At 75.2% G+C, this 57,216-nt stretch carries 51 protein-coding genes and 2 tRNA genes (1 of these 53 only partly in view); 21 read left to right on the plus strand and 32 right to left on the minus strand.

Going from position 1 to position 57,216, the window contains the following annotated elements:
- The 5 genes from rpmA to ACI8AK_RS16755 all read right to left on the minus strand — a co-directional run.
- A protein-coding gene (gene rpmA, locus ACI8AK_RS16735) for a 50S ribosomal protein L27 (RefSeq protein ID WP_387985394.1) crosses the window boundary here: on the minus strand, positions 1-56 show its beginning. It extends 202 nt beyond the left edge of the window; the window shows 56 of its 258 coding nt (coding positions 1-56); it begins with the start codon at positions 54-56; its stop codon lies beyond the left edge, outside the window.
- A gap of 7 nt (positions 57-63) precedes the next feature.
- Positions 64-375 carry a 50S ribosomal protein L21 gene (gene rplU, locus ACI8AK_RS16740; RefSeq protein WP_110007164.1) on the minus strand — a complete coding sequence of 104 codons (312 nt, stop codon included), beginning with the start codon at positions 373-375 and terminating at the stop codon, positions 64-66.
- A gap of 191 nt (positions 376-566) precedes the next feature.
- Positions 567-3,986 (minus strand): Rne/Rng family ribonuclease, encoded by a 3,420-nt coding sequence (locus ACI8AK_RS16745; RefSeq protein ID WP_456957165.1) that lies wholly within the window; start codon positions 3,984-3,986, stop codon positions 567-569.
- Positions 3,987-4,262: 276 nt separating this feature from the next.
- Complete coding sequence (locus ACI8AK_RS16750) at positions 4,263-5,030, minus strand: TIGR03936 family radical SAM-associated protein (RefSeq protein ID WP_387985398.1); 768 nt, start codon at positions 5,028-5,030, stop codon at positions 4,263-4,265.
- A gap of 2 nt (positions 5,031-5,032) precedes the next feature.
- Positions 5,033-6,961, minus strand: coding sequence for a TIGR03960 family B12-binding radical SAM protein (locus tag ACI8AK_RS16755; RefSeq protein ID WP_456957167.1), 1,929 nt, complete (start codon positions 6,959-6,961; stop codon positions 5,033-5,035).
- A 328-nt stretch (positions 6,962-7,289) separates the two neighbouring features.
- Between ACI8AK_RS16755 and ACI8AK_RS16760 the strand changes: the two genes are divergently transcribed.
- Complete coding sequence (locus ACI8AK_RS16760) at positions 7,290-9,563, plus strand: putative bifunctional diguanylate cyclase/phosphodiesterase (protein ID WP_456957169.1); 2,274 nt, start codon at positions 7,290-7,292, stop codon at positions 9,561-9,563.
- On the opposite strand, the gene ACI8AK_RS16765 is transcribed toward ACI8AK_RS16760, so the two are convergent.
- From ACI8AK_RS16765 to ndk, 4 genes are read right to left on the minus strand one after another with little or no spacing between them, the layout of a single operon-like run.
- Positions 9,560-10,393 (minus strand): ABC transporter permease, encoded by an 834-nt coding sequence (locus ACI8AK_RS16765; protein ID WP_456902541.1) that lies wholly within the window; start codon positions 10,391-10,393, stop codon positions 9,560-9,562. The genes ACI8AK_RS16760 and ACI8AK_RS16765 overlap by 4 nt on opposite strands.
- Entirely contained in the window at positions 10,390-11,166 is a 777-nt protein-coding gene (locus tag ACI8AK_RS16770) for an ABC transporter permease (RefSeq protein ID WP_387985408.1), read from the minus strand. Before ACI8AK_RS16770 ends, ACI8AK_RS16765 begins: the two co-directional genes overlap by 4 nt.
- Position 11,167: 1 nt before the next feature.
- Positions 11,168-12,121, minus strand: coding sequence for an ABC transporter ATP-binding protein (locus ACI8AK_RS16775; RefSeq protein WP_387985411.1), 954 nt, complete (start codon positions 12,119-12,121; stop codon positions 11,168-11,170).
- A 38-nt stretch (positions 12,122-12,159) separates the two neighbouring features.
- Positions 12,160-12,573, minus strand: a complete 414-nt coding sequence (gene ndk / locus ACI8AK_RS16780; protein ID WP_106280974.1) for a nucleoside-diphosphate kinase — start codon at positions 12,571-12,573, stop codon at positions 12,160-12,162.
- Between the two features lie 74 nt (positions 12,574-12,647).
- On the opposite strand from ndk, the gene ACI8AK_RS16785 reads away from it, so the two are divergent.
- Complete coding sequence (locus ACI8AK_RS16785) at positions 12,648-12,887, plus strand: helix-turn-helix domain-containing protein (RefSeq protein ID WP_456957170.1); 240 nt, start codon at positions 12,648-12,650, stop codon at positions 12,885-12,887.
- Position 12,888: 1 nt separating this feature from the next.
- Positions 12,889-13,422, plus strand: a complete 534-nt coding sequence (locus tag ACI8AK_RS16790) for a Clp protease N-terminal domain-containing protein (RefSeq protein ID WP_456902537.1) — start codon at positions 12,889-12,891, stop codon at positions 13,420-13,422.
- Position 13,423: 1 nt separating this feature from the next.
- Here the strand turns inward: ACI8AK_RS16790 and ACI8AK_RS16795 are convergent, their stop codons facing one another.
- Positions 13,424-13,816, minus strand: a complete 393-nt coding sequence (locus ACI8AK_RS16795; RefSeq protein WP_387985420.1) for a DUF4233 domain-containing protein — start codon at positions 13,814-13,816, stop codon at positions 13,424-13,426.
- Positions 13,813-15,165, minus strand: a complete 1,353-nt coding sequence (gene folC / locus ACI8AK_RS16800; protein ID WP_456957172.1) for a bifunctional tetrahydrofolate synthase/dihydrofolate synthase — start codon at positions 15,163-15,165, stop codon at positions 13,813-13,815. The genes ACI8AK_RS16795 and folC overlap by 4 nt, the downstream gene beginning before the upstream one ends.
- 41 nt (positions 15,166-15,206) lie before the next feature.
- Here folC and valS point away from each other — a divergent pair, with 41 nt between their 5' ends.
- A complete protein-coding gene (gene valS, locus ACI8AK_RS16805) occupies positions 15,207-17,792 on the plus strand; it encodes a valine--tRNA ligase (protein WP_456902536.1) in 2,586 nt (861 codons plus the stop codon).
- A gap of 42 nt (positions 17,793-17,834) precedes the next feature.
- Here valS and ACI8AK_RS16810 read toward each other — a convergent pair whose 3' ends face one another.
- From ACI8AK_RS16810 to ACI8AK_RS16840, 7 genes are all read right to left on the minus strand, one after another.
- Positions 17,835-18,752, minus strand: a complete 918-nt coding sequence (locus ACI8AK_RS16810; protein ID WP_456957173.1) for a DUF559 domain-containing protein — start codon at positions 18,750-18,752, stop codon at positions 17,835-17,837.
- Between the two features lie 198 nt (positions 18,753-18,950).
- Positions 18,951-20,222, minus strand: a complete 1,272-nt coding sequence (gene clpX / locus ACI8AK_RS16815; protein WP_387985428.1) for an ATP-dependent Clp protease ATP-binding subunit ClpX — start codon at positions 20,220-20,222, stop codon at positions 18,951-18,953.
- A 306-nt stretch (positions 20,223-20,528) separates the two neighbouring features.
- Entirely contained in the window at positions 20,529-21,158 is a 630-nt protein-coding gene (locus tag ACI8AK_RS16820; protein ID WP_387985431.1) for an ATP-dependent Clp protease proteolytic subunit, read from the minus strand.
- Positions 21,159-21,178: 20 nt separating this feature from the next.
- Positions 21,179-21,814 carry an ATP-dependent Clp protease proteolytic subunit gene (locus ACI8AK_RS16825; RefSeq protein ID WP_456902534.1) on the minus strand — a complete coding sequence of 212 codons (636 nt, stop codon included), beginning with the start codon at positions 21,812-21,814 and terminating at the stop codon, positions 21,179-21,181.
- Positions 21,815-22,121: 307 nt separating this feature from the next.
- Positions 22,122-23,597 (minus strand): trigger factor, encoded by a 1,476-nt coding sequence (gene tig / locus ACI8AK_RS16830; RefSeq protein WP_387985433.1) that lies wholly within the window; start codon positions 23,595-23,597, stop codon positions 22,122-22,124.
- A gap of 87 nt (positions 23,598-23,684) precedes the next feature.
- Positions 23,685-23,758: transfer RNA gene (locus ACI8AK_RS16835), tRNA-Pro, on the minus strand.
- 14 nt (positions 23,759-23,772) lie between these two features.
- Entirely contained in the window at positions 23,773-25,224 is a 1,452-nt protein-coding gene (locus ACI8AK_RS16840) for an amidase (RefSeq protein ID WP_456902532.1), read from the minus strand.
- 45 nt (positions 25,225-25,269) lie between these two features.
- Here ACI8AK_RS16840 and ACI8AK_RS16845 point away from each other — a divergent pair.
- Both ACI8AK_RS16845 and ACI8AK_RS16850 read left to right on the plus strand, forming a co-directional pair.
- Positions 25,270-25,340: transfer RNA gene (locus ACI8AK_RS16845), tRNA-Gly, on the plus strand.
- 167 nt (positions 25,341-25,507) lie between these two features.
- Positions 25,508-25,696 (plus strand): hypothetical protein, encoded by a 189-nt coding sequence (locus ACI8AK_RS16850; protein ID WP_387985460.1) that lies wholly within the window; start codon positions 25,508-25,510, stop codon positions 25,694-25,696.
- Between the two features lie 16 nt (positions 25,697-25,712).
- On the opposite strand, the gene ACI8AK_RS16855 is transcribed toward ACI8AK_RS16850, so the two are convergent.
- From ACI8AK_RS16855 to ACI8AK_RS16875, 5 genes are all read right to left on the minus strand, one after another.
- Entirely contained in the window at positions 25,713-26,537 is an 825-nt protein-coding gene (locus ACI8AK_RS16855; RefSeq protein WP_456957174.1) for a M55 family metallopeptidase, read from the minus strand.
- Positions 26,538-26,604: 67 nt separating this feature from the next.
- Positions 26,605-27,102, minus strand: a complete 498-nt coding sequence (locus ACI8AK_RS16860; protein WP_456957176.1) for a DUF4396 domain-containing protein — start codon at positions 27,100-27,102, stop codon at positions 26,605-26,607.
- A gap of 120 nt (positions 27,103-27,222) precedes the next feature.
- Complete coding sequence (locus tag ACI8AK_RS16865) at positions 27,223-28,224, minus strand: sigma-70 family RNA polymerase sigma factor (protein ID WP_387985467.1); 1,002 nt, start codon at positions 28,222-28,224, stop codon at positions 27,223-27,225.
- Positions 28,225-28,382: 158 nt separating this feature from the next.
- Positions 28,383-30,158 (minus strand): bifunctional metallophosphatase/5'-nucleotidase, encoded by a 1,776-nt coding sequence (locus tag ACI8AK_RS16870; RefSeq protein WP_456957178.1) that lies wholly within the window; start codon positions 30,156-30,158, stop codon positions 28,383-28,385.
- Between the two features lie 91 nt (positions 30,159-30,249).
- Entirely contained in the window at positions 30,250-31,887 is a 1,638-nt protein-coding gene (locus ACI8AK_RS16875; protein ID WP_456957180.1) for a hypothetical protein, read from the minus strand.
- 222 nt (positions 31,888-32,109) lie between these two features.
- On the opposite strand from ACI8AK_RS16875, the gene ACI8AK_RS16880 reads away from it, so the two are divergent.
- From ACI8AK_RS16880 to ACI8AK_RS16890, 3 genes are read left to right on the plus strand one after another with little or no spacing between them, the layout of a single operon-like run.
- The gene (locus ACI8AK_RS16880) at positions 32,110-33,399 is read left to right on the plus strand and encodes a sensor histidine kinase (RefSeq protein ID WP_456957182.1); all 1,290 of its coding nucleotides are present in this window, start codon (positions 32,110-32,112) and stop codon (positions 33,397-33,399) included.
- Positions 33,390-34,061, plus strand: a complete 672-nt coding sequence (locus ACI8AK_RS16885) for a response regulator (protein ID WP_456902484.1) — start codon at positions 33,390-33,392, stop codon at positions 34,059-34,061. The genes ACI8AK_RS16880 and ACI8AK_RS16885 overlap by 10 nt, the downstream gene beginning before the upstream one ends.
- A 42-nt stretch (positions 34,062-34,103) precedes the next feature.
- Complete coding sequence (locus tag ACI8AK_RS16890; protein WP_456948529.1) at positions 34,104-35,345, plus strand: GNAT family N-acetyltransferase; 1,242 nt, start codon at positions 34,104-34,106, stop codon at positions 35,343-35,345.
- A gap of 3 nt (positions 35,346-35,348) precedes the next feature.
- On the opposite strand, the gene ACI8AK_RS16895 is transcribed toward ACI8AK_RS16890, so the two are convergent.
- Positions 35,349-35,840, minus strand: coding sequence for a ribose-5-phosphate isomerase (locus ACI8AK_RS16895; RefSeq protein ID WP_456902482.1), 492 nt, complete (start codon positions 35,838-35,840; stop codon positions 35,349-35,351).
- 25 nt (positions 35,841-35,865) lie between these two features.
- On the opposite strand from ACI8AK_RS16895, the gene ACI8AK_RS16900 reads away from it, so the two are divergent.
- Together ACI8AK_RS16900 and ACI8AK_RS16905 are read left to right on the plus strand one after the other, a co-directional pair.
- Positions 35,866-36,540 carry a DUF429 domain-containing protein gene (locus ACI8AK_RS16900; RefSeq protein WP_456957184.1) on the plus strand — a complete coding sequence of 225 codons (675 nt, stop codon included), beginning with the start codon at positions 35,866-35,868 and terminating at the stop codon, positions 36,538-36,540.
- Positions 36,537-37,298 carry an MBL fold metallo-hydrolase gene (locus ACI8AK_RS16905; protein WP_456948531.1) on the plus strand — a complete coding sequence of 254 codons (762 nt, stop codon included), beginning with the start codon at positions 36,537-36,539 and terminating at the stop codon, positions 37,296-37,298. Before ACI8AK_RS16900 ends, ACI8AK_RS16905 begins: the two co-directional genes overlap by 4 nt.
- Here the strand turns inward: ACI8AK_RS16905 and ACI8AK_RS16910 are convergent.
- Positions 37,291-38,046 (minus strand): SDR family oxidoreductase, encoded by a 756-nt coding sequence (locus ACI8AK_RS16910; protein ID WP_387985487.1) that lies wholly within the window; start codon positions 38,044-38,046, stop codon positions 37,291-37,293. The genes ACI8AK_RS16905 and ACI8AK_RS16910 overlap by 8 nt on opposite strands.
- A 72-nt stretch (positions 38,047-38,118) precedes the next feature.
- On the minus strand, positions 38,119-38,781 hold the full coding sequence (locus tag ACI8AK_RS16915) for a mycothiol-dependent nitroreductase Rv2466c family protein (RefSeq protein WP_456957187.1): 663 nt from the start codon (positions 38,779-38,781) through the stop codon (positions 38,119-38,121).
- Positions 38,782-38,918: 137 nt separating this feature from the next.
- Here ACI8AK_RS16915 and pepN point away from each other — a divergent pair, with 137 nt between their 5' ends.
- Entirely contained in the window at positions 38,919-41,471 is a 2,553-nt protein-coding gene (pepN, locus tag ACI8AK_RS16920) for an aminopeptidase N (RefSeq protein ID WP_456957189.1), read from the plus strand.
- Positions 41,472-41,595: 124 nt separating this feature from the next.
- On the opposite strand, the gene ACI8AK_RS16925 is transcribed toward pepN, so the two are convergent.
- From ACI8AK_RS16925 to ACI8AK_RS16935, 3 genes are read right to left on the minus strand one after another with little or no spacing between them, the layout of a single operon-like run.
- On the minus strand, positions 41,596-42,048 hold the full coding sequence (locus ACI8AK_RS16925) for a DUF5130 family protein (protein WP_387985495.1): 453 nt from the start codon (positions 42,046-42,048) through the stop codon (positions 41,596-41,598).
- Positions 42,049-42,097: 49 nt separating this feature from the next.
- A complete protein-coding gene (gene ctaJ / locus ACI8AK_RS16930; protein ID WP_387985497.1) occupies positions 42,098-42,484 on the minus strand; it encodes an aa3-type cytochrome oxidase subunit CtaJ in 387 nt (128 codons plus the stop codon).
- Between the two features lie 29 nt (positions 42,485-42,513).
- Positions 42,514-43,953, minus strand: coding sequence for an amidase (locus ACI8AK_RS16935; protein ID WP_387985499.1), 1,440 nt, complete (start codon positions 43,951-43,953; stop codon positions 42,514-42,516).
- Positions 43,954-43,991: 38 nt separating this feature from the next.
- Between ACI8AK_RS16935 and kynU the strand changes: the two genes are divergently transcribed.
- Genes kynU through ACI8AK_RS16950 form a run of 3 tightly spaced genes read left to right on the plus strand, consistent with a single transcriptional unit; the run spans position 43,992 to position 46,439 of the window.
- Positions 43,992-45,245, plus strand: a complete 1,254-nt coding sequence (kynU, locus tag ACI8AK_RS16940; protein WP_456957191.1) for a kynureninase — start codon at positions 43,992-43,994, stop codon at positions 45,243-45,245.
- Positions 45,246-45,293: 48 nt separating this feature from the next.
- Positions 45,294-45,611, plus strand: a complete 318-nt coding sequence (locus ACI8AK_RS16945; protein ID WP_456957193.1) for a hypothetical protein — start codon at positions 45,294-45,296, stop codon at positions 45,609-45,611.
- Positions 45,612-45,665: 54 nt separating this feature from the next.
- Positions 45,666-46,439, plus strand: coding sequence for a hypothetical protein (locus ACI8AK_RS16950; RefSeq protein ID WP_456957195.1), 774 nt, complete (start codon positions 45,666-45,668; stop codon positions 46,437-46,439).
- A 15-nt stretch (positions 46,440-46,454) separates the two neighbouring features.
- Here the strand turns inward: ACI8AK_RS16950 and ACI8AK_RS16955 are convergent, their stop codons facing one another.
- Both ACI8AK_RS16955 and ACI8AK_RS16960 read right to left on the minus strand, forming a co-directional pair.
- The gene (locus ACI8AK_RS16955) at positions 46,455-47,333 is read right to left on the minus strand and encodes an SCO6745 family protein (RefSeq protein WP_456957197.1); all 879 of its coding nucleotides are present in this window, start codon (positions 47,331-47,333) and stop codon (positions 46,455-46,457) included.
- 82 nt (positions 47,334-47,415) lie between these two features.
- A complete protein-coding gene (locus tag ACI8AK_RS16960; RefSeq protein WP_387985509.1) occupies positions 47,416-47,943 on the minus strand; it encodes an HNH endonuclease in 528 nt (175 codons plus the stop codon).
- Between the two features lie 227 nt (positions 47,944-48,170).
- Between ACI8AK_RS16960 and ACI8AK_RS16965 the strand changes: the two genes are divergently transcribed.
- From ACI8AK_RS16965 to ACI8AK_RS16990, 6 genes are all read left to right on the plus strand, one after another.
- A complete protein-coding gene (locus ACI8AK_RS16965) occupies positions 48,171-50,273 on the plus strand; it encodes a prolyl oligopeptidase family serine peptidase (RefSeq protein WP_387985512.1) in 2,103 nt (700 codons plus the stop codon).
- A gap of 53 nt (positions 50,274-50,326) precedes the next feature.
- Positions 50,327-51,337: a mechanosensitive ion channel family protein gene (locus tag ACI8AK_RS16970; protein WP_387985515.1), complete on the plus strand. Its 1,011-nt coding sequence runs from the start codon at positions 50,327-50,329 to the stop codon at positions 51,335-51,337.
- A complete protein-coding gene (locus ACI8AK_RS16975) occupies positions 51,334-52,644 on the plus strand; it encodes an MFS transporter (protein WP_456957199.1) in 1,311 nt (436 codons plus the stop codon). Before ACI8AK_RS16970 ends, ACI8AK_RS16975 begins: the two co-directional genes overlap by 4 nt.
- Entirely contained in the window at positions 52,641-53,039 is a 399-nt protein-coding gene (locus ACI8AK_RS16980) for a globin (protein ID WP_387985520.1), read from the plus strand. Before ACI8AK_RS16975 ends, ACI8AK_RS16980 begins: the two co-directional genes overlap by 4 nt.
- 79 nt (positions 53,040-53,118) lie before the next feature.
- Positions 53,119-54,711 carry a glycoside hydrolase family 13 protein gene (locus ACI8AK_RS16985; protein ID WP_456957200.1) on the plus strand — a complete coding sequence of 531 codons (1,593 nt, stop codon included), beginning with the start codon at positions 53,119-53,121 and terminating at the stop codon, positions 54,709-54,711.
- A gap of 152 nt (positions 54,712-54,863) precedes the next feature.
- Complete coding sequence (locus tag ACI8AK_RS16990; protein WP_387985525.1) at positions 54,864-56,417, plus strand: ATP-binding cassette domain-containing protein; 1,554 nt, start codon at positions 54,864-54,866, stop codon at positions 56,415-56,417.
- A gap of 78 nt (positions 56,418-56,495) precedes the next feature.
- Here ACI8AK_RS16990 and ACI8AK_RS16995 read toward each other — a convergent pair whose 3' ends face one another.
- The gene (locus ACI8AK_RS16995; protein ID WP_387985528.1) at positions 56,496-56,864 is read right to left on the minus strand and encodes a hypothetical protein; all 369 of its coding nucleotides are present in this window, start codon (positions 56,862-56,864) and stop codon (positions 56,496-56,498) included.
- Positions 56,865-57,216: the final 352 nt, after the last annotated feature.

Below are 57,216 nucleotides of genomic sequence, written 5' to 3' on the forward strand. Positions count from 1 at the left end.
TGGGCGTTCGAGTCGCGGCCGTTGCGGGAGGACGAGGCGCCCTTCTTGTGTGCCATGTCGTCGTCAGCCCTTCGTGATGTCGCGGACGACCACGTCGGTCAGCGGCTGACGGTGGCCCTGACGCTTGTGGTAGCCCGTCTTGTTCTTGAACTTGTGGATGCGGATCTTCGGGCCCTTGCCGTGGCCGACGATCTCGCCGGTCACGGTCACGCCGGCCAGCGCCTGCGCGTCACTGGTGACGGTCTCGCCGTCGACCAGGAGCAGGGCCGGGAGGGTGACGGTGTCGCCCGCCTCACCCGCGAGACGGTTGACCGTGAACCGGTCGCCCACGGCCACCTTGTGCTGCCGGCCCCCGGCCTTCACGACTGCGTACACCACTGAACTCCTCGATCGCTGCTGTCTGTCCCCGCGCTGCGTCCTGCGCGCACCCCGGCGCGGGCGCCGGGTGCTGGACGGGCCGCTCCGCCTGCGCGGGACCGGGAGACCCGGTCCGGGGCGGTGCAACCCGACCAGCGTACCCGAGCAGCCGGGACCGGGTCGAACGCGGCCCCGGCTGCCCGGAGGGTCTAGCTGGCCGGCGGCCCGGCCGGGCGGCTGGCGGCCCGGCGGCGGCGCGGGCGCGCCCCGCCCACCGCGGCACCGGTGCCGTCGTCGGCCACCGGCGGCTGCGCCTCGGCGGCCGGGGTCTCCTCGGCCGGGGCCTCCTCGGCCGGGACCTCCTCGGCCGGGACCTGGCCGCCGGGGGCCTGCGGGTCCGCCGCCGGGGCCGGGTCGTCGGGGCCGGCGCCCGCGGGGACCGCCTCCTCCTCCTCGCCCGGGCCCTGCGGCTCCGCGGAGGCGGCGTCCACCGGGACGGGGGCGTCGGTGACCAGCAGGCCGGGGTCGGCCTGCGGGGCCTCCCCCGCGTCCTCCGGCTCCGCGACCTCGGGCTCCGCGACCTCGGGCTCCGCGACCTCGGGCTCCGCGACCTCGGGCTCCGCGGTCAGGGGCCGAGCCGGCCCGGGCTGCGGCGCCTCCTCCGGCTCGGTCACCTCGGCGCCCGGCACCTCGGCGCCGACCGCGGCCGTGACCTCGACCTCGGGGGCCTCGTCGGCGGCCGCGGCCGGACCGGCGACGGCCTGCTCCGCGACGGCCTCCTCGGACGTCCCGGCGTCGGCGGGCTCCTCGCCGGAGGCGGCGGCGAGCACCGCGGCGTCCTCGGCGGCGCGCTCCTCACCGGACTGGCCGCGGTTGCGCCGTCCCCGGTTGCGCCGCCCGCCGCCGGACCGCTGGCCCTCGCCGTTCTCGGCGGCGTCGGGCCCGGCGCCGGGCGCGGTGACCTCGGCCTCGGTCCGGTCGGCGTCCTTGCGGTCGGCGTCCTTGCGGTCGGCGTCCTTGCGGTCGGTGTCCTTGCGCTCGGTGTCCTTGCGCTCGGTGTCCTTGCGCTCGGTGTCCTTGCGCTCGGCGCGCTCGGCGTCCTTGCGGCCCCCCTGGTCGCGCCGGCCGCCGTTGCCGGAGCCCGGGCCGTGCCCGCCCGAGCCGTTGCCGCCGCGGCGACGGTCGTCGACCGGGTCGGTGTGCACGATGACGCCGCGGCCGCGGCAGTGCTCGCACGGCTCGGAGAACACCTCGAGCAGGCCCTGGCCCACCCGCTTGCGGGTCATCTGCACCAGGCCCAGCGACGTCACCTCGGCGACCTGGTGCTTGGTGCGGTCGCGGCCCAGGCACTCGGTCAGCCGCCGCAGCACCAGGTCGCGGTTGCTCTCGAGCACCATGTCGATGAAGTCGATGACGATGATGCCGCCGACGTCGCGCAGCCGGAGCTGGCGGACGATCTCCTCGGCCGCCTCCATGTTGTTGCGCGTGACGGTCTGCTCGAGGTTGCCGCCGGACCCGGTGAACTTGCCGGTGTTGACGTCGATGACCGTCATCGCCTCGGTGCGGTCGATGACCAGGGAGCCGCCCGAGGGCAGCCAGACCTTGCGGTCCAGCGCCTTGGCCAGCTGCTCGTCGATGCGCAGGTCGCGGAAGACGTCGCCCTCGCCGGTGTGCCGGGTCAGCCGCCCGGTGAGCTCCGGGGAGACGTGCGCGACGTAGGCCTCGACGGTGTCCCACGCGTCGTCGCCCTGGACGACGAGCTCGCTGAAGTCCTCGTTGAAGACGTCGCGGATGACCCGGATGGCGAGGTCGGGCTCGCCGTAGAGCAGCGCCGGGGCGTTGTTCGACGACTCCGACTTCTGCCGGATGACCTCCCACTGCGCCTGCAGCCGGGCGACGTCGCGGGTGAGCTCCTCCTCCGAGGCGCCCTCCGCGGCGGTGCGGATGATCACGCCGGCGTCGTCGGGGACGATCTTCTTCAGGATGTCCTTGAGTCGCTGGCGCTCGGTGTCGGGCAGCTTGCGGCTGATGCCGGTCATCGACCCGCCGGGCACGTAGACCAGGAACCGGCCGGGCAGGTTGACCTGCTGGGTCAGCCGGGCGCCCTTGTGGCCGATCGGGTCCTTGGTGACCTGCACCAGCACCTTGTCGCCGGACTTGAGCGCCTGCTCGATCGAGCGCTGCTTGCCGCTGAGCCCGGCGACGTCCCAGTTGACCTCGCCGGCGTACAGGACGGCGTTGCGGCCCTTGCCGATGTCGACGAACGCCGCCTCCATGCTGGGCAGCACGTTCTGCACCCGGCCGAGGTAGACGTTCCCGGCGAACGACGTCGCCTGGGCCTGGGTGACGTAGTGCTCGACCAGCACGCCGTCCTCGAGGACGGCGATCTGGGTGCGCTCGCCGCGCTGGCGGATCACCATCCGGCGCTCCACCGCCTCGCGGCGGGCGAGGAACTCGGCCTCGGTGAGGATCGGCGCGCGACGGCGGCCGCTGTCCCGGCCCTCGCGGCGGCGCTGGCGCTTGGCCTCCAGCCGGGTGGAACCGGTGACGCCGCGGACGTCGTCGTCGCTGGTGCTGCGGCCGTTGCGGCCGGCGCGCTCGGGGCGGTCGTCGTCGTCCTCGGCCGCGGCCGCCTCGCCGTCCCCGCCGCGGCGGCGGCGCCGGCGGCGGCGCCGCGTGGTCGACGTGCCCTCGGCGCCCTCGCCGTCGTCGCCCTCGGCGTCCTCGCCGGCCTCCGCGTCGGTGTCCTCGTCCTCGGCGTCCTCGTCGTCGGAGGCGCGCTCGGCGGTGTCCTCGTCGGCGTCGGTGTCCGCGGCGTCGTCCCCGTTGCGGCCGCGGCCGCGGCCGCGGCGGCCCCGGCGGCGGCGCCGGCTGCCGCCGGCGGTCTCGTCGCGGTCGGCCTCGTCGCGGTCGGTCTCGTCGCGGTCGGTCTCGTCGCGGTCGGCCTCGTCGCGGTCGGCGTCGGCGCGGTCGGCCTCGTCAGCGGTGTCCTCGTCGGCGTCCTCGGCGGTCCCGACGACGGCCCGCTCGTCGGCGGGCGGCTCCTCGGCGGCCCCGCCGCGGCGGCGCGACCGGCTGCGGCGCGAGCGCGGCGCCGGGGTCTCCTCCTCGTCCTCCGCCGGCGCCGCGACGTCCTCGACGTCGGGCGACTCGGGCAGCGGCCGGCGGCTGCGCCGGCGCGGCGCCGGCGACACCTCCGCCTCGGGGGCCACGAAGCTCACGAAAGCCGGCACCACCGGGGCGGCGACCGGCGGGGGCGGCGTCCAGGCGGCGGGCTCGGGGGCGGCCGCCGGGCGGGTGGCGCGGCGGCGGGGCCGGGCGATGACCGCGGTCGGCTCCGGTGAGCTGAACTGGGCGCCGAACGGCGACCGGTCCGGCTCGTCCTCCGGCTCCTCCTCGGGCTCCGGGGCGGGCGGGGGCTCCGGGTCGGGGTGGGACTCCGGGTCGGCCTCCGCCGGCGGCTCGGCCGCGGCGGTCTCCGCCGGCTCCTCGTCCGGGGTCCCCCCGGTCGCCGCCTCGCCGCTCAGCACCTCCGCGACCGGCGCGTCGCCGGGCGGGAGGGCGGGCGCGCTGCCGGCGTCGGTGGTCGGGGTGTCGGTGGTCGGGGTGTCGCTGTCCTGGTCGGCCACGAGGGCTCGCCTCCTGTGTGGTACTCCCGGGCGCCGGTCCCCACCGGGGACGGGCGGCCGCGCAGGAGCACGGGTTGGGCGGGCCGGGCGGCCGCACGGGGTGCGGCGGCGAGCCCGGCTCGCGAAGTCTGTGGTCGGTCCCGCGCGGCGGTCGCCGCGGCCGGGGCCGGACTGCTGGTGGAGCGGTGGTGCCGATGGTCTCGGGTGGTGCCGGTCCTGGGCGGCACGTCTGGCAGCCGTGTCGCTCGACGTCGCGGTGGCTCCCGGGTCGCCCGGTCAGACGGCGGCGTGCTCCCCCTGGCAGCGGGTGCGCGCCGCACGGTCGGGACCGAGCGGATCGGCCACGGTCCCGCTGCCGTCGAGCCGGCCCTGCGCCTCACGCACGGCCCGGGGGGGCGACGGCGGGCGCAGGTCGGCGACGGCGGCGAGAGCGGCCACCACGTCGTCGGGTCGAACGGCGGGCGTCACCTGCCGGACGACCACGTGCAGTATGGCACATCCTGCCTCCCCGCCCGCGGACGCGGACGCGACGGGGCCGCGCGCATCGACGTCGCGGAGGCCGTTCTTGGTGCGCTTGGCGACCAGCACCTCCTCCCGGGCCAGGAAGGCGTCGACCGCCGCGGCGAGGGTCGCGGGCTCGACGCCGGACAGCTCGATCCGCCACCGCGCGGCGTCGATCCGGTCGGCCAGCGAGCCGCCGCCCTCGGCGGCCTCCACGCACTCGAGGACGTCGATGCCCGGGGGCAGCGACGCGTCCAGCGCGGCCCGGACCTCCTCGGGGTCGCGCCGCTCGGCCAGGCCGATCTCCAGGTACTCCGCCTCGCTGGCCGCCCCGGTCGGCGCCGCGCCCACGTAGCTGATCTTCGGGTGCGGGGTGAAGCCGGCGGAGTAGGCCATCGGCACCCGCGCGCGGCGCAGCGCCCGCTCCAGCGCGCGGGCGAGGTCGCGGTGGGAGGCGAAGCGCAGCGGGCCGCGCTTCGCGTAGCGCAGCCGCAGGCGCTGGACGGTCGGCGGCGGGGGCGGGCCCTCCGGGGTGCGGGCCACGGTCAGCGGCCGACGACGGTGAGCGGGAGCAGGCTGCGCCCGGTGGGGCCGATCTGGATCTCGGTGCCGTTGGTCGGGCAGACGCCGCAGTCGTAGCAGGGGGTCCACCGGCAGTCGGCGACCTCCTCCTCCGACAGCGCGTCCTGCCAGTCGTCCCAGAGCCATTCCTTGTCCAGCCCGGAGTCCAGGTGGTCCCAGGGCAGGACCTCGTCCTGGGTGCGCTCGCGGGTGGTGAACCAGTCGAGGTCCACGCCGAGCGGGGTGAGCTCCGCGGCGGCCGCGGCGGTCCAGCGCTCGTAGGAGAAGTGTTCGCTCCAGCCGTCGAACCGGCCGCCCTCGCGCCACACCCGCTCGACGACCCGGCCCACCCGGCGGTCGCCGCGGGACAGCAGGCCCTCGATCACGCCGGGCTTGCCGTCGTGGTAGCGCAGGCCGATGGAGCGGCCGATCCGGCGGTCGGCGTTGATCGCCTGCCGCAGGACCCTCAGGCGGTGGTCGATGGTGTCCGCGCTCGCCTGCCCGGCCCACTGGAACGGCGTGTGCGGCTTGGGCACGAACCCGCCGATGGACACGGTGCAGCGGATGTCCTTGCGGCCGCTGGCCTCGCGGCCCGCCCGGATGACCTCCACGGCCAGCTCGGCGATCTCCAGGACGTCCTCGTCGGTCTCCGTGGGGAGCCCGCACATGAAGTAGAGCTTCACCTGCTGCCAGCCGTTGGCGTAGGCGGTGGTGACCGTGGCGACCAGGTCCTCCTTGGACACGGTCTTGTTGATCACCCGGCGGATCCGCTCGCTGCCGCCCTCGGGCGCGAAGGTCAGCCCCGAGCGGCGCCCGTTGCGGGACAGCTCGTTGGCGAGGGTGACGTTGAAGGCGTCGACGCGGGTGCTCGGCAGCGACAGCCCGGTGTTGGTGCCCTCGTAGCGGTCGGCGAGCTCCTTGGCGACCTGGCCGATCTCGGAGTGGTCGGCGCTGGACAGCGACAGCAGCCCGACCTCCTCGTAGCCGGTCGCGCGCAGGCCCTGGTCGACCATCGAGCCGATGCCGGTGATCGTCCGCTCGCGCACCGGGCGGGTGATCATCCCGGCCTGGCAGAACCGGCAGCCGCGGGTGCAGCCGCGGAAGATCTCGACGCTCATCCGCTCGTGCACGCTCTCGGCCAGCGGCACCAGCGGCGTCTTCGGGTAGGGCCACTCGTCGAGGTCCATGACGGTGCGCTTGCCGACCCGGGCCGGGACGTCGTCGCGGGTGCGGGTCACCGCGGCGATCGCGCCGTCGGGACCGTAGGAGACGGCGTAGAAGCGCGGCACGTACACGCCGTCGACGCGGGCCAGCCGGGCCAGCAGCTCCTCGCGGCCGCCGGGGCGGCCCTGCTCCTTCCACGCCTTGACGACGTCGGTGACGTCCCCGACGACCTGCTCGCCGTCGCCGAGGACGGCGCAGTCGACGAAGTCGGCGATCGGCTCCGGGTTGAACGCCGCGTGCCCGCCGGCGACGACGACCGGGTGCGTCTCGTCGCGGTCGGCCGCGTGCAGCGGGATCCCGGCGAGGTCGAGGGCCTCGAGCAGGTTCGTGTAGCCCAGCTCGGTGGCGAAGCTGACCCCGAGGACGTCGAAGTCGCGCACCGGGCGGTGGGCGTCGACGGTGAACTGGCCGACGCCGTGCTCGCGCATGAGCGCGGCGAGGTCGGGCCAGACGGCGTAGGTGCGCTCGGCGAGGGCGTCGGGGCGCTCGTTGAGCACCTCGTACAGGATCATGAGGCCCTGGTTGGGCAGCCCCACCTCGTAGGCGTCCGGGTACATCAGCGCCCAGCGCACGGCGACGTCGTCCCAGGCCTTGACCTGCGCGTTCAGCTCACCGCCCACGTACTGGATGGGCTTCTGCACCTGGGCCAGCAGGGGCTCGAGACGGGGGTACAGGCTCTCTCCGCTCATGACCCGTCCAGGGTAGACGGCTCCCCCGCCGTCCCCGGCCCGGTTCTCGACCGGCGGCTCACCGTGATCGCGCCTAAACTGTCGGTGACCAGCAGGACGGCCTCCGAGGAGGAGCATGGTCCCGCCGGCCGGGAGCACCGGTGCACTGCGCGACGCCGACGGCGTCTCCCCGACCCGACCCTCCGGCCGGCTCCCGCACCCGTTGCCCCGGGGCCGGGCGACGTCCCTGCTGCCCCGGGGCCGGGCGATGTCGCCGCTGCCCCGGGGCCGGGCGATGTCGCCGCTGCCCCGGGGCCGGGCGATGTCGCCGCTGCCCCGGGGCCGGGCGATGTCCCTGCTGCCCCGGGGCCGGGCGATGCCGGCGGAGCAGTGGGCCGCCCACCATCTCCTCGTCCTCCGGACGCTGCTGGTGCTGGTCGCCGCGGTCCCGGTCTACGCGCTGGTCCGCGGGAGCGGCGTCGTCCCCTCGGTGCTGCACGCCGCACCCCTGGCGCTGCTGACCGCGCTGGCCTGGGCCCCGGGGCTGGGCCGCAACACTCGCGCCGCGGCCGCCGCCCTCGGGCTGATGACCGCCGCCGCCCTGGGCGTGTGGCTGTCCGACGGCGCCACCGAGGCGCACTTCCTGTTCTTCGCCCTACTCCCGCTCGCCGCCCTCTACGCCGCGCGGGCGCCGTTCCTGCTCGCGGTCGGCTTCGTGGCCCTCCACCACCTGGTGCTGGGCACGCTGTGGCCGCACGCGGTGTTCGCGCACTCCGTCCCGGCGCTGCCGATGGCCGCCCTGCACGCGGCGTTCGTGCTGCTGGAGAGCTGGGCGTGCCTGGCGGCCTGGCGGCGCTTCGACGACCGGCGCGAGCGCGTCGAGCAGCTGGTCGCCGAGCGCACCGCCGAGCTGCGCGCCCAGCGCGACGAGCTGGCCCGGCTGGCCGCCGTCGTCCAGACCACCGACGACGCCGTCGTGACGACGACCCCCGACGGCCGGATCACCAGCTGGAACCCGGGCGCGGAGCGGCTCTACGGCTGGACCGCCGCGGAGGCCCTCGGCCGGCACGTGTCGATGCTGTCCGCGGGCGCCCCGCTGCCCGCGGACCTGACCCGGCTGCCGCCCGGCAGCCACGAGCGGCGGCACCGCCGGGAGGACGGCTCGGTCTTCGACGCCCTGGTCACCTCCTCCCTCATCCGCGACGAGGACGGCACCCCGACCGGCGTCGCCGGGATCACCCGGGACATCACCGGCCGCAAGCGCGAGGAGGCCGAGGCCCGCGCCGCCGCCCGCCAGCTCGAGCAGCAGGCCGGCGAGCTGGCCCGGATGGCGCTGCACGACCCGCTCACGGGCCTGGCGAACCGGGCGCTCCTGCAGGACCGGCTCGAGCACGCCCTCGCCGACCGCCGCGCCCGCCGGCACGCGGTCCTGCTGCTCGACCTCGACGACTTCAAGGCGGTCAACGACGACTGCGGGCACGAGGCGGGCGACGCCGTCCTGACCGCCGTCGCCCGGCGGCTGGAGTCGCACGTGCGGCCGGCCGACACCGTCGCCCGCCTCGGCGGCGACGAGTTCGTCGTGCTCATGGAGGACGTCGAGGGCCGCTGCGACGTCCTGGCCGTGGCCGATCGGCTGCTGCGAGCGCTGCGCGAGCCCGTGGCCTGGGGCGACGAGCGGTTCACCGTGGGCGGCAGCGTCGGGGTCACGCTCACCGACGCCGGCGACCGGCGCGGCATGGACGACCTGCTCCGCGACGCCGACCTCGCGATGTACGTGGCCAAGTCCGGCGGCAAGGACCGGGTGCGGGTGTTCGAGCGCGGCATGCGCGAGGAGGTCGCCGCGCAGGACGAGCTGGTCCGCGACCTGCGCGCCGCCGTCGACTCCGGCGAGCTGCGGGTGCTCTACCAGCCGCAGGTGGACCTGCGCAGCGGCGCGGTCACCGGCGTGGAGGCGCTGGCCCGCTGGCAGTCGCGCACCCGCGGGCTGGTGGAGCCGGCCGGCTTCATCCCGGTCGCCGAGGCCACCGGCGTCATCGACGCGATCGACGACTGGGTGATCGGCCGGGCCTGTGCCCAGCTGCGCGCGTGGGACGACGCCGGCCTGCCCCCGCTGCGGGTGGCGGTCAACGTCTCCCCGCGCCGGCTGGCCACCGGCGGCCTCGCCGTCAGCATCGCCGCGGCCGCCCGGGACGCGGGCGTGGACCCCGGGCGGCTGGAGATCGAGGTCCCCGAGGCCGTCGCCGCCGGCCCCGACGCCGCGGCCGGGATCCGCGAGGTGCGGGCGCTGGGCGTGCACGTGGCCATCGACGACTTCGGGACCGGCGCGTCGTCGCTGTCCCGGCTGCAGGACCTGCCGCTGGACCGGCTGAAGATCGACCCCTCGTCGGTGGCGCCGCTGGCCGCCGGCGCCGCCGCCGGCTCGGTCGCCGACGCCGTCATCGCGCTGGGCAACAGCCTGGGCCTGCAGGTGGTGGCCGAGGGGGTCGAGCAGCCCGCCCAGCTGGCGGCACTCCGGTCGCTGGGCTGCGACACCGCCCAGGGCCACCTGTTCGGCTCCCCGGTGCCGGCCGACACCGTCGAGCGGCTGGTCCGCGCCGGCCGCCCCCTGCCGGGTGCCGCCTAACGGAGCAGCAGCCGCCCCAGGCGGCGGGCGCCCACCGCGAGGCCCGCCACGCCCAGCACCGCGAGGTAGGCGACCGAGACCAGCAGCCCCCACCGGACGTCGCCGGTCACCAGCCCGCGGACGAGCTCGATGCCGTGGTAGAGCGGCGTGCACTCGACGACGACCTGCAGCGGCCGCGGGTAGGTCGACAGCGGGTAGAAGGTCGTGGAGAACAGGAACAGCGGCAGGATCACCACCTGCACGAACTCGAAGTCCTGCCAGCCGCGGAGGAAGGTGCTCGCGGCCAGCCCGACGGCGGCGAAGGCGAAGCCGATGAGCACCGCCGCGGGCAGGGCGAGCAGCGCCCACCACGAGCCGACCAGCCCCATCGCGAGCATGACCAGCAGGAACGCCGCGGAGTAGACGGCCCCGCGCAGCAGCGCCCACACCGTCTCCCCCACCGCGGCGTCGGCGGCCGAGACCGGCGTGGCGAGGACGGCGTCGTAGAGCTTGGCGTAGCGCAGCTTGAAGAACAGGTTGAAGACGGCGTCGTAGATGGCGCCGTTCATCGCGGCCGACGCGAGCAGCGCCGGGGCGACGAACTCCTGGTAGGTCAGCGCGGTGCCGGTGTCGGTGACGACGTCGCCGACCAGCCCGCCGATGCCGACGCCGATGGAGAACAGGTAGAAGAACGGCTCGGCGAACCCGGAGACGAACACCAGCCAGCTGCGCCGGGCCACCAGCAGGTTCCGGTACACCAGCTGCCCGGCCCGCCGCGCGGACAGCGGGTACAGCGGCACGATCCGCAGCAGCAGCGACGCCGGGCGCACCGGCGCGGGGACGCCGGTCACCGGACCAGCCGCCGCTGCAGCGCCCGGGCGGCCAGCCACGTGCCGGCGGCGACCCACAGCGCCAGGTAGCCGACGTGCAGCAGCGCGGACCCCGCCCCCGCCGTCCCGAGGGCGAGGTCGCGGGCCAGCGCGACGCCGTGCCACAGCGGGGTGGCGTAGGCGAACCACTCCAGCGCCGCCGGCAGCTGCGTCACCGGGAAGAACGTCCCGCTGAACAGGAACATCGGCACGATGAGGAACCGCTGCAGCGCGGCGAAGGCGGCGTCCTCCTCCAGCCGGGCGGCCATGGCCGTCACCGGCGCGGCGAAGGCCAGGCCGGTGAGCAGCGCGACCGGCAGCGCGAGCACCACCAGCGGGCTCTCCGCGGCGCCGAACAGCACGAGGACGACGAGGAACGCCGCAGCCGACGTCGTGACGCGGAAGGCGACGTAGAGCAGGTGGCCGGTGAGGACGTCGGCCGGGCGGGCGGGGGTGGCGAGCACCGCCTCGTAGAGCCGGTCCCACTTGAGCGCCCCGAGCACCGGGTAGGTCGACTCGCCCGTCGCCGTCTGCATCGCCGCGGCCACCAGCAGGCCCGGGGCGAGGAAGGCCAGGTAGCCCACCCCGCCCGGGACGCCGGGCCCGCGGTCGACGAGGGTGCCGAGCGTCAGGCCCATCGCGGCGAGGAACAGCACCGGCTCCAGCACGCTGCCGATCGCGCTGCTGCGCCAGAAGTGCCGGTGCGCGGTCAGCCGCTGGGCCAGGAAGGAGCGGGCGGCCGGGGACGGGACCACGTCAGTCGACCAGCGTCCGGCCGGTCAGCCGCAGGAAGACGTCCTCCAGCGAGCTGCGCCGGACCAGCGACGACAGCGGCCGCAGCCCGAGCGCGAGCACCTCGCTCAGCGCGGCGTCGCCGTCGGCGGTGTAGAGCAGCAGCCGGTCGGGCAGCACCTCGACCCGCTCGACGGCGCCGCGGGAGAGCAGCGGCGCCAGCGCGTCGGCGTGCGCGGCCGGCCCGCCGCCGCCCTCGGTCAGCGGGAAGCGCAGCTCGCACACCTCGCGGGTGGACCAGGTGGCGATCAGCTGCGCCGGGGAGCCCTCGGCGGCGATCCGCCCGCGGTCCATGACCACCAGCCGGTCGCACAGCTGCTCGGCCTCGTCCATGTAGTGGGTGGTGAGGACGAGGGTGACCCCGCGCTGCTTGAGCCGGTACAGCCGCTCCCAGAGCACGTGCCGGGCCTGCGGGTCCAGCCCGGTGGTGGGCTCGTCGAGCAGCACGACGTCGGGGTCGTTGACCAGTGCGCGGGCGATGGTGACCCGCCGCTTCATCCCGCCCGACAGCGGCTCGACCCGGTCCCGCGCCCGGTCGCTGAGCTGCACGAAGTCCAGCAGCTCCGCCGTGCGCTCCCGCACGACGGCCCGCGGCAGCCCGAAGTACCGGCCGTAGACCAGCAGGTTCTCCTCGACGGTGAGCTCGAGGTCGAGGTTGTCGGTCTGGGGGACGACGCCGAGGCGGGCGCGGATCGCCGGGCCGTCGACGGCGGGGTCCATGCCGAGGATCCGCAGCTCCCCCGCCGTCGGCGGCGACACCGCCCCGACCATGCGCATGGTCGTGCTCTTGCCGGCGCCGTTGGGCCCGAGGAAGCCGAAGGCCTCCCCGGGCGCGATGTCGACGTCGATGCCGTCGACGGCGGTGTGCTCGCCGAAGCGCTTCACCAGGCCCCGGGCCCGGACCAGCGACTCCACCATGTCCCCCATGCTGACCCCGGCCCCGGGGGCCGGGTCGACTACGCCGCGAGGTCCGGGAAGAACAGGCCGATCTCGCGGGCGGCGGACTCGGCGGAGTCCGAGCCGTGCACGATGTTCGACTGCACCTCGAGGGCGAAGTCGCCGCGGATGGTGCCGGGGGCGGCCTTGACCGGGTCCGTGGCGCCGGCCAGCGCGCGGAACGCCTCGACCGCGCGCGGCCCCTCGACGACGAGGGCGAGCAGCGGGCCGCCGGTGATGAACTCGACGAGCGAGCCGAAGAACGGCTTCTCGCGGTGTTCGCCGTAGTGCTCCTCGGCGACCTCACGGGTCAGGGTGCGCAGCTCGGCGGCGACCAGGCGCAGGCCCTTGGCCTCCAGCCGCGAGACGACCTCTCCGACCAGGCCGCGGGCGACGCCGTCGGGCTTGACGAGGACCAGGGTGCGATCAGTCACGGGACGGCAGCCTACGGGTCGCCGTCCGTCAACCGGGGTTGACATCCCCGCGGGTGTCAACCACAGTTGACACGGTGACCAGCCCGACCGCGGACGAGACGCTCACCGCCGCCACCAGCGACGACCCCGCCGTCGGCCTGCGCGGGGTCCGCGCCCTGCGGGAGCTGGCCGACCGGCTCGAGGGGTTGCAGGTCGCCGCCGCCCGCCGGCGCGGCTGGTCCTGGCAGCAGGTCGCCGACGCGCTCGGCGTCACGCGCCAGGCGGTGCACAAGAAGCACGCCCGGTCGTCCGGGGCGACGTGGAGGGAGTCCTGAGGTGTTCGAACGGTTCGCCGCCGAGGCACGCACGGTCGTGGTCCTGGCGCAGGAGGAGGCCCGCTCCGCCGGGTCGGACGGCGTCGACCCGGTGCACCTGCTGGTCGCCCTCGCCGCCGCGCCCGGCCCGGCCGGCCCGCTGCTGGCCGCCGCGGGCGTGCACGTGACCGACCTCCGCGCCGGCCTGCCCTCCTCCGGGGGCGGTGCGCTCGACGCGGAGGCGCTGGCCGCGCTCGGCATCGACCTGGACCGGGTGCGGGCGGCCGCCGAGGCGGCGTTCGGCCCCGGCGCGCTGGACCGCGGGTCCCCCGGCCGCCGGAGGGGGCACCTGCGCTTCGCCTCCGGCAGCAGGGAGGCGCTCAAGGAGGCGCTGCGCGCGGCGATCGCGCGCGGCGACCGGGTCATCGACGGCCGGCACCTGCTCGCCGGGGTGCTCGAGGTCGGCGACCCCGCGGTGTCCGCGGCGCTGGCCCGCGCCGGCGCCGACGTCGCCGGCCTGCGCCGCCGCCTGGCGGGCGAGGCCGACGCGGCCTGACTCAGGCGGGCGGCGCGTCGTCCCCGGAGGGAGCGGCCGGCTCGCGGAACGGCGCGCCGAGCAGCTCCTTGCGGATCTGCAGCAGGTACAGCCAGATCAGCAGGAACACGCCGCCGACGAACCACATCGACGAGTCGATGAGCCCGGTGAGCAGCAGCGGGACCTGCAGCGCGGTGCCGATCTCCAGGCCGCGCGGCCGCCGCTGGACGCCGCTGGCCAGCACGAGGACGACGGCGAGCACGAGCAGGACCGTCAGCCGGGTGGCGCCGAGGCCGGCCTCGGTCTGCGCGATCGCCCGCGGGACGAACAGCACCGCGATGCCCTCGAGCAGCAGCACGGCGGCGGCCGCCCCGCGCAGCGCCCTCGCGGCCCGGACCGGGTCCGGCGCCGTCACGGCCGGCCGCCCAGGACCGTACGGGCCTCGCCGGCGGTGACCACGCTGCCGGTGACCAGCACGCCGGAGCCGCCGAGGGCGTCGTCGGGACCGGCCTCGGCCAGCTCGACCGCCTCGGTGAGCGCCTCGGGCAGCCGCGGGGAGACGCTCACCCGGTCGGCGCCGAACACGTCGACGGCGAGCGCGCCGAGCTCGTCGGCCGGCACCGCCCGCGGCGAGCTGTTCTGCGTCACCACCAGCTCCGCGCAGACGGTCTCCAGCTCGCGCAGCATGCCCTCGACGTCCTTGCCGCGCACCGCGCCGACCACCCCGACCAGCCGGGTGAAGTCGAAGGACTCCCGGATCGCCTCGACGGTCGCGGCCATCCCGGCGGGGTTGTGCGCGGCGTCGACCAGCACCGTCGGGCTGGTGCGCACCCGCTCGAGGCGGCCGGGCGAGCGGACGGCGGCGAAGGCCGCGCGCACCGTCTCGACGTCGACGGTCCCGGTGGCCGCGCCGGCGCCGAGGAACGCCTCGACCGCGGCCAGCGCGGTGGCCGCGTTCTGCGCCTGGTGCGCGCCGAACAGCGGGAGGTAGACGTCGTCGTACTCCCCGCCCAGGCCCTGCAGCCGCAGCTGCTGCCCGCCGACGGCGACCCGCCGGTCCAGCACGCCGAACTCGGTGCCCTCGCGCGCCACCACGGCCTCGACCTCGACCGCGCGGCGGACCAGCGCGTCCAGCGCCCCGGGCTGCTGGTGGGCGAGGACGGCGATCGCGTCGGCCTTGATGATCCCGGCCTTCTCGCCGGCGATGGTGGCGACGTCGGGACCGAGGTACTCGGCGTGGTCCAGCGCCACCGGCGTGACGACGGCGACCCGCGCGTCGACGACGTTCGTGGCGTCCCACGTGCCGCCCATGCCGACCTCGACGACCGCGACGTCGACCGGCGCCTCGGCGAACAGCGCGTACGCCATGCCGACCACGACCTCGAAGAAGCTCATCGGGTGCTCGCCGGCGGCGTCGACCATCTGCACGTAGGGCGCGATGTCGTCGTACGTCTCCACGAACCGCTCGGCGCTCACCGGCTCGCCGTCGAGCACGATCCGCTCGCGCACCGACTGCAGGTGCGGGCTGGTGAACCGGCCCACGCGCAGGCCGAAGCCGCGCAGCAGCTCGTCGACCATCCGCGACGTCGTCGTCTTGCCGTTGGTGCCGGCGACGTGCACGACCGGGTAGGCCCGGTGCGGGCTGCCCAGCAGGTCCACCAGGGCGGCGATGCGGCCCAGCGAGGGCTCCAGCCGGGTCTCCGGCCAGCGGGCCAGCAGCTCCTTCTCGACGCGGGCCAGCTCGGCCTCGGGACTGCTGCTCATCCTCCCCAGGATGCCAGTCGCGCACTTCCTAGGATGGGGGCATGGTCGCCGATCCCCTCACCCCGGTCAGCACCACCCCGGGAGCCGGGGCCGGGGTACCCGAGAAGCCGAGCCTCGACGGACTCGAGGACACCTGGGTCGCCCGCTGGGCCGAGCAGGACACCTACGCCTTCGACCGCGCCGCCGCCCTCGCCGCGCCGCGCGAGCAGGTGTACTCGATCGACACCCCGCCGCCGACCGCCAGCGGGTCGCTGCACGTGGGGCACGTGTTCAGCTACACCCACACCGACATCGTCGCCCGCTACCAGCGCATGCGCGGCAAGCACGTCTTCTACCCGATGGGCTGGGACGACAACGGGCTGCCGACCGAGCGGCGGGTGCAGAACTACTACGGCGTCCGCTGCGACCCCTCGCTCCCCTACGACCCGGGCTTCGAGCCGCCGGCCAAGCCGGGCAAGGACCAGGTGCCGATCAGCCGGCGCAACTTCGTCGAGCTGTGCATGCAGCTGACGGAGGAGGACGAGCGCGCCTACGAGCAGCTGTGGCGCCGGGTCGGGCTGTCGGTGGACTGGTCGAACGTCTACCGGACCATCTCGGAGACCTCGCGGGCCACCGCGCAGCGGATGTTCCTGCACAACCTGGCCCGCGGTGAGGCCTACGCCCAGGAGGCGCCGACCCTCTGGGACGTCAGCTTCCGCACCGCCGTGGCGCAGGCCGAGCTCGAGGACCGCGAGCGCCCCGGCGCCTACCACCGGATCTCGTTCCACTCCGCCGACGGCCCGGTGTTCATCGAGACCACCCGGCCGGAGCTGCTGCCCGCCTGCGTCGCGCTGGTCGCCCACCCCGACGACGAGCGCTACCGGCAGCTGTTCGGCACGACGGTGCGCACGCCGCTGTTCGACGTCGAGGTGCCGGTGGTCGCCCACCGCCTGGCCGAGCCGGACAAGGGCTCGGGCATCGCGATGATCTGCACCTTCGGCGACCTCAACGACGTCACCTGGTGGCGCGAGCTGCAGCTGCCCACCCGCGCGGTGGTCGGCTGGGACGGCCGCTTCGTCGCCGACGCCCCGGACGGCGTCCCCGCCGGCGTCTACGCCGAGCTCGCCGGGAAGACGCCGTTCAGCGCCCAGCAGCGGATCGTGGAGATGCTGCGCGAGTCCGGCGACCTGCAGGGGGAGCCGAAGGCGATCACCCACCCGGTCAAGTTCTTCGAGAAGGGCGACCGGCCGCTGGAGATCGTCACCACGCGGCAGTGGTACATCCGCAACGGCGGGCGGGACGCCTCGCTCCGGGACGCCCTCGTCGCCCGCGGGCGGGAGATCCAGTGGGTGCCCGAGCACATGCGGCACCGCTACGAGAACTGGGTCGAGGGCCTCAACGGCGACTGGCTGATCAGCCGGCAGCGGTTCTTCGGCGTCCCGTTCCCGGTCTGGTACCGGCTCGACCCCTCCGGCGACCCCGTCTACGACGAGCCGATCCTGGCCGACGAGGCGTCGCTGCCGGTCGACCCCTCCTCGGACGTGCCGCCGGGCTTCGACGAGTCGCAGCGCGGCGTCCCCGGCGGGTTCATGGCCGACCCCGACGTCATGGACACCTGGGCGACGTCGTCGCTGTCGCCGCAGGTGGCCTCGGGCTGGGACACCGACCCGGAGCTGTTCGCGCACGTCTTCCCGATGGACCAGCGGCCCCAGGCGCACGACATCATCCGCACCTGGCTGTTCTCCACCGTCGTCCGCTCGCACTTCGAGTTCGGCGCGGTGCCGTGGACGCACGCCACCATCTCCGGGTTCGTCGTCGACCCCGACCGCAAGAAGATGTCCAAGTCGAAGGGCAACGTCGTCACGCCGATCGACGTGCTCGAGCGCTACGGCACCGACGCCGTCCGCTGGCGCGCCGCCGGCGCCCGGCCGGGCGCGGACTCGCCGTTCGACGAGGCGCAGATGAAGGTCGGCCGCCGGCTGGCCATGAAGATCCTCAACGTCGGCAAGTTCGTGCTGGGCCTCGGCGTGACCGCCGACCTCTCCGCCGGGCAGGTCACCGAGCCGATCGACCTCGGGCTGCTGCGCCGGCTGGCCGACGTCGTCGACGAGGCCACCGCGGCGATGGAGGCCTACAACTACACCCGGGCGCTGGAGGTGGCCGAGGCGTTCTTCTGGTCGTTCTGCGACGACTACGTGGAGCTGGTGAAGTCCCGCGCCTACGGCTCGGACGACGCCGCCCGCTCCGCCCAGGCCACGCTGGCCCTCGCGCTGTCGGTGCAGCTGCGGCTGTTCGCGCCGGTGCTGCCGTTCGTCACCGAGGAGGTCTGGTCCTGGTGGCAGGCCGGCTCGGTGCACCGGGCGGCGTGGCCGGCCGCCGACGAGCTGCCCGGCGGCGGCGACCCGGCGGTCGTCGAGGTGGCCGCCGAGGCGCTGGCCGCGGTGCGCAAGGCCAAGTCGGAGGCCAAGCAGTCGATGCGGGCCGACGTCGAGTCCGCGACGGTGACCGCGCCGGAGGCGCAGGTGCCGCAGGTGGAGGCCGCGCGGGACGACCTGGTGTCGGCCGGGCGGATCGCCTCGCTGACCGTCGTCGCCGGCGAGGGCCCGCTGACCGTCGACGTCGTCCTCGCCGCCCCCGCGGAGGGGTGAGCGTGTGCGCTGACGCCGCATCCGGCCACCCGGGACGCGGCGTCAGCGCACACGATCGGCGCCGAACAGCCGCCGGCGCGCCTCGTGGACCGCGCGGATCTCCCGGCGGCAGGCCACCGGCTCGGTCGTGAGCCGCCGGAAGCCGAACCGCAGCGTCTGCCAGCCCACGGTGGCGAGCAGCGCGTCCCGCCGGATGTCCCGCTCGCGCTGGGCCCGGGAGCCGTGCCAGGCGGCGCCGTCCATCTCGACGGCCAGCCGCACCTCCTCGTAGGCCGCGTCGAGGACGAACACCTCCCCCGCCACCTCGATCCGCCGCTGCTGGGTGAACGGCGGCATGCCGGGGCCGCGCAGCACGGCGAGGCATCCCCAGATCTCCAGCTCGCTGCGGCAGCCCTCGGCCAGCAGGCGCACGAGGTCGACCAGCGCGGCCCGGCCGGGCAGGCACGGACGGCGCCCGGTCTCGGCCAGCAGTTCCTGCGGCCCGCACAGCCGGCGGCGGACGGCGTCGATCGCCGCGGCGCGGACGTCCGCCCGGGAGAGGCCGGCCGGACTCCCCCACGCGTCGATGACGGCCCGCTCGGGACAGGACACCGGCAGCCCCTCGACCCGGCGGACGCTGTCGTCGAGGGCCCGGGTGCGGTGCAGGACGACGCCCGGCGTCCCCCGCCCGCTGCGGGTGTGGCCCACGGTGAGGTGCACGGGGCCGCCGGGCGAGCCGAGCCCCCACAGCGCCAGCGCGGACCGGTGGCTGACCACCCCGCAGCAGCTGCGGACGGCGGCCTCCACCCGGAGCCGCCACTCGCCGGCCACCGCGGGCAGGGCGTAGACACCGGGCTGCAGCCGCGCGAGCCGCCCGTCGGCCACGAAGCGGGCGACGGTCCCGCGGTCGACCCGGGCGGTCAGCGCCTCCCAGGTCGTCCAGCCGTCCGGGCCGACGAGCGCGGCGAGGTCGTGGGTCACCCGGCGACGGTGACCGACCGGGGACCGTCTTGATCCGCCGTCGGCGGATCTGTGGACGGCGGCCCGGCGAGTGTGTGCGCCGGGGCCGCGTCCCGGGCCCCCGGAAGGCGGCGTCGGCGCACACGCTCGGGCCCACCGACGCGGACGAGCCCGCCCCCGGAGGTCGGGGACGGGCTCGTCGGCGGTGTCAGCGCGGCGTTACGCGCTCTTCTCGCGGCGCTCGCGGGTGGGCTTGCGCGGCACGATCGTCGGGTTGACGTGCTCCAGCACGACCTCCTTGGTGATCACCACGGAGGCGACGTCCTCGCGGCTGGGCACCTCGTACATCACCGACTGCAGCACCTCCTCCATGATCGCCCGGAGCCCGCGGGCGCCGGTGCCGCGGAGGATGGCCTGGTCGGCGATCGCCTCGAGGGCGTCGTCGGTGAACTCCAGCTCCACGCCGTCGAGCTCGAACAGCCGCCGGTACTGGCGCACCAGCGCGTTCTTCGGCTCGGTGAGGATCTGGATCAGCGCATCCCGGTCGAGGGCCTGCACGCTGGTGATCACCGGGAGCCGGCCGATGAACTCGGGGATCATGCCGAACTTCAGCAGGTCCTCGGGCATGACCTCGGCGAAGGCGTTGGCCTCCTCGATCTCCTTCTTGCCGCGGATCTCCGCGCCGAAGCCGATGCCCTGCTTGCCGACCCGCTGCTCGATGACCTTCTCCAGGCCGGCGAAGGCACCGCCCACGATGAACAGCACGTTCGTCGTGTCGATCTGGATGAACTCCTGGTGCGGGTGCTTGCGGCCGCCCTGCGGGGGCACCGACGCCGTCGTCCCCTCGAGGATCTTCAGCAGCGCCTGCTGCACGCCCTCGCCGGAGACGTCGCGGGTGATCGACGGGTTCTCGCTCTTGCGGGCGATCTTGTCGACCTCGTCGATGTAGATGATCCCGGTTTCGGCGCGCTTGACGTCGTAGTCCGCGGCCTGGATCAGCTTGAGCAGGATGTTCTCGACGTCCTCGCCGACGTAGCCGGCCTCGGTCAGCGCCGTGGCGTCGGCGATCGCGAACGGGACGTTGAGCATCCGGGCCAGCGTCTGCGCCAGGTGCGTCTTGCCGCACCCGGTCGGGCCCATCAGCAGGATGTTGGACTTGGCGAGCTCGACCGAGTCGTCCCGGGAGCGCTCACCACCGGCCTGCACCCGCTTGTAGTGGTTGTAGACGGCGACGGCGAGGGTGCGCTTGGCCTTCTCCTGGCCGATGACGTACTGCTCGAGGAAGTCGTGGATCTCGCGGGGCTTCGGCAGCTCGTCGAACTTCAGGTCCGACGACTCCGAGAGCTCCTCCTCGATGATCTCGTTGCAGAGGTCGATGCACTCGTCGCAGATGTAGACGCCGGGGCCCGCGATGAGCTTCTTGACCTGCTTCTGGCTCTTCCCGCAGAACGAGCACTTGAGCAGGTCACCGCTCTCACCGATTCGTGCCACCTGCTGACCTCCACCTCAGGGGGTTTGCAGGTCCCGGGGATGCGGACCTGCGGATCGTGTGTCGCTTGCTGCCCGTGCTCGGCCCCGCGGGAGCGGGTGCCGCGAGAGTGACCTCCCGGCGCTGCCGGCCGGGGATCGGACGCTCGCCGACGGTACCTGCCGCCGCCGACGCCGCGGGGGTTCGACGCCCCGGTGCGCCGGGGGCGTCCGACTCGCGCGTCACTCCCGGCACTGCACCTCGAACGGTACGGGTCGAGTGCGCGACACGCGATGACTCGACCCGTACCGATCGGGCGATCACGGCGATCAGACCGGCAGCGCGTTGAGCTTGCGGCTCTGGATGACCTGGTCGACGATCCCGTACTCCTTGGCCTCGGGGGCCGTCAGGATCTTGTCGCGGTCGATGTCGGCGCGGACCTGCTCCACCGAGCGGCCGGTGTGGCGGGCCAGGATCTCCTCCATCTGGGCCCGCACCCGCGCGATCTCGGCGGCGTGGATCTCGAGGTCCGAGACCTGGCCGCCGGCCTCGCCGGAGGGCTGGTGGATCAGCACGCGCGAGTACGGCAGCGCCAGTCGCTTGCCCGGGGTGCCGGCCGCGAGCAGGACGGCGGCGGCCGAGGCGGCCTGGCCCATGCACACGGTCTGGATGTCCGGGCGGACGAACATCATCGTGTCGTAGATGGCCATCAGCGACGTGAACGAGCCACCGGGCGAGTTGATGTAGATCGTGATGTCGCGGTCGGGGTCGGCCGACTCCAGCGTGATCAGCTGGGCCATCACGTCGTTGGCCGACGCGTCGTCGATCTGCACCCCGAGGAAGATGATCCGCTCCTCGAAGAGCTTGTTGTACGGGTTGCTCTCCTTCATGCCGTAGCTGGTCCGCTCCACGAAGGAGGGCAGCACGTACCGGCTGGAGGGCAGCTGGAAGTCGCTCATCGTCTGTCAGTCCTCGCTGCTCAGTTGTCGGAGACCGGGTTGGCGCTGTCGGTCATCGCGGCGCGGCTGACGACGTGGTCGACGAAGCCGTACTCGAGGGCCTCCTGCGCGGTGAACCAGCGGTCGCGGTCGGAGTCCCGCTCGATCTGCTCGATGGACTGGCCGGTGTGGAACGCCTGCAGCTCGTTGAGCTCGCGCTTGGTGCGGCGGAACAGGTCGGCCTGGATGGCGATGTCCGCGGCGGTGCCACCGACGCCCGCCGAGGGCTGGTGCATCATGATCCGCGCGTGCGGCAGGGCGTAGCGCTTGCCCTTGGTGCCCGCGGTCAGCAGGAACTGGCCCATCGAGGCGGCCAGGCCCATGCCGTAGGTGGCGACGTCGCAGTCGATGAACTGCATCGTGTCGTAGATGGCCATGCCGGCGCTGACCGAGCCGCCCGGCGAGTTGATGTACAGGTGGATGTCCTGCTTGGGGTCCTCGGCGGACAGCAGCAGCATCTGCGCGGCCAGCTGGTTGGCGATGACGTCGTCGACCTGGGTGCCCAGGAAGATGATGCGCTCGCGCAGCAGGCGCTCGTAGACCGAGTCGTTGAGGTTCATCCCCCCGGCGGCACCCCGCATCAGCGGGCTGTACGCCGGGTTCGGGTCGGTGCTCACGGGTGGTGTGACCTCCGTTGGCGGTGGATCGAGTCGGTCTCGGTGGGCGGGAGGCGGGGCCGGCGGCCCTGGCGGGCCGTACCCCCGGCGTCCGCCCCGAGTCACGTCGACCCTAACGCGCACCCCCGGGCCCGGAGTCCCGGCGCGGGGGCCTGTTCGCCGACGGCGCAGCGCGCCCCCGGGAAGACGACGGACGCCGCCCTCCCCCGCGTGCGCGGGGGAGGACGGCGTCCGTGGTGGGCATCCGGGTGGCCCCGTGCCGAGGCTCACCCCGAGCTCGCTCGGGGTGAGGAGGACGGGTCCTCCGTCAGCCCTTGGCGACGTCCCCGCTGTCCTCGGTGGCACCCTCGGTCGCCTCGACGGCGGCCGCGTCGGCGACCTCGGCGTCGGGAGCCTCCTCGGCGGCGGTGTCGTCGGCGGCGGTGTCGTCAGCCGCGGGGGCGGCCTCGGCGGCACGCACCGTCTGCGGGCGGGCGGCCTCCAGGTCGACGACGTTGCCCGAGGCGTCGGTGATCGTCGTCTGCTCGAGCAGCTGGGCCAGCGCCTTGGTGCGGCGCACGTCGGCGACGAACTCGGCGATGTTGCCGCTCTGCTGCAGCTGCTGGGCGTACTGCTCCGGGCTCATCCGGTTGCGCGAGGCCTGCGCCATGATCTGCGCCGACAGGTCGTCGTTGTCGACGGTGATCTCACGCGCGTCGGCGATCGCGTCGAGGACGAACTGGGTGCGGACCGCCTCCTCGATGTTCTTCCGCTGCTCGGCGTCGTAGGCCTCGCGGCTCTCGCTGCCCGACATGGACAGGAAGGTGTCCCAGTCCATGCCGGCGCCGTTGAGCTCGGTGGTCAGCGCGTTGTTGCGGAACTCGAGCTCGCGGTCGACCAGGCCCTCGGGGATCGGGACCTCGGTGACCTCGAGCAGGTGCTCGACCAGCTTGTCGCGGGCCTGCGCGCCCTGCTGCATGACCTTCACCCGCGACAGCCGGGTGCGGACGTCGTCGCGCAGCTCCTCGAGGGTGTCGAACTCGCTGGCGGTGGAGGCGAACTCGTCGTCGAGCTCGGGCAGCTCCTTGGCCTTCACCGAGCGGACGGTGACGGTGACCTGCGCCTGCTCACCGGCGTGCGGGCCCTGCTGCAGCGGGGTCTCGAAGGTGGCCGACTCGTCGGCGGACAGCCCGCGGACGGCGTCGTCGAGGCCCTCCATGAGCGAGCCGGAGCCGACCTCGTAGGACATGCCGCTGGTGGTGCCGTCCTCGAGCACCTCGTCACCGACGCGGGCCTCGAGGTCGATGGAGACGTAGTCGCCGTCCTGGGCGGCGCGCTCGACGCCGGTCAGCATGGCGAAGCGCTCGCGCATGACCGAGACCTGCTGGTCGATCTCCTCGTCGGTGACCTCGACGTCGTCGACGGTGACGTTCAGGTCGTCGAGGGCCGGCAGCTCGATCTTCGGCGCGACGTCGACCTCGGCGGTGAACGCCAGGGTGTCGTTGTCGTCGAGGCGGGTCACCTCGATGTCGGGCTGGCCGATGACGCGGACCTGGTTGTCGCGGACGACCTCGGAGTAGACCTCCGGGATGGCGTGCTGGACGACCTGCTCGAGGACGACCGGACGACCGATGCGCTGGTCGAGGATGCGGTTGGGCACCTTGCCCGGGCGGAACCCGGGGACGCGCACCTGCCGCTTGAGCTCCTTGTAGACCTCACCGAAGGCGTGGTCCAGGTCTCCCCACGGCACCTCGATCGCCATCCGGACCCGCGTGGGGCCCAGTTCCTCGATGGTGCTCTTCACAGCGGCAGTGCTCCTCGGTACGACGGAAGGGGGACGCCGGGACCGGCGCCGGGTCGACCCCCGAGTCTAGAGACGCCGGGGGCGGGGTCGGGGTGGCGGGATTCGAACCCACGGCCCCCCGCTCCCAAAGCGGGTGCGCTACCAAGCTGCGCCACACCCCGTGGCGGCTGCGAGTCTAGGCGGGCACCGGCGGGCGGCGTGCCGCCCACGGGGCGGCCTCCTCCAGCGCGGCGGCGACCCGCACGAGCAGGTCCTCCCGCCCGGCGCCCGCGACCAGCTGCACGCCGACCGGCAGCCCGGCGTCGGTGGTGTGCAGCGGCAGGCTGACCGCCGGCTGGCCGGTGACGTTGGCCTGGGCGGTGTACGGGATGAACGCCCCGATGCGGCGGCCCTCCTCGCGCGGGCCTGCGGCGGTGAACCAGCCGAGCTCCGGCGGGGGCGCGCCCACGGTCGGGGTGACCAGCAGGTCGAAGCCCTGCCCGCCGTCTGCGGCCGGCGTCCAGAAGCGGGCCATCCGGCGGCACCAGGAGCCCAGCCAGGCGCGGGCGCCGAGGTACTCGGCCGAGGTCATCCGGTGGCCGGCGGCCCGGTAGTGGGCGTTGCGCGGCTCGAGCTCGTCGTCGGTGATCTCCCGGCCGAGGACCCGCTCGAGATCGGTGAGCATGCGGGCGGTGTCGGCGGCGATGGTGGCGTTGAAGTGCCGGGAGAAGCCGTCGTCGAAGAAGACGGCGGGCGCGGCGGGCTCGACGTCGCAGCCGAGGTCCTCCAGCAGCCGGCCGGCGCGGGCGACGGCGGCCCGGCACTCGGGGCTGTCGAGCCAGCGCTCCTGCGGCGGGGCGTCGACCAGGCCGACGCGCAGCCGGCCGACCGGGGCGCCGACCTCCTCGACCAGCGGGCGCGGCAGCGGCGGCGCGGCGTAGGGGTCGCCGGGCATCGGACCGGCGATCGCGTCGAGGACGGCGGCGGTGTCGCGGACGCTGCGGGTGACGACGCCGTCGATGGTGGCGCCGGCCCAGCCCTCGCCGACGTCGGGGCCCTGGCTGACCCGCGCGCGGCTGGGCTTGAGCCCGACCAGCCCGCACTCGCTCGCCGGGACGCGGATGGAGCCGCCGCCGTCGCTGGCGTGCGCGACCGGCACGTACCCCGCCGCGACGGCCGCGGCCGACCCGCCGCTGGAGCCGCCGGTGGAGCGGGTGGGGTCCCACGGGTTGCGCGCCGGGGGGTTGGCGGCGGGCTCGGTGGTGACCGTCGTCCCGAGTTCGGGGACGTTGGTGCGTCCGAGGACGACGAACCCGGCGGCGCGGAAGGCCTCGGCCAGGTGGCTGTCGCGCCGCCAACGGATCTGCGCGTCGCGCAGCGGGGCCAGGCCGTAGCAGGTCTCCTCCCCCGCCATGTGCGCCCCCATGTCCTTGAGCAGCAGCGGCACGCCGCGGAACGGTCCGTCGGGCAGCGTGCCGGCGGCCTCGGCGCGGGCGGCGTCGAACCGCTCCCGGATCACGGCGGCGAACTGCGCGTTCGTCGCCTCGATCCGGGCGATCGCGGCGTCGACGAGCTCGGCGGGGCTCACCTCGCCGCGGCGCACGAGGTCGGCCTGCGCGGTGGCGTCCAGCTCTGTGGGCTCGGTCACGCCCGGACGCTATCGGTCCGGCCCGCTACGCTGGTGCGGCACCTCGCGGGTGTAGCTCAATGGCAGAGCCCCAGCCTTCCAAGCTGGCCATGCGGGTTCGATTCCCGTCACCCGCTCTCCTCGACCGGCACCCCGGCGAACCGGAACAGGCCGTCCGTCCAGAGGCCGTTTCGTGCCGGACACGCCCGGTTACGGTCGTTCCGCAGAGGGGCCCTGGTTCGAACAGCGTGCCCAGGTCCTCTCCCGTTCCCCGGGCAGGTCGCCGGGACCGGGAGGCGACATCGTGGAAGCCAGCGAGCGGGTCACGTGGGAGGACTGCCCGATCTGCCGGCGGCCGGCGGCCGTCGGGTGGGTCGACGGGCAGGCCGTGGAGTTCGACTGCCCGGGCGGCTGCCGCCCGGGCCGGGCGCAACTGGACGCCTTCGCCGCGCGGCGCGCCCGACCGCCGGTGGTCTGGCTGACCCGCATCTAGCCCTGCCGGACGCCGCTCAGTCGGTGAACCCGCGGGTGAGCAGCACGACGGTGACGAACGTCCGGTAGAGGGCGACCGGGTCGTCGTCGGCGATCCGGACGTCGAGGGTCCCGGTGCGCTCGACCCCGACGACCCGGCAGGCCAGCTCGGCCAGGTCCGCGTTCCGGAAGGTGACCTCCAGCGTCGCCGGCAGCTCGATCGCCGGGAGGCCGGCGGCGGACAGGCCCCGCACGGCGGCGGCCGCCCGCTCGCGGATGAGCGCGCACGCCTCGGCCGGGTGCAGGCTCTCGGCCGCGAACCGGGTGACCGACCGCTTGACCACGGCGGCCTCGATCCCCGGGCACACCGCGCGCGCCTCCTCGGCCGTCGTCTCGTCGCCGGTGACCAGCACGACCGGCACGCCGTGGCCGAGGGCGACCAGCGCGTTGATGCCCGACTCCCCCACCTCGAGCCCGTTCAGCCGCACGCGGGCGACCGCCGCCGGGTTGTAGGTGTGCGACAGCACCGAGGCCGGCCCGGACATCGAGCCGTGGTAGCTGACGAGGAAGACGGCGTCGAAGGAGCCGTCCAGCCCCTCCATCATGTACATCGGCTTGTGCCGGCCGGCGAGGTGGCGGGCGTTGCCGAGCAGCTCGCCGGGCCGCAGGTTCTGCATCGTCGAGTGCGAGTCGTTGACGAGGAACTCGGTGGCGCCGGCGTCCATCGCGCCCGCGATCGCCGCGTTCACCTCGTCCTGCAGCAGCCGCCGGTAGTGCTCGTACTCCCCGCCCGGGCCGCGGCACTGCGCCCAGTCGACGACACCCGCGGTGCCCTCCATGTCCGACGACACGTAGATCTTCACGAGCCCCATCCTCGGCCGCGCCCTCCGGCGGCCTCGCACCGCGGCGGCACGGGGCCGACGGAGGCGGTCAGTGGTGGGCGTGGACGACGGCGTGACCGAGGCCGCGCCCCATCAGCCAGCGGTTGACCGGCAGGGTGACGACGAACGCCACCGCGAGGGCGGCGGCCAGGGACAGCCAGAAGAACGCCGAGCCGACGCCGGCCTCCATCGCACCCGGGACGCCGACCAGGACGGCGTTGTCGACCAGCTCCATCACCGCGATCGAGACGGTGTCGGCCGCCAGCGCCACGCGCAGCGCCCGGCGGAACGTCAGGCCCGCGCGCAGGACACCGCGCATCGTCAGGGCGTAGCCGAAGACGAAGGCCAGCGCGACGGCCAGGGCGACCGTGGCCCAGGTGGACAGGCCCAGGCTGGTCCCGATGACCATCCCGAGGACCTCACCGATGGCGCAGCCGGTGAGGCAGTGCAGCGTGGCCTGCACTGCCGCGGCCCAGGGAACGGCGTTCCTCCCGTGGCCCGCGTGCGGGTCCGTGGTGGGCGTCCGGTGGACGTGGTCGCTGTGCATGTCCCCTCCTCCGTCGGTGCCGCCATGTATACCCCCCAGGGGTACCGGAGACAACCCCTCGACGCGCCGCCGCCTCCCGACCCGGGCGGGTGGGAGGCGGCGGTGGAGGCGGGCGGGAGGTCAGCCGGCGGCGGGCGCCGCGTCCGGGGTGAGCGGCAGGCCGAGCCGGGCGAACAGGTCGTTGTCGAGGTCGAGGAAGCTGGTGATGTGCCGGATCCGGCCGTCCTCGATCTCCAGGACGTGCAGTGCCCACGGGGTGTGGCCGCCGTCGTCCGTGGGGCGCCACTGCGCGACCGCCGGGCTGCCGTTGGCCTCGGTCAGCAGCAGCCGGGAGTTCCGGCAGCCGCTGCCCGGGCCGAGCATCCAGGTGCCGATGTCGGCGGCGCTGCCCAGCCACATCTCGAACGGCGGCATGTGCTGGGTGGCGTCCTCGTGCAGCAGGGCGACGAAGGCGTCGATGTCGTAGCGCTCGAAGGCGTCCAGGTAGCGGTCCAGCAGCTCGCGGTGGTCGGTGTCCAGCGGCCGCTCCTCCGGGGTGCCGCCCATGGCCGCCAGCGTGGCGCGGGCCCGCTGCAGGGCACTGTTGACCGAGGCGACGGTGGTTTCGAGCAGGGCGGCGACCTCGTCGGCGTGCCAGCGCAGCACGTCGCGTAGCAGGAGGACGGCGCGCTGCCGCGGCGGCAGGTGCTGCAGCGCCGCCACGAAGGCCAGCCGCACCGACTCACGCGCCACCGCACGCTCGGCCGGGTCGCCGTCCTCGGGCAGGACCGCGCGGTCGAGGACCGGCTCGACCCAGGCATCGGCCGGCCGCTTGGCGGCCAGGGACGCCTCGACCGGCGACCACGGCGAGCCGGAGAGGTCCATGGGCAGGGCCCGGCGCTGCCGCCCGGAGAGCTGGTCGAGGCAGACGTTGGTGGCGATCCGGTACAGCCAGGAGCGCAGCGAGGAGCGGCCCTCGAACGAGCCGAAGCTCTTCCACGCCCGCACCAGCGTCTCCTGCACCGCGTCGTCGGCGTCGAAGGACGACCCCAGCATCCGGTAGCAGTAGCCGGTCAGCTCCCGCCGGTGCTCGAGCAGTCGCGGGTCGAGCTCGTCGGACACCCCGGTCAGCACGCTGGTCACGCGGACCACCTCTCCTCGGTCGCCATCCCCGTCGACGGGCGGTAGTCCACCACGGAGGACCGACGGAACGGGAGTCCCCGGCGGGCTGACCCCCGGACGCCGACCGCCCCGCCGGAGGGCTCCGGCGGGGCGGTCGGGTGTGAGGTGGGACGGGTGCGTCAGGACACCAGCGGCTGCCCGTTCACCACCAGCTGCCAGTTGTCGACCGCGAAGTCGGCCGGGTCGATCTCACCGGACGCCTGTGCGCTGTCGATGAGCAGCTGCCGGATCTCCAGCTGCTGGTCGTAGACGACGGGAGCGGCTGCGACGTGCGGGAAGCCGCCGCCGCCCGAGCGCCGGTAGTTGTTCACCGCGACCACGAAGACGTCGTCGGCCTCGACCGCCGAGCCGTCCGGGTGCTGCAGGCGGGTGATGCGCTCGCCCACCGGCTCGGCCACGTCGATGTCGTAGGAGACCCCGGACAGGACGTCGTAGTTGTAGTCCGGCGTCCCGTCGACCCCGGCGATCGTCGTGGGGTCCACCGCCGGGTCGGACGTCTGCGAGAAGTACCTCGCGGAGTGCTCGAGGTAGGCGCGGATCTCGGCGCCGGTCATCTGCACCGCCTGCAGCGTGTTGTCGTAGACGTAGAGCCCGGCGATGTCGCGGATGGTCACCTCGCCCTCCGGGAAGACGGCGTCCCGGCTGAACGGCGCGGCGATCGACAGCACCGGCAGGTCCGCGTACTGCGTGCCCTCCAGGGCGGCGTCGACGGTGTCGGTCTGCACGTCCTGGATGAAGTCGAGGATCGCGGTGTCCTCGTACCGGCTGGTCACGGCCGAGAGCTCCTCGGTGGAGGTCGCGACCACCTGGTTGACGTAGCCGACCGTCGTCCGGTGCGCCTCGTCGGTCGCGGCGAGCACCTCCGGGTCCTCGGGGTACGCGTCGGTGCGCAGCGCCGTGGCCGCGGTGCTGACGACGTCCCACTGGCCGCGGACCTTCTCGAGCCCGATGTCGACCTGGGACACCGTGGCGCCCCAGCGGTAGGGCTGGGTGAGCAGCACGTCGTCGCCGGTGACCTCGTTCTCGACCACCTGACTCGGGGCGTTCCGGTGGGTGTGGCCGACGACCATGGCGTCGATGCCGGGGACCGTCCGGGCGATGACGTCGGTCGGGTTCTCGGTGGGGGCCTGCGACTCGTCGTAGGACGACGTGCCGCCCACGCCGGCGTGCGACAGCACCACGACGACGTCGGCCTGCTCGTCGACGATCGGCACCCAGCGCTCCGCCGCCTCGACCATGTCCTCGAACTCGACGCGGCCCTCGACGTTGCCGCGGTCCCAGATCGCCGAGCCCGGCGTGGTCAGGCCGAGGATGCCCACGGTGACCGGCTTGTGGCCGGGGACGTGCATCCGCTGCAGCGTGTAGGGCGGCAGGTACGGCTCACCGGTCGCGGCGTCGACGACGTTGGCGCCGAGCACCGGGTGGTCGACGTCGTCGGCGTAGGCCTGCAGCAGGTCCAGGCCGTAGTTGAACTCGTGGTTGCCGACGACCTGGGCGTCGTAGCCGATGGCGTCGTAGGCAGCGGCCATCGGGTGCTCGGCGCCGGTCTCGGTGACCGGCTCCTGCCGCGCGTAGTAGTAGCTCAGCGGCGTGCCCTGCAGGAAGTCGCCGTTGTCGACGACCAGGACGCTCTCCTCGCCGCGCGCGGCACGCACGCTGTCGACGACCGAGCCGACCCGGGCCAGGCCCGTGGCGAAGCGCGCCGACTCGGTGTAGGGCGCGTCCTTGAAGTAGTCCCAGTCCTGCACCCGACCGTGCAGGTCGGTGGTGGCCAACAGGGTGAGGTCGAGCTCGTCGGTGGCCGCTGCCGCCGGGGCGGCCGCCGCGGGCGTCGCCGCCCCGGCGGTCACCGCGAGTGCGGCCGCGACCGCGGCCCAGTACCTGCGTCGCTGCATGTGTGCGTGTTCCCCTCGGTGTGCCGCCCGTGCGTCCCGGGCGCGGGGCGACGCTAACTCCCGGGGGTGACGACTCCGTCACACAGGGGGACTACTGGTAGGTGACGAGTTGGGGCCGGGGGGAGACCTGCGCGATCGTCTCCTCGGGCGTGAGCATCGGCGAGTCCTCGTCGTAGAAGTTCTTCCAGCCCCAGGCCAGCCCCTCGGGGCCGATGCCGTGCAGCACCCGCCACGTGTCCTGCTTGCTCCCCTGCGGGCCCTGCCCGTCGGCGTGCACCATGACGGCGACCTCGTCGCGGGACAGGTCGACCTGCTCGCGGCCGGGGATCATGTCCACCCGGAACTGGTGCAGCACGAGCAGCTTCTGCGGCAGCCGGTTCTCGCGGGTGAGGTCGGCCAGCCACGTCACCACCCGGTTCACCTCGTCGATGCCGACCGAGCCGATCTGCGTGAGGTGCACCTGGTTCGGCGCCAGCCGCCACTCGGGGTCCAGCGCCAGCCCGACGTGCGGCAGCTCCAGCAGCGGCCGGTACAGCTCGGCCTGGGTGACGAAGTCGGTGCGCCCGGGCTGCAGGTCCAGGACGACGTAGAGGCCGGCCTCCCCCGCGGCCTCCACCCACGGGCGGATCTGCTCCAGCGGCGCCTCGAAGGAGTAGTCGTTGCCGTCGGTCGGGAACTCCGAGGCCACCGTCGCGATGATCTCGAAGGCCGGGACGACGGTGGCGTCGGGGACCAGCGACTCGTAGGGCGCGGCGTGGTCGCGGGCCCGCTGGACGCTCGCCTGCACGTCCTGCTCGCCGAGCACGCCGAGCGCGCCGGTGCCCGGGTGGCCGTAGAGCGCCACCATGAAGTGCTGCGGGAACAGCGTCTGCCCGCCGCCGGGCAGCTGGGTGCCGGTCGCCGCGGTCTCCACCTTCCAGTCCAGGCCGTCCTCCGCGCCGAACCCCGCGCCCAGGGCGACGACGGTCTCCGCGCCGGACACCGCCTCGACCGCGTCGGCCGACCCCCGCGGGTCGGTCTGCCCGCCGGTCACCTGCACGCGCGCGCCGGCGGCCCGGGCGGTGGCGACGCCGGCCAGTGACCCCGGGTCGCCGTCGGCCAGGACGACGGTGCCCTCGAGCGGCTCGGCGCGGGTGACCGCGGGCAGCTCGCCGTCGGCCTCGCCCTCGGCCGCGGCGCCGTCCTCCTCGGGGCGCAGGGCCGCGGGTCGGTCGGGGTCGAGCGCCGCGACCGCGGCCGCCTCGCCGTCGGCCGGCACCGGGTCGGCGTCGGCGAGGTCGAGGCGTGTGGCGGCGGCAACCGCCTCGGCACCGGCCGGGACGCCGACGACGTCGGCGTCGCCGGGTGCGGTGTCGGCGCCCACGGCGAGGACCGTGCGCGCGCCCAGCCGGCCGATCTCCTCGGCGACGGCAGCGTCGGCGTCCTCGCCCTCGGGGTCCAGCAGCAGCGGCACGCCCAGGCCGACCGCGGCCGAGGCGCCGAGCAGGGTCGCCGCCCGGTCGTCCTCGGGGGCGACGACGACCACGCCGGCCTCGTCGAACAGCGCGCGGCTGGCGCTGACGGCCGACGCCGCGGGCTCGGCGTCGGCGACGACGGTCAGCCGCTGGTCCGGTGCGGAGGTCGCGACCGGGGCGGTGCCGCCCCCGTCCTCCTCCGCGGCGGTGGACGCCGTGCAGCCGGCGGCCAGCAGGAGCGCGCTGAGCGCGACGGGTACCGACCTCGGGCGCACGGGCGACCTCCGTCCAGCCGGGCACGCGGCCGCGCGGGGGCACGGCGCCGTCGGCGCGCTCGGGATCGCGCCCGACACTAGCCAGGACGCTGGACACCGGCCCGCCGTGACCGGGAGCATCGCCGGCGACATGAGCAGCGCAGCGGGTGTCGGGCCAGCCCGACAGCGGATCGACCGGCTGACGGGATCGGCCGGGCGCCCCCGCGCCAGCAGGCTCGCTGCATGACCACCGACACCCTCGTGATGCCCTCCGCGACCGCCGCCCCACCGCACGCCGGCCTCCTGCGCCGGCTGCTCGTCGACTCCGGCTACGCGCTGCTGTCGCTGCCGGTCGGGATCGCCGCCTTCGTCGTCGCCGTGACCGGCGTCGCCGTCGGCGTCGGCACCGTGGTGGTCTGGGTCGGCCTCGCCGTCCTCGCGCTCACCCTGCTCGCCGCCCGCGGGTTCGCCGCGCTCGAGCGGGCGCAACTGCCCGCGGTGCTCGGCCACCCGGTCCCCCGCCCGGCCTACCTGACCCCCGACGGCGGCCGGGTGCGCCGGCTGCTGACCCCGCTGCGCGACCCGCAGTCCTGGCTCGACGTGCTGCACGCCGTCGTCCGGTTCCCGCTCGCCGTCCTGGCCTTCGTCGTCACGGTCACGTTCTGGGCGCTCGCGCTCGGCGGGATCACCTACGGGCTGTGGGACTGGGCGCTGCCGCAGGAGGGCAACGAGGACCTGTTCGAGCTGCTCGGCTTCGACGGCGGCACCCCGCTGCGGATCGTCGGCTACACGGCGATCGGCCTGGTCGCCGCGGCCGTGCTCCCCTTCGCCGTCCGGGCGGTCGCGCTGCTGCAGGCGCAGCTCGGCCGGGTGCTGCTCACCTCCCGCGCCGCCACCCAGGCCGAGATCGGCCGGCTCTCCCGCGGCCGCGACGCCGCCGTCGCCGCCGAGGCGGTGGCGCTGCGCCGGCTGGAGCGCGACATCCACGACGGCCCGCAGCAGCACCTCGTCCGCCTGGGCATGGACCTCTCCCGCGCCCAGCGCCAGCTCGAGCGCGACCCCGCCGCCGCCCGCACGACGCTGGCCGAGGCCGGCGTCCTCGCCAGGGAGGCGCTGGAGGAGCTGCGGGCGCTGTCCCGCGGCATCGCCCCGCCGGTGCTCGCCGACCGCGGCCTCCCGGCGGCGCTGGCCGCGCTGGCCGCCCGCTCGCCGGTGCCGGTGGAGCTCGCCGTCGACCTGCCCGACGAGCGGCCGGCGCCGGTCACGGAGAACACCGCCTACTTCGTCGTCAGCGAGGCGCTGGCCAACGTGGCCAAGCACAGCGGGGCCGGCGTGTGCCGGGTCGAGGTGCGGCGGGCCGGCGACGTGCTGCGGGTCGTCGTCGAGGACGACGGCGAGGGCGGGGCGCTGCTGGTGCCCGGGCACGGCCTGGCCGGGCTCGCCGACCGGCTGCGCGCCGTCGACGGCGTGCTGGCCGTCGACAGCCCGCGCGGCGGCCCGACCCGGACCACCGCCGAGCTGCCGTGGGCCTGACCCCGGACGGCCGGCCGCTGCGGGTGGTGCTCGCCGAGGACTCGGTCCTGCTCCGCGAGGGGCTGGTCCGGCTGCTCGAGGAGGCGGGCACCACCGTGGTGGCCGCGGTCGGCGACGGCCCGTCGCTGGTGCGCGCCGTGGGCGAGCACCGGCCCGACGTGGCCGTCGTCGACGTGCGGATGCCGCCCACGCACACCGACGAGGGGCTGCGCGCCGCCGTCGAGGTGCGCCGGGCGGTGCCCGGGACGGCGGTGCTGGTGCTGTCGCAGTACGTCGAGGTGGCCTACGCCGACGAGCTGCTCGCCGACGGCCGCGGCGGCGCCGGCTACCTGCTCAAGGACCGGGTGACCGACCTCGACCAGCTGCTCTCCGCGCTCGCCGAGGTGGTGGCCGGCGGCACCGTGCTCGACCCGCAGGTGGTCGCCCAGCTGTTCGCCCGCCGCCGCGCCGACGACCCGGTGCGCCGGCTCACCCCGCGCGAGCGCGAGGTGCTCGGGCTGATCGCCGAGGGCCACTCCAACACCGCGATCGCCCGGCAGCTGGTGGTCACCCCGGGCGCGGTGGAGAAGCACACCCAGCGGATCTTCGCCAAGCTCGGCCTCGCGCCCGACGAGGACCGCAACAGCCGGGTCATGGCGACCCTGGCCTACCTCCGCGGCTGAACGCGGTCGCGGGCCGCCGTCCCCGCCCGGTAGACACCAGGGGTGACCGATCCCGCCGACCTCCGCCCCGTCACCGCCGAGGAGTGGCCCGCCTTCAGCCGGGCGATGCTCGAGGTCTTCGGCGACGACCCGATCGGCGACTTCACCGAGCGGGTCCCGCCGACGGCGGAGCTGGACCGGTCGCTGTCGCTGTGGGCTGGCGACGGGCGGGTCGCCGCCACCGGCGGCATCTACAGCCGGCAGGTGACCGTGCCCGGCGCCGTCGTCCCGTGCGCGGGCGTCACCTGGGTGACCGTCTCCCCCACCCACCGCCGCCGGGGCGTGCTGACCGCGATGATGCGCCGCCAGCTCACCGAGCTGCACGAGCAGCAGGGCGAGCCGCTGGCCGCGCTGTGGGCCTCCGAGGGCTCGATCTACGGCCGCTTCGGCTACGCGCCCGCGACGCAGCGCGGGAACCTGCGCGGCTCCACCCGCGACATGGCCTTCCGCCCCGGCGTCGACCTGGGCACCGGCACGGTGGCCCCGGCCGACCCCGAGGCGTGGCGGGCCGGCGCCGCGCGGGTGCACGAGGCGCTGCGCCGCTGGGTGCCCGGCACGTTCGAGCGCGACGGGCGCTGGTGGGAGCGCGCGCTGCGCGAACCGGCCGAGCGCCGCGGCGGCGCCGGCGCCCGCCGGTACGTGCTGCACACCGAGGCCGACGGCGAGGTCACCGGCTTCGCCGCGTTCCGCGTGCGCACCCGGTGGACCGACGACGGCCTGGCCGACGGCACGGTCGTCGTCGAGGACGTGCGGGCGCGCAGCACCCCCGGCTACGCGGCGCTGTGGCGGTACCTGCTCGACCTGGACCTCGTGCGGACCGTGGAGGCCGGCTACGCGCCCGCCGACGACCCGCTGCGCCACCTGCTGGCCGACCCGCGCGCGCTGCAGGTGCGCCCGCTGGACGGGCTGTGGCTGCGGCTGGTCGACGTCGGCCGGGCGCTGGCCGCGCGCCGCTACCCGGCGCCGATCGACATGGTCCTCGAGGTGCGCGACCGGTTCTGCCCGTGGAACGACGGCCGCTGGTGGCTGCGCGGTCACCCGGCAGGGGCGTTCTGCGCCCCCACCGACGGCGACCCCGACCTGGTCGTCGACGTCGAGGCGCTGGCCGCGGCCTACCTGGGCGGGGTCTCGCTGGGCACGCTGCAGGCGGCCGGCCGGGTCACCGAGGTCAGCCCCGGCGCGGTCACCCAGGCCGCGACGGCGTTCTCCTGGCCCGTGAGCCCGTTCTGCCCGGACCAGTTCTGATCGTCAGACCACGTCGCCGCGGGTGGGGAGGCCGCCGGCGGGACGGTGCCGGTTCTGCTCGTAGTCGTGGATCAGCCCGATCCGGCGGACGTGCCGCTCGTCGTGGCTGAACGGCGTCCGGAGGAACTCGAGCACCAGCGCGGTGGCCTCCTCGATGGAGTGCTGGCGGGCGCCGATCGAGACGACGTTGGCGTCGTTGTGCTGCCGGGCGAGCTGGGCGGTCTCGGTGTTCCACACCAGCGCCGCGCGCACGCCGGGCACCTTGTTCGCCGCGATCTGCTCGCCGTTGCCCGAGCCGCCGATGACCACGCCGAGGCTGCCCGGCTCGGTGACCACGCGCTCGCCGACCTCGAAGCAGAACGGCGGGTAGTCGTCCTGCGGGTGGTACTCGAAGGCGCCGCAGTCGACCGGCTCGTGCCCGGCCTCGGTGAGCGCCTGCTTGAGGTGCTCCTTGAAGTCCAGCCCGGCGTGGTCGGTGCCGACGAAGACGCGCATGCGCCGAGTCTGTCAGGGTCGGGTGGTGGCGGTGCTCGGGGTGGACGGCTGGCGCGGGGCCTGGGTCGGCGCGCTGCTCGACGGCCGCAGGGTGCGGTTGCTCCACCTCGGCGACGCCGCGGCGGTCCTCGCGGTGCCGGACGTCGACGTCGTCGCCGTCGACATGCCCATCGGCCTGTCCGACGACGGTGTGCGGACCTGCGACGTCGCCGCGCGGGACGAGCTGCGCGGCCGCGGCGCCGCCGGCTCGGTGTTCCCCGCCCCCGTGCGCCCGGTCCTGGCCGCGCGGGACTACGCGCACGCCCGTGAGCTCTCGATCGCGGCGACCGGCGGGCGCTCGCTGTCGGCGCAGTCGTTCCGGCTGACGCGCTCCATCCGCGACCTCGACGACGCCCTCGGCGACCCGTCTGACCCCCGCGTGCACGAGGTCCACCCCGAGCTGGCGTTCCGCGCCCTCGACGAGCGCGTGCGCGATCCGAAGGCGAGCGCCCGGGGCCAGGGTCAACGCCTGCGCGCACTCCAGCCGGTCATGGACGTCCTGGACGCGCTGTCCGAGGCGCCGGCAGGCATCCCGGCGGTCGACGCGCTCGACGCCTGCGCCGCCGCCTGGTCGGCCCGGCGGATCGCCGACGGCGCCGCGGAGTGCGTGGGCGACGGCTCGCTCGACGCCCGCGGCCGGCCGATGCGCATCTGCTGGTGACGTTCACCGAGGTCGCCGACGGCGTCTTCGTCCGCCGGCACGGGTCGCTGGACCTCAACTGCGGACTGGTCGTCGGCGACGGCGCCTGCCTCGTCGTCGACACCCGCTCCTCCCCCGCCGAGGCCGCCGACCTCGCCGCCGCCGTGCGCCGGGTGACCCCGCACCCGTGGACCGTGGTCAACACCCACGCCCACTACGACCACTGTTTCGGCAACACCGCGTTCCGGCCGGCCACGGTGTGGGGCACGCGCGGCTGCGCCGCGGACCTGCTGGCGACCGGTGAGGCGCAGCGCGCGGCCCGGGTCGCGGAGCTGCTGGCGGCCGGGGACGACGAGGCCGCGGCGCAGGTGCGGCGGGCGCCGCTGGACCCGCCGGACGCGCTGGTCGACGACGTCGCGGTGCTCGACGTGGGCGGCGTCGAGGTGGTGCTGCGCTTCCTCGGCCGGGGGCACACCGGGCACGACCTGGTCGTGGAGGTGGAGGACGGCACCGTCTTCGCCGGGGACCTGGTCGAGGAGGGCGCCCCGCCGGCGTTCGAGGACGCCTTCCCGGCCGAGTGGCCCGCGACGCTGGGCCGGCTGCACGCGCTGGCCCGCGGGCCGGTCGTCCCCGGCCACGGCGCGGTGGTGGACGCGGACTTCGTCGGCGCCCAGCGCGAGGAGCTGCTGGCGGTGCTGGCCGCCGTCCGGGCCGGTCGGCTGGACCGCGGCCCCTACGACGAGGCGGCGATGCGGGCCGCCGCCTCCCGCCTCACGTGAGGCGGCGCACCACCGGCAGCGGGAGCACGCGCAGCAGCGCCGACACCGGCCGCCACGGCCACTCGGGCACGTAGGCCCGCACCGGCTCCCGCTCGATCGCGGCGACGAGCGCGTCGACGCCGGTGTCGAGGTCGACGGTGAACGGGCCGCGGCGGCCGACGTTGATGTCGGTCTCGATGTAGCCGGGCAGCACCGTGGTGACCCGGATGCCGGTGCCGAGCAGGTCCGACCGGATGCCCTCGGCGAGCGCGTTGAGCGCGGCCTTGCTGGCGCCGTAGGCGGTGCGGGTGCCGCGCATCCCCCGGACCGAGGCGACCGAGCTGACGACGACGAGGTGGCCCGACCCCTGCGCGCGGAACAGCTCGACGGCGGCCTCGCACTGGGCGTGGGTGCCGAGGACGTTGGTGAACAGCGTCGCGCGGTTGGCCCAGCCGGCGCCGGTGCCCACCGACGCGCCCTTGCCGATGCCGGCGTTGGCGACGAACCGGTCGACGCCGCCCAGCTCCGCGGCCAGCGCCGGGACGCCCTCGGCCACGGCCGTCGCGTCGTCGACGTCGAGGGCCGCGGTGACCACCCGGATGCCGGGGTGCGCGGCGAGCAGCTCGTCGCGCAGCTCCTCCAGCAGGTGCTCGCGGCGGGCGGCCAGCGCGAGGTCCCGGCCGCGCGCGGCGAAGCGGCGGGCCATGCCCATGCCCAGCCCGGAGCTGGCGCCGGTGATCAGGATGCGCTGGCGGGTCGGTCGCGGCACGCCCGGCAGCATGCCAGCCGTGCACTTCCGCGGACCCGCCCGGTGCGGGTCCGCGGAGGTGCACGGGCGGGTTCAGGTGTTCCTCAGCTCCAGGGCGTCGGCCGGCACCGAGTCCATGGCCGGGCCCGACGTGCGGGTCCGCTTGAGCTCCCAGAAGTCCGGCAGGTTGGCCAGCAGCACGGCGCCGTCGAAGGCCCGCCCGGCGTCCTCGCCCGTGGGCACCCTGCTGATGACCGGGCCGAAGAACGCGACGCCGTCGATGTGCATGACCGGGGTGCCCACGTCGTCGCCGACCGGGTCCATGCCGGCGTGGTGGCTCTTCTCCAGCGCCTCGTCGTGGTCGGTGGAGGTCGCCGCCTCGGCCAGCTCGGCCGGCAGGCCGACGCGCTCGAGCGCGGGGGCGATCAGCTCGTCGAGCTCCCTGCCCTCGTGGTGCCGCAGCGTGCCCATGGCCGTGTAGAGGTCCCCGAGGACCTCGTCGCCGTGCTTCTCGGCGGCGGCGATCGCGACCCGCACCGGGCCCCACGCCTGCTCCATCATCTCCTGGTACTCCTCCGGCAGGTCGCGCCCGCGGTTGAGCACCGCCAGTGACATGACGTGCCAGTGCAGGTCGATGTCGCGCACCTTCGCCGCCTCCAGGACCCAGCGGCTGGTCAGCCAGGCCCAGGGACACAGCGGGTCGAACCAGAAGTCCACCCGGGCCCTGGTCGGGGCGCTCTGCACTGCCTCGGTCATCGATCGCTCTCCTCTGGTCCGTCGTCCTCGGGGCCGGGGTCGCACCTCCGGCCACTGCCCGCTGCCAAGTGCCCCGTCCGGCCGGTTGTTCCCGGTGCCCTGCGGGCGTGTCGGCCGTCCGTGGCAGGCTGCCGGGCGTGGCCGTACCCAACCTGACCCGCGACGACGCCGCCGCCCGCGCCCGCCTGCTCGACGTCGACAGCTACGACCTCCGCTTCGACCTCACCGACGGTGAGGGGCGACCGGGCAGCGGGACCTTCCGCTCGACGACGACGGTGCGGTTCACCTGCCGCGAGCCCGGCGCCGCCTCGTTCGTCGACCTGGTCGCCGGGACCGTCCGGTCCGCCACGCTCAACGGGGTCGAGCTCGACGTCTCCACCTACACCGAGGAGGGCGGCCTGCCGCTGCCCGACCTCGCCGCCGACAACACGCTCGTCGTCGACGCCGACTGCCGGTACTCCAACACCGGCGAGGGCCTGCACCGCTTCGAGGACCCCGAGGACGGGCACGTCTACCTCTACACGCACTTCGAGCCGGCCGAGGCCAAGCGCGTGTTCGCCTGCTTCGACCAGCCCGACCTCAAGGGCACCTACGAGGTGCACGTCGTCGCGCCGTTCGACTGGCAGGTGGTGTCCAACACCGGCGGCCGCACGATCGAGGCCGGGCCGGCGGGCTCGCAGCTGGTGCACTTCGAGCCGACCAAGCGGCTGTCGACCTACCTGGTCGCGCTGATCGCCGGCCCCTACGCGCGGGTGACCGACTGCTACGAGGACGTCCCGCTCGGGCTGTACTGCCGCGCGTCGCTGGCGAAGCACCTGGACCCGGAGGAGCTGTTCCGGGTCACCAAGCAGGGCTTCGAGTTCTTCCAGCGGGTGTTCGACTACCCGTACCCGTTCGACAAGTACGACCAGCTGTTCGTGCCGGAGTTCAACGCCGGCGCCATGGAGAACGCGGGCGCGGTCACCGTGCTGGAGGACTACGTCTTCCGGTCGCGGACCAGCCGGGCGCGCTACGAGCGGCGCGCCGAGACGGTGCTGCACGAGCTGGCGCACATGTGGTTCGGCGACCTCGTGACCATGCGCTGGTGGGACGACCTGTGGCTCAACGAGTCCTTCGCCACCTACATCTCCACGCTGTGCCAGGCCGAGGCCACCGAGTACACGACCGCCTGGACGACGTTCGCCAACACCGAGAAGGCCTGGGCCTACGCGCAGGACCAGCTGCCGTCGACCCACCCGATCGCCGCGGACATGGTCGACGTGGCCGCCGTCGAGGTGAACTTCGACGGGATCACCTACGCCAAGGGCGCCTCGGTGCTCAAGCAGCTGGTGGCCTACGTCGGCCGGGAGGAGTTCCTCGCCGGGATCCGCCGCTACTTCCGCACCCACGAGTACGGCAACACCACGCTGGCCGACCTGCTCGACCCGCTGTCGGAGGCCACCGGCCGCGACCTCACCGAGTGGTCGGCGCAGTGGCTGGAGACCAGCCAGGTCAACACCCTGCGCCCGGTGTACGAGCTCACCGACGACGGCCGCTACGCCTCGTTCGCCATCGAGCAGACCGCCGTCCCCGAGCACCCCGTGCTGCGCCGGCACCGGCTGGCCGTGGGCCTGTACGACCGCGGACCGGACGGGCTGACCCGCACCACCCGGGTCGAGCTGGACGTCGACGGCGAGCGCACCGAGGTCGCCGAGCTGGCCGGGCACCCGGTGGCGGACCTGGTGCTGGTCAACGACGACGACCTCACCTACGCCAAGCTCCGCCTCGACGACCGCTCGCTGGCCACGCTGCGCGAGGCGATCGGCACGGTCCCGGACTCCCTCGCCCGCGCGCTGTGCTGGGCCGCCGCCTGGGACATGACCCGCGACGCCGAGCTGCCCGCCCGCGAGTGGGTGCAGCTGGTGCTGGCCGGCATCGACGCCGAGACTGAGATCAGCGTGGTGCAGTCGCTGCTGGCCCGGGTGCAGTCCGCGCTGACCTCGTACGCCGACCCGGCGTGGGCCGAGACCGGGTGGGCCGCGCTGGCGGACAAGGCGCTGCAGGCGCTGGAGTCGGCCGAGCCGGGCAGTGACGAGCAGCTGCAGTGGTCGCGCACCCTGGCCGCCGCGGCCCGCACCGAGGAGCACGCCGCGGTGCTGCGCGGGCTGCTCGACGGCTCCCGCACCGTCGAGGGCCTGACCGTCGACGCCGACGCCCGGTGGGCGTTCCTCAACGGCCTGGTGGCCATCGGCGCGGCCGGCGACGCCGAGATCGACGCCGAGGCCGAGCGGGACGCCACCGCCACCGGGATCCGGCGCGCGGCGACCGCGCGGGCGCTGCGCCCGACCGCGGAGGCCAAGGCCGAGGCGTGGCACCGGGCGTTCCACGACCCGGAGATCCCCAACGCCGTGCACGAGGCGCTGGTGGCGGGCTTCTGGCACCCGGCGCAGCGGGAGCTCACCGCGGAGTACGTGGACCGGTACTTCACCGAGTGCGGCCCGATGTGGGCGCGCCGGCCCGGCGAGATCGCGAAGAACGCCGTGCAGTACCTGTTCCCGTCGGTCGTCGAGGAGCGGACGCTGCAGGCCGCCGACAGGTGGCTCGGCCAGGAGGGGCACCCGGCGCCGCTGCGCCGGCTGGTCTCCGAGGGCCGCGACGGCATCGCCCGCGCGCTGCGCAACCGGGCGCGGGACGCCGCCGCCGGCGCCTGACCCGCTGGACGCGGGAGGCCCAGGACCCGCCGGGTCCTGGGCCTCTCGCGTCCACCAGGGGCGTCCGGCCCCCTGCAGGGTCCCGCCACGAGCTCGCGGGTGGGTGGGGGCAGGGGGTCCTTCGTCAGTGCGTGCGGGCGCCGCGGGGGTGGCCGGCCTGGTCGGACAGCTGCCGCAGGCCGTTGACGATCCCGCCGACGAGGTCGCCGGAGGCGAAGGAGTTCGTCATCGACAGCACCGCGAGCGCGCACGCCCGGTCGGGCAGCCGGCGGGCGGCCGAGGCGCCGGTGACGACCTCGATGACCCGCTGCCCGGGCGAGACGGCCAGCAGCACGGACTCGGCCGGGTCGCCGCCGCGGGCGTGCAGCTCCTCGGCGCGGATGCGGGTCTTGGGCCCGAGGTCGCCGATGTAGAGCGTGAACCGCAGGCCGGTCTCGCGCGAGGACATCGTCAGCGCCTCGTCGAGCCGCGCCAGCTCGCGGTAGCTGAAGATCGTGTCGTAGCCCTCGTCGGCCCGGTTGGGCGCGGTGTCGACCGTCCCGGTGTCGTGGGCGTCGGCGTCCAAGACGCGGGTCATCGCCGGCCTCCTGAGGCGGTCGCGAGGTGGATGGGTGTCACGAGGGCGGTCACCAGGTGCCGCGGGCGCCGCCGAGCGGGCCGCCGGCGGACGGGGCCGGCGCACCGGCGGAGACGGCGGTCGCGCCGTGCGAGCCGCCGGCGATCACGTGCGAGCCGGTGGTGGTCCCGGAGCCGCCGTGGCCGGACCCGGTGGACGCGGTCTCGCCGTACAGCGAGGACCCGACGGCCTGGGTGTCGCCCTGGCCGGCGGCGTGCGTCGGGGCGTCCTTCGGCTGCGGCTCGTACCAGACCGGCTCGTGCTCCCAGGGCTGACCCGGCTTGTACCGGACGCCCTGGCGCTTGCGCCCGCCCGGCAGGTAGGTCAGCGCCCACAGGAGGACGAACACCGCCAGCGGGGCCACGAGGAAGACGAGCAGGGTCTCGACGACGGTCACGCCCGGAATCTACCGCCCTCCGTGATCACCTATGCGTACGCGTCCCAGCCCGGCGGGTGGCGGTGCGCCCACGGCCGGGCCTGCTCCAGCTGGGCGGCGAGGGCGATCAGCGTGACCTCGTCCGCGGGCCGCCCCACGAGCATCGTCCCGACCGGCAGGCCGTCGCCGGTCCAGTGCAGGGGAACGCTGACGGCCGGCTGGCCGGTGACGTTGTAGAGCGCGGTGAACGCGGCGTACCGCTTGTTGCGCTCGAAGTCCTCGGCGCCGTCGCCGTCGGCGTCGAACCAGCCCAGCGGCCGCGGCGTCATCGTCGTCACCGGGGCGACGAGGACGTCGAACCCGTCGGTGGCCTCGACGTAGCGGCGGGCGAACAACCGGAGGGCACCCAGGGCCTCCATCGCCGCCTGCGCCGACAGGGCCAGCCCGCGGGCGCGCAGCTCCCGGGTGAGCGGCCGCAGCTCCCCCACCCGGCCCGGCGGCACCGGCAGCGTGGTCCCCGACAGCGACCACACCCGCTCGAAGGCGCCGAGCACGTCCGGGCCCACCAGGCCGGGCGGGACGTCGACCACCTCGTGCCCGAGGTCGGTGAGCAGCGCGGTGGCGTCGTCGAGGGCCGCGGCCACCTCGGGCTGCAGCACCGTGCCGGGCATCGGGGACTCCAGCGCGCGGCCGATCCGCAGCCGCCCGGGCGGCCGGTCCGCGGCGGCGAGGAACGTCTCCCCCGGCGGCAGCGGCGGCGCCCAGGCGAAGTCGCCGGTGACCGGGCCCGCCATGGCGTCGAGCATCGCGGCGGCGTCGCGGACGGTGCGGGCCAGCGGCCCGTTGGTGCCCAGCCCGGTGACGTCGCTGCCCAGCGGCCCGTTGCTGATCCGCCCGCGGGTCGGCTTGATGCCGAACAGCCCGTTGATGCTGGCCGGGATGCGGATCGAGCCGCCGCCGTCGCTGCCCTGGGCGAAGGGCACCATGCCGGCGGCGACCGCCACCGCCGCGCCGCCGCTGGACCCGCCGGCCAGCCGGGTGGGGTCCCACGGGCAGCGGGCGGGGCCGGCGAGGTCGTTGTCGGTGTAGCAGGGGTAGCCGAACTCCGGGGTGTTGGTCTTGCCCAGGCTGATCGTCCCGGCGGCGGCGAGCTTGGTGACGACGGCGTCGTCGACCTGGGGCACGAAGTCGGCGAACACCGCGGAGCCGAAGGTGGTGCGCACGCCGGCGGTGTTGTTGAGGTCCTTGATCGCCGTCGGCACGCCGAGCAGGGGCGGCAGGTCGCCGCCGCGGAGCACCCGGGCCTCGGCCTCGGCCGCCGCGGCCAGCGCCCGCTCGGGCGTGACGGTGACGAAGGCGCCCAGGCCGGCGTCGAGGGCCTCGACGCGGGCGAGGGCCGCCTCCACCAGCTCGACGGGGCTGACCGTCCGGTCCCGGACGGCGGCCGCCTGCTCCAGCGCGGTGAGCTCGTGCACCTGCGTACCGGTCACGGGCGGCGACGGTAGCCCCGCCCGGTAGACACGTCGCCGTGTCCCTCTCCCGCGCGCACGCCGAGGCCCTCGACGACGCCGACCCGCTGGCCGGGTTCCGGGCCCGCTTCGCCGGCGTCGACGACGGCCTGCTCTACCTGGACGGCAACTCGCTGGGCCGGATGCCCGTCGACACCCCGGCGGCGCTGGCGCGGGTGGCCGAGCAGGAGTGGGGCCGCGGGCTGGTCGGGTCGTGGTCGTCGTGGATCGACGTCGGCACGCGGGTCGGCGACGTCATCGGCACCGGCGTCCTCGGTGCCCGGCCCGGCGAGGTGCTGCTCAGCGACTCGACCACCGTCGACCTCTACAAGCTGCTCGTCGCCGCGGCCGACGCCCGCCCGGGCCGGGACGTGCTGGTCTGCTGCGCCGACGACTTCCCCAGCGACCGGTACGTCGTCGCCGGGGTCGCCGCCGCTCGCGGCATGACCGTGCGGGAGGTGCCCGCCGACGTCGACGAGGGCCTGGACCCGGCGGTGCTCGCGGCGGCGCTGGACGGGCGGGTCGCCGTCGTCGTGCTGTCCGCGGTCGCCTACCGCTCGGGCGCGCTGGCCGACGTCGCGGCGGTGACGGCGGCGGCCCGCGACGCCGGGGCGCTGGTCGTCTGGGACCTCTCGCACGCGGCGGGCGCGGTGGAGCTGGACCTGACCGCGAGCGGCGTCGACCTCGCCGTCGGGTGCACGTACAAGTACCTGGGCGGTGGGCCTGGCGCGCCGGCGTTCCTCTTCGTGCGGCGTGAGCTGCAGGAGACGCTGCGCCAGCCGATCTGGGGCTGGTTCGGCCAGCGCGACCAGTTCGCCATGGGACCGGCCTACGACCCGGTGCCCGGCGTCGGGCGGTTCGCCACCGGGACGCCGCCGGTGCTCGCCGCCGCGGCGGTCGAGGTGGGCGCGCGCCTGGTGGCCGAGGCCGGCACCGACCGGCTGGCGGCGAAGGGGCGGGCGCTGACCGGGCTGCTGGTCGACCTCGCCGACGCGCACCTGGTGCCGCACGGCGTGGCGCTGGCCAGCCCGCGCGACCCGGCGCGGCGCGGGTCGCACGTCACGCTCGCCCACCCGCACGCCTGGCAGCTGACCCGGGCCCTGGTCGACCGCGGGGTGGTGCCGGACTTCCGCACGCCCGACCGCGTGCGCCTGGGCCCCGCGCCGCTGTACACGCGGTTCGTCGACGTCTGGGACGCCGTCGACCGGTTCCGCGCCCTGCTCGAGGACGGCGGCTGGGCCGCCTACCCCGAGGAGCGCGCCCGCGTCACCTGAACGGAACACCGCTGTCGGAGACACCGCTCACCGCATCGAGGAGTGACGATGGTCGATGCACCGGCGCATGAGGCACTGCGCTACCTGATCCGTTCCTCCGGCAGCCCGGAGGTCAGCACCAACAACGTCCTCAAGGCACTACTGGACGCTCACCCCGAGATGCGCTGCGCCTTCCTCGCCTTCCTCGGATCGGTGACCGGCCTCTCGCTCGATGACTGCGTCGTGGAGCGAGAGGCGTACGAACAGGATCCGGTCACAGGCAAGAAGTCCTACCGGGACTTCCTCGTCACCTCGAAGGGGTCCCCCCGGTGCATCGTCGAGACCAAGGTGGACTCAGCGCTCACCTCGGAGGACCAAGCGCCGTGATACCTCGAGCAACTCGACGCCGATGGCTCTCTCGTCCTGGTCACGCGTGAACCGTTGGTCGACGCCTTGGCGGTACAGGTCCGCGAGCAGCTGGGTGTCCGTCTGAGCTCTTCCACCGGCAGCTACACGGGCCATGCCGACACTCGGACGGTCGTGGTGCTGTCCTGGTCCCAGTTGCTCAACGGGGTCCTCGACCGCTCCGGGCGGCCGTTCACGGAGTTGCTGGCCCTGGACGCCGCCCTCGTCGGGGTCAGTGACTTCGTTCCCTTCACGGCATCCGTGCAAGACGTGGCGACAGGTCGCATGGTGCAGCAGGTGGTCAGCATCGCCCGAGACCTCTGCGACAAGCTGAAGACCCGCCTGGACGAGGAAGAGGTCCGCTACGACTCGTTGACGCGCTCACGCGGTTGGGACACCGATCCGACGGTCACGATCACGGTGTTGCACCACCAGTTCTGGGTGGGTTACAGCCCTGACCACTGGGCGACAGTGCCCGGCGATCCACGTGACGACTCGGCGGGATTCGCTTCAGCCAGCTTCCCCAGTCCCGTCTGGGCGGGGCGGTTCTACACCAGACCCACTCGGGCCGATCGGGCCGTCGTGTCCGCCCGGCGAGAGCGACTGGATGCGCTGGGAGTCACGAGACCTCTCGGGATACCGCTGGGAGCACCTCGCGACGCCGTCGTGGAGTCGCTCCTCGAGCAGGCTGTGGCTCACGTGCGAGTCATCAGCGAGGCGCTGCACGAAGACCCGTCGGTGATGGGCGTGCCGACCTCCGCGGTGTCGGAGGACGTCGAAGCACCCGAGAGCGACCCTCCGTCCGAGTGACGATCCGGAGTCGACTCAGTCGGCGTCGGGCGGGACGCCGATCGGGTTGCGGTCGGGGAAGAGACCGGCGGCGACGACGGCGCGGCGCAGCGGCACGAGGAGCTCGGCGAGCCGGTCGCAGCGCGTGTCGCCGAGCGTCCGCCACGGGCCGAGCGCGAGGCGGTCGGTGTCGGCCTCGATCGCGGTGACCATCGCCAGGCCCTCCGCGGACAGCTCCACGTCGTCGGGCCCGCTGCCGTCGAGCCAGCCGCGCCGGGCGAGCTCGTCGGCGGCGGCCGCCCACGCGTCGTCGCCCCAGCCGCGGGCCTTCTGCAGCCACGCCCGGTCGACCCGGCCGGCGGCGGCCACCAGCACGTGCGCGCCGACGCCGGACACCTCCCGGCCGAGCAGCGCCGCGTTGTGCCCGTCGCCGCGGTGCTCCCGCAGCGTGGTGAGCGCCTGCCACAGCGCCACGTGCGGCTCGTCCGGCTCGGCCACCGCCGCGTTCGCCGCCGCCAGCGGCCGGCCCGGCAGGTCGACCGCCTCGGCGGCGATGCGCGCCAGCTCCGCGGCCTCCGCGGCCTCGGCCGAGGACGCCCACTCGCCCAGCACCCGGCGCACGACGGCGTCGACGGCGGCCAGCCGGACGCGCAGCGCCTGCTCCGGCGTCACCGCCGACCAGACGCCGGGCACCCGGCGGGCGACGAACGACGGCGCGAAGTTGTAGAACGCCGCCGTGACCACCGCAGGCCCCACCGGCCCGAGCGGCGCGGCGCGCAGCGCGAAGTACGTGGCCCAGAAGCCGGACAGCCCGGCCTCCCCGGCCGCGGACCGCGCCTCGTCGGCGAAGTAGGTGACCGCGTGGTACGGCTCGCCCAGCGCCCACAGCCGCCGGGCGGTGCCCGCGGAGGTCACGGGGTCCTCCTCCGGCCGCTCGCCGGCCCCGTCCAGGGGCCCGGCCCGGGCCTGCGACGGACGGGGAGGACGGGGTCCTCCCTCATGCGGAGACGCTCTCCGGCATCCCCAGCCACTCCCGCCAGCGGGGGTCCACGGTGCGTGCACCGAGCAGCCGCCAGGCCGCGCCGCTCGGCGTCCGCGGCGGGTGCGGCAGCTTCCACCCGAGCTCGGCCAGCGACCGGTCGGCCTTGGTGTGGTTGCACTTCCGGCAGGCGGCCACCACGTTGTCCCACGTGTGCGTGCCGCCGCGGCTGCGCGGGACGACGTGGTCGATGCTCGTGGCCGACCCGCCGCAGTAGACGCAGGTCTGCCCGTCGCGGGTGAACACCGCCCGCCGGGACAGGGGCACCTGCGCGGGGTAGGGCACCCGCACGAAGCGGGTGAGCCGCACGACCACCGGGACGGCGAGGGCCACCCGCTCGGCGTGCACCACCTCCGCGGAGTCGTCCACCGGGACCGCCTTCTCGGCCAGGACCAGGACGATCGCGCGGCGGCTGGAGACCACGCACAGGGGTTCGTAGGTGGCGTTGAGCAGCAGCGTGGCCGACGCCGTGCCGGACGAGGGCACGGGCAGCCGGGGGACGGGGACGGGGTCGCGCCGCGGACCTGGGTGGCCCGCCGGCGACGACCCGGACGCGGAACGCGACACGGATCACCTCCGACGCCCCGGACCGCCGTACCGGGGCGGCCGCACAGGGCTGTGCCCATCCTGCCCTGACCTGCGCCTCCGGCGCGCGGGGAAACGATTCCGGAGGGTGCCGGGGCGCCGACGGGGGCGCCGTTACGGTGGTGCGGGTGCGCTACCCCGACGCCGAGAGACTCGACCTGGTCGAGGACCTGCACGGTCACCGCGTGGCCGACCCCTACCGCTGGCTCGAGGACCCCGACGACCCGCGGACGCAGGCGTGGACCGCCGCCCAGGACGCGCTCACCGCCGACGTCCTCGGCGCCCTCCCCCTGCGGGCCGACCTCGCCGCCCGGCTCGAGCGGCTGGTGCACGCCGGCGCCGTCGGCGTCCCGGTGCACCGCGGCGGCCGCGCCTTCTCCACCCGCCGCGACCCCGGCCAGGAGCACGCCGTCCTGCGGGTGCGCGAGGCCGACGGCAGCGTGCGCGTGCTGGTCGACCCGATGGCCGTCGACCCCTCCGGGACGACGACGCTCGACGCCTGGGCGCCGTCGTGGGAGGGCGACCGGCTGGCCTACCAGCTGTCCACCGGCGGCGACGAGGAGTCGCGGCTGTACGTCCTCGACGTCGCCACCGGCGAGCGGCTCGACGGCCCGGTCGACCGCTGCCGCTACTCCCCCGTCGCCTGGCTGCCCGGCGGCGAGGAGCTCTTCTACGTCCGCCGCCTCGCACCCGACCAGGTGCCCGCCGGCGAGGAGCAGTTCCACCGCCGGGTGTGGCGCCACCGGGTCGGCGCCGACCCCGGCGACGACGTCCTGGTGCACGGCGAGGGTCTGGACCCGACCAACTACTACGGCGTGCGCACCAGCCGCGACGGCCGCTGGCTGGTCGTCTCCGCGTCGGCCGGCACCGCCCCGCGCGACGACGTCTGGCTGGCCGACCTGACCAGCTCTGCACCCAGCACCCGCCCACCCCTGCAGGAGCTCCAGGTCGGCGTCGACGCGCAGACCGCCGCCTGGGTGGCCCGCGACGGCCGGCTGTGGCTGCTCAGCGACCGCGGCACCCCGCGCTGGCGGCTCGCCGTCGCCGACCCGGCCGACCCGGCCACCTGGGCGGTGGAGGCGTGGGCCGACGTCGTCCCGCAGGCCGAGGACGGCGTGCTGTCCGACGTCGCGCTCGTCGACGGTGCCGACGGCTCGCTGCAGGTGCTCGCCGTCCACTCGGTCGACGCCACCGACCGGCTCTCGGTCTGGGCCGGCGACGGCTCCGGCCGGCTGGCGGAGGTGACCGGCCTGGGCGTCGGCAGCGTCTCCGGCGTCAGCGCCCCGCCGGAGGGCGGCACCACCGCCTGGGTCGGCTACACCGACCACTCCACCCCGCCGTCGGTGCTGCGCTGGGACGCCGCCGAGCCGACGGCGCTCACCGAGGACGAGCGCGCCCCGGTGGCCGGCGAGGTGCCGGAGGTGACCGTCGTGGAGACGCACGCCACCTCGCGCGACGGGACGCCGGTGCACCTGTTCGTGGTCTCGCGTACCGGCGAGCCGGACACCCCGCGGCCGACCGTCCTCTACGGCTACGGCGGGTTCAACGTCGCGCTCACCCCGTCCTACTCGGCGCAGGCGCTGGCCTGGGTGGCCGCGGGCGGGGTGTGGGCGGTGGCCAACCTGCGCGGCGGCTCCGAGCACGGCGAGGAGTGGCACCGCGCCGGCATGCGGGAGCGCAAGCAGAACGTCTTCGACGACTTCGCCGCGGCCGGCGAGCACCTGGTCGCCCAGGGGTGGACGACGCACGGGCAGCTCGCGGTGATGGGCGGCTCGAACGGCGGCCTGCTCGTGGGCGCGACACTGACCCAGCGGCCGGACCTCGCCGCGGGCGTCGTCTGCAGCGCGCCGCTGCTGGACATGGTCCGGTACGAGCGCTTCGGCCTGGGCCGCACGTGGAACGACGAGTACGGCACCGCCGAGGACCCGGAGGAGCTCGGCTGGCTGCTCGGCTACTCGCCGTACCACGCCGTCCGCGAGGGCGCCGCCTACCCGGCGACGCTGTTCACGACCTTCGAGTCCGACACCCGCGTGGACCCGCTGCACGCCCGCAAGCTCGCCGCCGCGCTGCAGGCCGCCACCAGCGCCGACGCGCCGGTGCTGCTGCGGCGGGAGACGTCGGTCGGCCACGGCGCCCGGGCGGTCAGCCGCACCGTCGGCCTGGCCGCGGACCAGCTGGCCTTCCTCGCCGCCGCGACCGGCCTGTCCGGATGGCGCGCGGATCACTCCTGATCCGTCGCTCCGACCTGACACCATGGAGAGTGATGACTGCTCCACCCTCCGTAGTGACCGCCGCTGCTGACAGCGGGCTCGCCGGCTCCATGCCCGACTGCGTCTCCGACCCGACGACGCTGTGCGCCAAGGTCTACGAGCTGTCCGGCATCGACTGGCTGGCGAACAACGCCGAGGCGCTGATCGAGAAGCCGGCGAAGATCCTGCTCGTCGTGGTGATGGCCGCGGTCGTCCGGCTGCTGCTGCACCGGGCGATCCGGCGGCTGACCGACCGCACCGCCACCGGGTCGATGCCGACGATCCTGCGGCCGCTGCGCAACCGCGCGGCCGCCGGCGGCGGCGACCCGCTCGAGCAGGTGGCCGCCCGGCGCACCCAGCGCGCCGAGGCGATCGGGTCGGTGCTGCGCAGCTTCGCCTCGTTCGTCGTCATGGGCATCGCCGTCGTCCTCGTGCTCGGCGAGCTCGGCATCAACCTGGCGCCGATCGTGGCCAGCGCCGGCGTCGTCGGCGTCGCGCTCGGCTTCGGCGCGCAGAACCTGATCAAGGACTTCATCGCCGGGATCGGGATCATCCTCGAGGACCAGTACGGCGTCGGCGACGTCGTCGACCTCGGCGAGGCCAGCGGGACGGTCGAGGCGGTGGGCCTGCGGATCACCCGGCTGCGCGACGTCAACGGCGTCGTCTGGTACGCCCGCAACGGCGAGATCCTGCGCGTGGGCAACAAGAGCCAGGGCTACGCGCAGGTGGTCATCGACATGCCCGTCGCGCACGACACCGACCTCGAGCGCTGCCGCACCGTGATGCAGGAGGTCGCCGACGGGATGTACGCCGAGGACGAGTGGGCGGCGGTGCTGCTGGCCGAGCCCGAGTCCCTCGGCGTCGAGCAGATCCTCTCGGAGGGCGTCTTCATGCGGGTGCAGGTGCGCTCGACCAACGCCGACCAGTGGCGGGTCGGCCGCGAGCTGCGCATGCGGCTCAAGGAGCGGTTCGTCGCCGAGGGCATCAAGACCCCGCCCCCGCTGATCGGCGCGTCCTCCGGCGCCGCGGCCGCCGGCGCCCGATGAGCACCGGGGACGGTCGCCGCGCGACCTCCGAGGAGAGGGCCACCGACCGGGCGAGCTTCCGCGCGGTCTTCGCCGTCCGCGAGTTCCGGCCGCTGTTCGGCACCTACACGCTGTCGACCATCGGCGACGAGCTCGCGCGGGTGGCCCTGACCGTCCTCGTCTACCAGCGCACCGACTCGCCGCTGCTGTCGGCGTTCACCTTCGCGCTGGGCTTCCTGCCGTGGGCGCTCGGCGGCCCGGTGCTGGCGACCGTCGCCGACCGGTTCCCGCGGCACCGGGTGCTGATCACCAGCGACGTCGTCCGCGCGGTCCTGGTCGCCGGGATGGCGGTCCCCGGGACGCCGCTGCCGCTGCTGCTGGTCCTGCTGTTCCTCGTCGCGCTGTGCGCGCCGCCGTTCGAGTCGGCGCGCTCGGCGCTGATGGCCGACGTCCTGGAGGGCGAGCGCTACGCCGTCGCCACCTCGCTGACCAACGTCAGCCTGCAGGTGGCGCAGGTGGTCGGGTTCCTCGCCGCCGGCGGGCTGGTCACCGTGCTCGACCCCTCGGTGGTGCTGCTCGTCAACGCGGCCACCTTCGCCGTGTCCGCCGTGTGGCTGACCCTCGGGCTGCAGCGGCGGCCGGCGCCGACGGAGGAGCTCGCGGCGCCGTCGTCGGTGTGGCGGGAGGCCGGCGAGGGGCTGCGGCTGATCGGGGGCAGCCCGCGGCTGGTGGCGATCATCGCGCTGCTGTGGGTCGGCACGCTGTTCGCCAACGCCGCCGAGGGCATCGCCGCCCCGCTGACCGACGAGCTCGGCGAGCGCGCGGTCCAGGTGGGCGTGCTGCTGGCGGCCAACCCGCTCGGGGTCACCGTCGGCGGCCTGGTGGTCGCCCGCTTCCTCGGGACGGCGCGCAGCGACCGGCTGATGCCGGTGCTGGTGGGCCTGTCGCTGGCGCCGGTGCTGCTGGCCGGCCTGGTCGCCGTGACCGCGGGCCCGGGCCGGGGCGCGTTCGCCGTCGTCGTCGGGCTGATGTTCGTCGCCGGGCTCGGCGCCTCCTGGACCATCCCGCTCAACGTCGCCTTCGTGCAGGCGGTGCCGCCGGCCTACCGGGGCCGGGCCTTCGGCGTCGCGGTCAGCGGGCTCTACGGCATCCAGGGCGTCGGTGCGCTGGCCGCGGGGCTCGCCGCCGAGGGGCTGTCGCCCAGCGCCGTCGTCGCGCTGACCGGCGGGATCGGGCTGGTCGCGGTCGTGCCGCCGCTGCTCGCCTACGGCCGCACCCGGACCCTCGTGGCGGAGGACCGCCCGGCTGCGGGACCATCGGTGTCATGAGCGAGGCGACCCGGTCCCTGCCGTCGGCGCGGACCTTCTACGAGGAGGTCGGCGGAGAGCCGACCTTCCGGCGGCTCGTCGCCCGCTTCTACGCCGGCGTCAAGGCCGACCCGGTGCTCGCGCCGCTCTACCCCCAGGACGACTGGGAGGGTGCCGAGACCCGCCTGCGGCGCTTCCTCGAGCAGTATTGGGGCGGCCCCACCACCTACTCGCAGGAGCGCGGGCACCCGCGCCTGCGGATGCGGCACGCCCCGTTCGCCATCGGCCCGGCCGAGCGCGACGCGTGGCTGCGGCACATGCGGGACGCCGTCGACACCCTCGACCTCACCGAGGAGCAGGACGCCACCCTGTGGGGCTACCTGCAGATGGCCGCCCGCAGCATGCAGAACCGCTGAAGGACCCCCTCGCCCCCCACCGCTCGCACGCTCGCGGCGGGCCCCTGCGAGGGGGCCGTCCTTGATCACTAGGAGCCCGGTGAGTTCCCTCACCCCTGCCCGCCCGTTCCGCCGCACCGACGCCGACTGGTGGCGCGACGCGGTCTTCTACCAGGTCTACATCCGCAGCTTCGCCGACGGCAGCGGCGACGGCGTCGGCGACCTCGCCGGCATCCGCGCCCGGCTGCCGCACCTGGTCGACCTCGGCGTCGACGCGCTGTGGATCACGCCCTTCTACCCCTCGCCGATGGCCGACCACGGCTACGACGTCGCCGACCCGCGCGACGTCGAGCCGGTGTTCGGCGACCTCGCCGAGTTCGACGCGCTGCTGGCCGAGGCGCACGCGGCCGGCATCCGGGTGACGGTCGACCTGGTGCCCAACCACACCTCCGACCGGCACGAGTGGTTCCAGGCGGCCCTGGCCGCCGGCCCCGGCTCGCCCGAGCGGGCGCGCTACCTGTTCCGGGACGGCCGCGGGCCCGACGGCGCCGAGCCGCCGAACAACTGGCCGTCTGTCTTCGGCGGGCCGGCGTGGTCGCGGGTGCCCGACGGCCAGTGGTACCTGCACATCTTCGCGCCCGAGCAGCCCGACCTGGACTTCACCAACCCCGAGGTGCTCGCCGACCTCGAGGAGACCATGCGGTTCTGGCTCGACCGCGGCGTCGACGGCTTCCGCATCGACGTCGCCCACGGCATGGCCAAGCCCGACGGCCTGCCCGACATGGAGCCCATGGAGGACACCGGGCTGCTCGACGACCACGGCCCGGGCGACCACCGGTTCGACAACGACGGGGTGCACGAGGTGCACCGGCGCATCCGCGCCGTCCTCGACGAGTACCCCTGCACCATGGCCGTCGGCGAGGTGTGGGTCTCCGACGACGACCGCCTGGCCGACTACCTGCGCGCCGACGAGCTGCAGCTGGCCTTCAACTTCAAGCTGCTCACCGCCGACTGGGACGCCGACGACCTCCGCGACGCCGTCGTCCACTCGCTGGAGTCGGTGGCCCACGTCCCGGCGCCGGCCTGCTGGGTGCTGTCCAACCACGACCGGCCCCGGCACGTGACCCGCTACGGCGGCGGCGAGCTGGGCACCCGGCGGGCGCGCGCCGCGGCGCTGCTGCAGCTCGCGCTGCCCGGCGCGGCCTACGTCTACAACGGCGACGAGCTCGGCATGCCCGACGTCGACCTGCCCGACGAGGTGCTGCAGGACCCGATCTGGGAGCGGTCCGGGCACACCGAGCGCGGCCGCGACGCCTGCCGCGTCCCGGTGCCGTGGTCGGGCACCGAGCCCTCCTACGGCTTCTCGGCGCAGCGGGACACCTGGCTGCCGATGCCCGGGGGCTGGGGGCCGCTGACCGCCGAGGCGCAGGCCGCGGACCCGTCGTCGGTGCTGTCGCTGTACCGGGCCGCGCTCGCGCTGCGGGCGTCGTCGCCGGCCTTCACCGGCGAGTCGCTGGAGTGGCTGCCCGCGCCCGAGGGGTGCCTCGCGTTCCGCCGTCCCGGCGGGCTGGTGTGCCTGGTGAACCTCTCCGCGCAGGCCGTGCCGCTGCCCGAGGGCCGGGTCCTGCTGGCCAGCGCCGACGTGGCCGGCGGCGCCCTGCCGACCGACTCGGCGGTCTGGCTGCAGGCGTGAGCGGGGCGGGCGCGGCGCCCTCCGCTCCGGGAGGCGCCGCGCCCGCACGCGGGTAGCATCGGATCCGGAACTGAGCGTCACGGGGGGACGCTGACGCCGCGGTCGACCGACCCCGTGTCGGCGGCCCTGTGCCGGGGGAGGCGCGCCCACCGATGACGTTGCTGCAGGTCCAGGGCCTGACGAAGTCCTTCGGGGCCCGCCGCGTCCTGCGGGACGTCTCCTTCACCATCGACGAGGGCGAGATCGTCGGGCTCGTCGGCACCAACGGGGCCGGCAAGTCCACCCTCGGCGACGTCATCGCCGGCATCACCCCCGCCGACGCCGGCTCCATGACGCTGCAGGGCCACCCCTACGCGCCGCTGTCGGCGTTTGACGCCCGCCACCTCGGCGTCGGCGTCGTCGAGCAGCTGGTCCACATCGACCCGGCGCTCACCGTCGCGCAGGCGGTCCTCCGCGGCACGACCCAGGCCGGGCTGCCGCCGCGGGAGCTGCGCCGGCAGGCGCAGGTGCTGCTCGCCGAGGTCGCCCTCGACGTCGACCCGGACACCCCCGTCGGGGACCTGCCGCACTTCGTGCACGGCCTCGTCGAGACCGCCCGCGTGCTCGCCGAGGACACCCGGCTGGTGGTGCTCGACGAGGTGTCGGCGCCGCTGCTGCCCTCGGAGGTGGGCCGCCTGCACGCCGTCGCCGGCCGGCTGAGCCGGCAGGGCCGCGGCGTCCTCTACATCAGCCACCGGCTGCCCGAGATGCTCGAGGTGGTCGACCGGGTGCTCGTCCTGCGCGACGGGCGGATCGCCCTCGACGCGCCGGCCGACCGGCTGGACCCGGTGCGGCTGGCCGCGGAGACCGTCGGCGAGCCGGTGACGCCGCCGGAGCCCCGGGTGGCCTCGGCGCCCGAGCCCGCGGCGGCCGGGCCCACGGCGGCCGAGGAGGCCCCCGTGCGCCTCTCGCCGCGGCTGGTGCCCTCCGACGAGGTGGTGCTGCGGGTCCGCAACCTGCGGGTGCCGGGCGCGGTCGAGGGCGTCGACCTGCTGCTGCGCCGCGGCGAGGTGATCGGCCTGACCGGGCACCGGTCCTCCGGCGTCCGCGAGATCGCCGACGCGCTGTCCGGGGAGCTGCCGGCGGTCACCGACGAGCTGCAGCTGTTCGGCGAGGAGCGCTCGCTCGGGTCCTCCGCGGACGGCCCGGCGCTGGAGCTGCCGGTGTACCGCCCGGACGAGGACGCCTACGGCGTGGACCCCGGCGAGACGATCGCCCGGACGATGACCCAGGAGGCATGGGGCTCGCTGTCGGACCTGCGCACGGAGATCGCCCGGCTGCGCGGGGTCATCCGCACCGTGCACCAGATGGACGTGAAGACGCTGAGCATCCGCACGGTGTTCGGCGCGCTGTCCGGTGGCGACCAGCACAAGCTCGCGCTCGCCCGGTGGATGTCGGAGTGCGCGCGCGACGTCGTCGTCCTCCACGAGCCCACCCGCGGCCTGGACGTGCGGGCCCGGCGGCAGGTCCGCCGGCTGCTGGACGAGGCGACCGCGCACGGGACCTCGGTCGTCGTCGTGTCGGTGGACCCCGACGAGCTGGCCGAGTGCTGCGACCGGGTCGGCATCGTCGCCGGCGGCCGCGTCGCCCGGTGGATCGACACCGGCGAGCTCGCCGTCGACGCGGTGCGCGACCGCATCGTCGAGGCCGCCACGGCGGCCGCCTGACGACGGGGCTCGGCCACCGGGCCGCCGCGTCGGCACCCTCCCCGGCCCCCGTCCGGGTTGGGTGCCGACGCCGCCGGCTCAGACGCTGACGGTCGCCGCGACCGCGCGCAGCTTGTGCCGCGCCAGCGCCAGGTTGGCGGTGACGCGGTTGAGCACGAGGTAGATGAACAGGCCGGCGTTGCCCTGCCCCTTGAGCACGTTGATCAGGTGGTACTGGCTCTGCAGCGTGATGAGGATGTCCTCGACCTCGTCCTTGAGCTCGAGGTCGTTGATCGTGCGCAGCTTGGCGCGCACGACGTTGGAGTTGCCGGCGGCCGCGACGTTGAGGTCGAAGCCGGGCGTGCCGCCGGACGCGAGGGCCATGCCGCTGTCGATGTCGACGATCGCGGCGCCGCTGGCGCCCTCGATCGCGAGCAGGTCCGCGATGACGGTGTCGAGTGAGGCCATGGGAAGGGCTCCTGTCGTCTCGAGAGGGGGACGCAGCGACGGGCTGCGCACCGGGCCGGGAGGCGGCCCGGGTCGACCGGACGGGCCGGGCGTCTGGGGAGGCACGGCGTCCTGCGGCGGCTCGGCCGCCGGGGCGTCGTGTGCCGCACCCGGCGGGGCCGGGAGCGGCGTGGGCCGGGGCGCCGGCGGGGTGACCGGCTCCTCGACGGCGGGTGGCGGGGGCTCGGGCGGGGGCTCGGGCGGGGGCTGCGGCGGAGGTGCCGCCGCGGCGGGCCGGGCGGCGCCGGCGCGCCCGGGCCACGGGTCCCGGTGCGGCTCCCGGGTGGACTCGGCGGTGGGGTGCCGCGGTTCG

The sequence above is a fragment of the Geodermatophilus sp. SYSU D00867 genome, assembly GCF_054050315.1.

Excerpts from the sequence above, each read along its gene's own strand:
- folC (WP_456957172.1), bottom strand. The coding sequence starts at position 15,165 with ATGAGCAGCAGTCCCGAGGCCGAGCTGGCCCGCGTCGAGAAGGAGCTG.
- ACI8AK_RS16895 (WP_456902482.1), bottom strand. The coding sequence starts at position 35,840 with ATGCGCGTCTTCGTCGGCACCGACCACGCCGGGCTGGACTTCAAGGAG.
- ACI8AK_RS16870 (WP_456957178.1), bottom strand. The coding sequence starts at position 30,158 with ATGCAGCGACGCAGGTACTGGGCCGCGGTCGCGGCCGCACTCGCGGTG.
- ACI8AK_RS16975 (WP_456957199.1), top strand. The coding sequence starts at position 51,334 with ATGAGCACCGGGGACGGTCGCCGCGCGACCTCCGAGGAGAGGGCCACC.
- ACI8AK_RS16980 (WP_387985520.1), top strand. The coding sequence starts at position 52,641 with ATGAGCGAGGCGACCCGGTCCCTGCCGTCGGCGCGGACCTTCTACGAG.
- ACI8AK_RS16760 (WP_456957169.1), top strand. The coding sequence starts at position 7,290 with ATGTCCCTGCTGCCCCGGGGCCGGGCGATGCCGGCGGAGCAGTGGGCC.
- ACI8AK_RS16925 (WP_387985495.1), bottom strand. The coding sequence starts at position 42,048 with ATGACCCGCGTCTTGGACGCCGACGCCCACGACACCGGGACGGTCGAC.
- ACI8AK_RS16915 (WP_456957187.1), bottom strand. The coding sequence starts at position 38,781 with ATGACCGAGGCAGTGCAGAGCGCCCCGACCAGGGCCCGGGTGGACTTC.
- ACI8AK_RS16880 (WP_456957182.1), top strand. The coding sequence starts at position 32,110 with ATGACCACCGACACCCTCGTGATGCCCTCCGCGACCGCCGCCCCACCG.
- ACI8AK_RS16990 (WP_387985525.1), top strand. The coding sequence starts at position 54,864 with ATGACGTTGCTGCAGGTCCAGGGCCTGACGAAGTCCTTCGGGGCCCGC.
- ACI8AK_RS16995 (WP_387985528.1), bottom strand. The coding sequence starts at position 56,864 with ATGGCCTCACTCGACACCGTCATCGCGGACCTGCTCGCGATCGAGGGC.
- ACI8AK_RS16775 (WP_387985411.1), bottom strand. The coding sequence starts at position 12,121 with ATGGTGGAGTCGCTGGTCCGGGCCCGGGGCCTGGTGAAGCGCTTCGGC.
- valS (WP_456902536.1), top strand. The coding sequence starts at position 15,207 with ATGGTCGCCGATCCCCTCACCCCGGTCAGCACCACCCCGGGAGCCGGG.
- ACI8AK_RS16945 (WP_456957193.1), top strand. The coding sequence starts at position 45,294 with ATGGTCGATGCACCGGCGCATGAGGCACTGCGCTACCTGATCCGTTCC.
- ACI8AK_RS16755 (WP_456957167.1), bottom strand. The coding sequence starts at position 6,961 with ATGAGCGGAGAGAGCCTGTACCCCCGTCTCGAGCCCCTGCTGGCCCAG.
- ACI8AK_RS16820 (WP_387985431.1), bottom strand. The coding sequence starts at position 21,158 with ATGAGCGACTTCCAGCTGCCCTCCAGCCGGTACGTGCTGCCCTCCTTC.
- ACI8AK_RS16860 (WP_456957176.1), bottom strand. The coding sequence starts at position 27,102 with ATGCACAGCGACCACGTCCACCGGACGCCCACCACGGACCCGCACGCG.